The following is a 57671-nucleotide window of genomic DNA, read 5'->3' as shown; positions in this document are numbered from 1 at the left end:
ATCTCACCTACAGACAAAAAAGAATCCGTTTTTGCATCCATGTCTACAATAAATTTAGACTCATTTACTATGAAATCTGACATATCCACCTCTCTTTTTTGCAATAGGATACATGACTTAACAAAAAGATGTTGACAGAAATTCGCATTAAGATAAAAATTTACATTTTTGATAATGCTTTGCAACAAATTTCATTTTCACCGAAAATTAATTACAATCAGATAAGCGCAAATGTTATTTGAGCAAAAGTTAATTTGATATTGCCAAAATCATTTACACAAAAGTCGAGAAAGTTATGGATAAGATCGGTCTTTTTTATGGTACTTACACCGGAATAACCGGAATGATTGCAGAAAAAATAGCCAATGAGTTAGGGCGTGATAATGTAGATTTGCACAATATCTGCTGCGACGGTGAGCAGATGGACAAATACGACAAATTGATTATCGGAACTTCAACCTGGAGTATCGGCGAGTTACAGGAAGACTGGGACAATTTCATGCCGAAACTGCAAACCATGAACTTTGAAGGAAAAACCGTTGCCCTTTTCGGAACTGGCGATCAAATCGGCTATCCTGATACCTTCCTTGACGGCATGGGAATGCTTTATGAAACTTTCCAATTCCGCGGCGCAAAATTCATCGGTTTCTGGCCGACTGTCGGATATGATTTTACAAGCCCGCTGCCGCTTCTTGATCATGACCACTTCGTAGGCCTGGCAATAGATGAAGATAATCAGTCAGATCTTACAGATGAACGAATCAAAAAGTGGTGCGAACAAATAAGACCGGCTTTTGGTCTTAAAGCAAAAGATTAATAACAACAAATTTTGATTTAAATAACGATGAAGCTTAATAAAGCTTCATCTTTTTTTATTTTTAGTGCGGAGATTTACCGATGAGTTCAACAAGAGGAAGTTTCGGCTCCAAATTAGGCATCATTCTGGCAGCAGCAGGATCTGCAGTTGGTCTTGGCAATATCTGGAGATTTCCTACCCAAGCCGGTGAAAACGGCGGCAGCGCTTTTATTCTTGTCTATTTGCTATGCGTAATTTGCTTAGGCTTGCCTTTGATGCTTGCCGAATGCGTTATCGGAAGACACTCTCGCGCTAATACCGGAAGCGCTTTTATGGTATTGGCTCCTAATACTAATTGGAAATGGTTAGGACGCTTTTCCGTATTGGCTGCTTTCTTGATTTTGTCTTATTACAACGTAGTAGCCGGATGGACTCTTGCGTATCTATATGAAGCCGTTACCGGAACATTTATTGAACTTGCAGGGACCATGACTCCGGGCGGAGCAAATCCCTTTTCCGTAAACTTCATGGAATTTGTTTCCGATCCGTTAAAACCGATTTTATTTTTAGTGATTTTTATGCTTCTCACTCACGTGATTATCATGCGCGGAGTTGAAAAAGGTATTGAAAAATCAGCTAAAATTTTTATGCCGGCATTGTTTATCATCGTTATAGTGCTGGCGATAAGCGCTTTAACCATGCCGGGAGCAAAACAAGGACTTTATTTCTTATTCCATCCGGACTTTAGCGCAATAAATTCAAAAGTAGTATTGTCGGCATTAGGTCAATGCTTTTTCTCTTTAAGCTTGGGCATGGGCTGTTTATGTACATACGCTTCATATTTTAGAAAAGACGCCAATTTGCCTAAAACCGCCATTACCGTAGGCTGTATGGATACTTTCGTTGCCATTATGGCCGGCATTATTATTTTCCCGGCGGTATTTTCCGTCCAAGGCATGGAGCCGGGACAAGGACCGAGCCTTGTGTTTATCGCTTTACCCAATATCTTTAATTCAGCCTTAAGCGGCAGTCCTATTCTTGCATGGCTCGTTCCCGTTCTCTTTTACCTGCTTTTGGTTTTTGCAACCATTACCTCAACGATTTCACTACATGAAGTAATTACCGCCTTTATTTCTGAAACATTCGGTCCTTCCCGTCATAAAGCTGCGGTTATGGTATCAGTATCCACTATCTTATTAGGCTGCGTCTGTTCCCTATCCATGGGTCCGCTTGGCGACTTTAAGATTGCGGATATGGTCATCTTCGATTTCTTTGACTTCTTTACCGCCAAGATCATGCTGCCGATTGCTGCTGCATTCTTTGCATTATTTGTCGGATGGAAGCTTAAAATCCGTCCTTTATGGGTAGAACTTACAAGTCACGGATTGGTAAGATTTAAAGGATTAAGACTATTTTTATTCGCCGTACGCTTTGTAGTACCGGTTTTAATTCTTTTAGTGTTCTTATCAGAACTTAATATCATCTAATCAAATTATCTCGGCTTCACTTAAAAATAAGAAGCCGAGTTCTCTTACTTAAAATTAAGACAAAAGTTTTTCACACCCCGAAATCTCCGGAGCGAAACTTTTAATCAAAGTCAGGGAAATAAAGGTGGTGCGAAAGGAGGGACTCGAACCCTCACGCCTTGCGGTACTAGCACCTGAAGCTAGCGCGTCTACCAATTTCGCCACTTTCGCATTAGAGAAGCTTGACTGGCGATCCCGATGAGATTCGAACTCATGACCCTCGGCTTCGGAAACCGATACTCTATCCAACTGAGCTACGGGACCGTTCGATACATTCGGTTGTCAAGTTTGCACATTATATCAGGATATTTCGCTTTGTGAAGCTAAGTTCTCAAAAATCTTTTGTTAAAATGCTCACAAGTCAATAGCACTACAAGGATATTCATTTTGCACGAATTATCTGTACGTTTTCGCGGGATCCGCGCTCTTTACGGGGAAGAAGGTTTTAAAAAATTACAAACTGCCCACGTCATGGTCATTGGCTGCGGCGGCGTCGGTTCTTGGCTTACTGAAGCGCTTTGCCGCTCAGGAGTTGGAACTTTAACTTTAATAGATCCTGATACTATTGAGCTTGGCAACACCAACCGACAATTGCACACTACGGATTTAACTTTAAATCAATATAAAGTCAGAGCATTAAAAGACAGACTTATTACTATTAATCCCGAAATAAAAATCCATACGGTTGAAACAACGCTTACAAAGGAAAATATTCCTGAAATCCTAAAAGATTGTCCGCAATTTATTGCAGATGCCATTGACGATCTGCAAGCTAAAGCTTTTTTAGTTGACTATCTTTATAAAAAGAATAAAACTTTTATTGTCTCAGGAGGTGCAGGCGGACGAGTCGATCCTGGCAAACTTAAAATCGACGATATCGCAAATGCCCATGGAGACGCATTAATTTCAAGGCTTAGAACCGAATTAAGACGCCACTATAATTTTCCTAAAAACGGAGAAAAAATGGATGTCTTCTGTACGTATTCATCTGAAGCTCCCATTTATTCAGATAAGGAAGCTTCTGACTTGCCCAAATTCGGAGCCGCAATGGCAGTAACCGCTTCAGCAGGCCTTTTGATGGCTTCTTGGCTTTTAAATAAAATAGTTAAACAGGCTTAAAAATGTTATACAACGATTTTGCCAAAACCAAAGAATATCTTAAAACACAACTTCCTGAGTATCTGCGCAACAAAGGCATTAATATTAATGCTCCTTTTCGCTGCTTGAATCCTAATCATCAAGATATCCATCCGAGCATGAGCTATAACCCGAAGAATCAAACCGTTCATTGCTTTAGCTGTAATGCAACCTACGATATTTTCGAAATTATCGGTCTGGACTTCGGTCTTTCTGATTTTAAAGATCAATTTGATAAAGCCTGTGAATTGTTTTTAAGCACCGGAGATAACGAATTTATTGAAGCTAACGACGATTTTAGCGGACAAGAAAAACAAAACGACTTCAGACTTCATGATAATGACGAAGCAGATGACAATCTTGATTTTACCTCAGGAAAAACTCCCGGTCCCGTAAGCTTCGGTATTGCCGACAGTAATTTTCGTGATGAAAACGATAAGGCAAATACTGTTCCTTTTAATGATTTTTCTATCCACAAACGAGACGAAAATGATCCTTTATTCCATAATTTTGATCCGCTAAATGACGATTCTCAAGATCTTAACAATTCAGCCCGCAGCTCCTTTCACCCTACTCAAGGCGCTGTTTTTGGCGTAAGAGACAACTTTAACGCTATCGGATCAGGAAACAAAAACACTTTTGGACAAAGCGACAGCCACTTTTCGGATTTCAGAACTGAAGTAAGACACAATTACACAGAATATTTAAAGCAATGCGCAAGCCGCCGTTTACAAACCGACTATTTCAGATTAAGAGGAATTTCAGAAACGGTAGCAGAAAAATTCCGTCTTGGTTTTGATAATGATTTCACCGCCGGAATCGATCCGCGAACCGGAGATAAAATCGTCTGGCAGGCAGTAATTATTCCTTACAGCGAAACTGCCTATATGGCGCGAAATACCGATTCACGCAGTAAAGATCGCATCAGGAAACAAGGATCTGCCGGAATTTTTAATCAAAATGCTTTAGATAAACCCGGCATGATCTTTATCACCGAAGGCGAATTTGACGCTTTAAGTATCGAAACATTGGGCTATAGTGCCGTAAGCTTAGGCGGAGTCTCAAATATCCGTAAGCTCCTTGACTACATTCAAGAACATCCTGTCTATGAAAGAATGTTTTATATAGCTCTTGATGACGACAAGGCCGGCGCTGAGGCGGCAGCTTCATTGGCTCAAGGCCTTGAATATATGCATATCCCGTTTAAGCGCATCAATCTTGCTTTTCCCTATAAAGATCCGAATGAGGCCTTGTGCAAAGATAGAGAAACGCTGCTTACAAGACTTAATAATCTTGAACGTCTTTTATCTTTTTCTTTGCAAACCGTTCCGCTGCAGCCTAAAACGTACTCTCCGGTATTATCCGCAGTTGCTTTGTATTCCCTGCAATTATCCCCATGCCTTTACTCCTTGTCAGGACGCAGCGTGATCTTAAAGCGGCTTGTCGCTGAAATAATCAGTGCCAAAGTCCAAACCGACATGCGCATTATTTACGTCGGTACCAAAGAACAATGGAATATGGTTTGCTCCTTGTTAAAACGCCGTGAGCATTATGATGACGGAGCTGTCTTTGCTCCATGGAATCGAGCTAAACTTCTTGAAATCCAAAACACGGACGATCTGCCGCAAGCTATTGAAGAAGCGGTCGGAGCTTTATATCTTCAGGGAGAAAAGAATTTCTGTCCGATAATAGATTTAACCGGGTTAACTTCATCAGAACTTAGAAATTGCTTAATGAACCTTTCTTCATTAAGCGCTGAATTAAAAACGCCGTTTATAAGCCTGTGCAATGAAAACGAAACTCTTACGGCTGAAGCCTATGCCCTTCAAAACATTGAAGTTTCGATGAATGATAAAAACGATCTTAGTTTCTTTACCTATGATCTTTTAGGACGAGATCAGAAATTCTCCATTTACTAATATGCGACTTAACGATGCCCAACAGCAGGCCGTCACTTATATTGACGGGCCATGTCTGGTTTTAGCCGGAGCCGGATCCGGAAAAACCCGAGTAATTACCGCCAAAATTGTTAACCTGATAACCGGACATAAACTTCCTGCAAAAACCGTCTGCGCTGTCACTTTTACCAATAAGGCCGCGGCGGAAATGCGAGAACGAGTAGCTCAGGAATTAGGTCAGGAATCTGCAAAAGAGATCTGGATTTCAACTTTCCATTCTTTAGGCCTCGGCATTTTGCGCGTAGAACATAATAAAGTCGGGCTTAAACGCAATTTCACCTTATTTGACGAATCTGATCAATTTAAAATCGTGCGCGATCTTATTCGAGAAAATTACCCTTTAATGCTTGACGGTAAATCCGAGCGAGACTGCATTTTTGATGCACTGCAGCAAATTTCTTTATGGAAAGGTGAATTAAAAACCCCTCAAGACATAGTACCGAAGACAACGCTGTCTTCTCTTTACGAAGAATATCAAGCTTACCTTAAAGCCTGTAACGCCGCTGACTTTGATGATTTGATTTTTTTAACCACAAGACTTCTAAAAAGCGACCGGGAAACAGCCTCCAAATGGGAAAATTATTTTCGCTATGTTCTTGTCGATGAGTATCAGGATACAAATACTACTCAATATGAACTGCTAAAAGTGTTGGTAAGCAAAAGACGCCGTTTTACTGTAGTAGGCGATGACGATCAGTCTATTTATTCCTGGCGTGGTGCCCGTCCGGAAAATATCAACATATTGGCGCAAGATTTTCCTGATCTGAAAGTTATTAAGCTTGAGCAAAATTACCGTTCTTCAGGAAGAATTCTGCATTGCGCCAACAAAATCATTGAAAACAATGAGCACTTATTTAAAAAATCATTATTTTCAAACTTGGATGAAGGCAAAAAAATTGCCGTCATTGAAGTACAGGATGAAAACGCTGAAAGCGAAAGAGTCGCTTCTGAAATCTTAAAGCACCGCTATTTATACCGTAAACCGTGGCGAGATTATGCCGTACTTTATCGCAGCAACACTCAGTCACGCAGCATTGAAAAAGCTTTCCGCTCTGCCCGTATCCCTTGCGTTATAACCGGAGGCAGCAGCTTTTTTGACATGATGGAAGTAAAGGATATCCTCGCCTGGTGCCGCTTGCTTTCAAATGAAGGCGATAATGCTGCCCTACTTAGAATTATCAATATTCCGCGCCGCGGCATCGGTGCTGAAACTTTAAGCACCATAGCATCAGTTGCCTCGGAGTATTCGGTAAATCTATATACTGCTTTACGTTCAAAACAGCTTTACGCCAAGCTTTCCTCCAGTCAAAACAAATCTATTACATCTTTTTTAGAGCTGTATAACAGCTTAAAAAATCTTCTTAAGACTCATCAGGATTTGCAGCTTGCTCAAAAGCTTATTGATATTATCGGTTACGAAGGCTATCTAAGAGGAACGGGAGCCAACGATAAAAGCGTTGACGTCAAAATAAAAAATGTCCGTACTTTAATGAGCTGGATAGAAGATTTGGTAAAAGGCCGCCGCGGAGAGCCTCCTTTATTATTCTCGCAAGCCGTAGACAAGCTCGGTCTTCGCGAAATGATGGATAAAAATGAGGACGGATCTGAAAACGACGCTGTCCAGCTTATGACATTACATTCGGCCAAGGGACTTGAATTTCCGTACGTCTTTCTAATCGGCTTGGAGGAGGGGATCCTCCCGCACCGCAACAGCCTTGATCTGCCAAACGGCATCGAAGAAGAAAGACGCCTTGCTTATGTAGGAGTAACTCGCGCAAAAGTAGAGCTTACCATTACCTATTGCCGCGAAAGAAAAAGAGGACGTGAAGCAACTGCAAATGAGCCCAGCCGGTTTATCGCCGAAATGCCGCAGGAAGATCTTGCGCGTGAATTTTTAGGGGCTCCTAAAAAAATTGATAAAGAAGAAAGCGATATGATGCTTGATAGAGGACTTAATATGTTAAAGGGACTGCTATAATGTAAATAATTAAGCGAACATACGCTTAAAATTAATTGAGATAATAATATGCAATTATCATTAAAAAATATCGGAAAACTTAAGCAAGCTAAAATTGAAATAAACGGAATTACAGTTATTGCAGGTGAAAACAACACAGGTAAAAGCACTGTAAGTAGAGCGCTGTTTTCCACTTTTAACTCTTTCTTTTCTTTAGAACAAAAAGTAAAGAGCGAGAGAATAAACAGTATAATAAATAGATTGTCTTTTGTAATTATTCAGAAAAGGCCTAACTTTACACAAGAAGCATTGGAAAATATTGCTTCAACATTAATTTCAAACAATAAAAATAATCCATATAATTATAATACATTACAAAAAGATATTATAAATTTATGTGATCTTGATATTTATACAGATAAGGAAATATCAGACTCAACATTTAAAGATATTATCAATATAATTCTTGAAACATTAAATATTACTGATGACGAATTAACTAAATTAGTGTTAACAAAAAATATTAATTATGAGTTTAACAATCAAGTTAGTAATATATTTAACAGCGAATCTAATTATATTAAATTACAGTTAAAAGATAATAGCATCAAACTTGAATTCAATAACAATATTGTTAAATCCATACAAAAAACAATAAATTTTGATATCATAAACGAAGCTATTTATATTGATGACTTCTCAATTATTGATTCTTTACCTGTTCCTTACTTTGATAGTTTTAAACACAAAATACACTTACTTAAGAAATTAGAATCAAAAAATAACAACTTATTAGATGAATTAATTAATAGCAATAAATTAGAAAATATTTTTACTTTAATTGAAAAAACCTGTAAAGGAAGAATTGTTCGGGATAAAAATAATATCTTTAAATTCCAAGAAAACGGTAAATTATTAGATATTCGAAATCTTTCAACCGGTCTTAAGACCTTTGTTATTTTAAAGACCTTATTATTAAACAATGCTATAAACTATAATGGTGTAATAATACTGGACGAGCCGGAAACACATTTGCATCCGCAATGGCAATTGCTTCTGGCTGAATTAATTGTCCTTTTACAAAAAGAATTTAATTTGCATGTGTTACTAAATACACATAGTCCTTATTTTTTAAGGGCAATTCAAGTTTTTGCAGGAAAATATGAAATTGCCGACACATGTAAATATTATCTTTCAGAATGTATTTCCGAAGAAATGGCAACTATTGTAGATGTTTCAACAGACATAGAACAAATTTATAAAAAACTTTTTGTTCCATTACAACAACTAGAAGATATTTAGAAACGAAATGATTAATAGAAATTTAGATATTTTTAAAAGCAACTTAACCAGTTTAAAAAATGCATCTCACGATAAAAACAAAAATGAATATATGACCAATTCTTGTATTGAAGTTATAAATTTTGATAAAGTCAAGGAACAATATATAAAAAATCTTTATTTAAAAGAACCGCCCTCTTCAAATGATTGCCTTGTTTTTAATAACAAAAATAAAAAGTGGTTATTTATTGAATTTAAGAATGGACAAATTAATAAGATAGTACAAGCAGAATTAAAAAAGAAGATCTATGACAGCCTATTGATCCTTTTTGATATATTGCAAAAAGATAATGCAAATATTTCCGCTTCGCGCATATATATTGACTATATATTAGTATACAACGATAAGGCAAATATAAACTCAAAAGACCCTATATTAATACAAAAAAGATTATCAGATCCGGCAAATGTTGAATACTCAAATAGTTTCATTAACTTAGCTAAATCCATTGCCAAAACAACAAAAAGTGAACACCTTATATGCTTTAAGTTGTCTTCATTTAAAAATTTTTGCTTTAATGATGTTTATACCTTCAACCAAAAAGAATTCGAAGAATATATAAAAAACCAATTTTCATAAAACACTGACTAATTATAAAAAACCTCCCTTGCATGAAGAAGCTTAGGAGGTTTTTCTTTATTTAATCTTTAAAAGATTAATTGTTGCCTACGGCAATTTCCTTCATGTCTGACATGTAAGCACGAAGCTTGCGTCCAACGACCTCAATCGGATGATTTCTGATCTTATCGTTAATACGGATAAGCTCAATGTTATCAACAGCATTGTCGCCATCAAGACCTTTGCCCATAACATCAAGATCAATCTTAGCCATAAAGTCCTTTAAGAGAGGAATTGCAGCGTTGGCAAAGAGGTAATCACCGTACTCGGCGGTATCGGAAATAACCACATTCATCTCATAAAGACGACGACGAGCAATCAAGTTGGCAATCAAAGGCAACTCATGCAATGACTCATAGTAAGCAGACTCAGGGTAAATACCTGAATGAGTCATGGTTTCAAAGGACAGCTCAATACCGGCCTTAACGAAGGCAACCAACAGAATGCACTTGTCAAAGTATTCCTGCTCACTGATCTTGGTGTCACACTGCGGAGCATTTTCAAAACCGCATTTTGCAAAATTCTCACGCCAGGTCAAAAGCTTGACGTCACCGTTGGCCCAGTCTTCCATCAAGACACGGGAGAACTCACCGCTTTCAATGTCATCCATATGCTTTAAGTACAGATCTTTTAAGATGCACTTAAGCTCATCGGCAAGCTCGCATGCGCGGATCTTGGCAGGATTTGACAAACGATCCATCATGTTGGTGATGCCGCCCTGCTTTAATGCCTCACAAACGGTTTCCCAACCGTATTGGATCAACTTGCATGCATAAGCTTTGTCCATACCGAGCTCGACCATGCGATCAAAGCAGAGAATTGAGGCTGCCTGCAAAACACCGCACAAAATGGTTTGCTCGCCCATGAGGTCCGACTTAACTTCAGCAACGAAGGAAGAGCGCAAAACGCCTGCACGATCACCGCCGGTTGCACTGGCCCATGCCTTAGCAATTGCCCAGCCTTCACCGTTAGGATCGTTTTCAGGATGAACGGCAATCAAAGTCGGGACGCCGAAACCGCGGCGATACTCTTCACGAACCTCAGTACCGGGGGCCTTAGGAGCCATCATGACAACAGTAATGTCTTTACGGATCTGCTGACCGACTTCAACGATATTAAAGCCGTGGGAATAACCTAAAGCTGCACCAGGCTTCATCAAAGGCATAACGGACTCAACAACATTGGAATGCTGCTTGTCAGGAGTCAAATTGATGACCAAATCGGCAGTCGGAATTAATTCTTCATAAGTACCGACCTTAAAGCCGTTTTCGGTAGCACGCTTAAAAGAAGCACGTTTTTCTGCAATAGCGGCAGGACGAAGAGCATAGCTGACATCAAGACCTGAATCGCGCATGTTAAGGCCCTGATTCAAGCCCTGAGCTCCGCAACCGATAATTACGCACTTTTTGCCTTTAAGGAAATTGCAGCCGTCTGCAAATTCGCTTCTATCCATTAATTCACAGCATCCAAGCTGGGCAAGTTTCTGTCTTAAATTTAAAGTATTAAAGTAATTTGCCATTTTCAATCTTCCACGATTTCTATATCTTTAAAAGGAATTCTGTTTGGCCGTTATCACAGCGTGAGAACATAATAGCAGATATTTTAGAAAATGACACACAAAATGTTGTATATTGCAAAATATGCAACGCACTTCTAATTTTTTACGAAAAAATATCATGATTGATTTAAAAGATGCAGCTTTTTTCCTGCGCCTGTGCGAGACGGAAAACGTTACGCGAGCCGCCGCATTATCTTCGGTAAGTCCTTCAACGCTTAGCCGCACCGTATCAAAACTCGAAGAAGATTTAGGTGCAACTTTATGCGTTAGAGATCAAAAGGGCATAACAATAACTAAGGCCGGGAAACGCTTTGCCGATTATGCAAGCAAGGCTATTGCCGACTTTAAAGCCCTTGAGGCGGAATTAAAACAGGAAAGTTCAGCTATAGACGGCAGCATCAAAATTTATTGCTCAGTCACTGCAAGCTATATTTTTATTCCGCGTCTTTTAAGCGAACTTAGGCTGTCTTATCCGAAACTTGAGCTACGGCTTGAAACCGGCGATGCCGCTGAGGCTTTAGATCATTTACAAGATCCGGATACCGATTTTGTTATTTCAGCACTACCCGACAATATTCCCGATAACGTAAATTACGTACATTTAGTATCTTTTCCTCTAGTACTAATAGCCCCGAAATCTCCGGCCTACCGTTCACTTGATCTTAATAACGAAAACCCGAATTTAAATAAAGTCCCATTTATCATGCCTGAAAAAGGTCAGCTTAAGACTGAAGTCGACCGATTCTTTAAAAAACAAAAAATTAAGCCAATTACCTACGCAGAAATCGCCGGACATGAATCAATTGTAAGCATGACCGCTTTGGGCTTTGGCGTATCCGTCGTGCCTAAACTCGTTCTTGACCTGTCCCCGTTTAAAAACGACGTCAACATTTTAAAAACCTTACCCGATACGGGATTTAACGTTGCACTTTGTTACTTAAAAGAAAAAGAACATAATCGTACTATAAGCGCGGTAAAAGAGCTTGCCCTAAAATTATCGCCGACTTTCGCTCCTGATTTGACCAGCCGCAAGGTAGGTGAAAATTAGGCTCCGACTCCAAAATCCTCTAAGAGAATCAATTCACTCCTTTGATTCTCTTACGCCAAGTGAGTAAGATATATTCCATAAGTGTCTTAAATTAGGTTGAAATATATGAGTACTACGACGGTTAAAACTGCAACCCCAGCCCTTGATAAAATCATGCTTATCATTGATTTTATCGCCCATAACGGTCCGCAGACGTTCAGTACCATCTATCAAAATTTGGCTTTACCCAAAAGCTCGACGTCGACACTTTTAAACAGTATGCTTGCGCATAAACTGCTGCGCCAAGATCATGATAAGTTTGACCTTGGACTTAGGCTTTATGAAATCGGCAGTTATGCATTTGCGCACTTTGATATTAAAGAATTTGCCCTGCCGGTTTTAAAAAAACTCAGAGACGATACGGATCTAACCTGTCATCTTGGGATCCTTGAAGGAACCAATCCCGTATATTTACTCAAGATTGAAAGCTCTTATCCAGTAATCATCAACAGTTGGATCGGCAAAAGGCTCTCGTTTAACAGCTCGGCGTTAGGAAAAATATTTTTATCTTTTTCTACCGAACAAAAAGCCAAGGAACTTATAGCCCTGCAGCAGCCTTTACCGAAATTTACGCCTAACACCATCACCGATGACAAGATTTTATTTGAACAAATAAAAGAAATTAAAGACCGCGGTTATGCCATAGACGATGAAGAAGACGCCAAAGGAATTTTCTGCCTCGCCGCTCCGATATTAAACCGCAAGGGCGAATTGCTTGCGGCTATCAGCATGTCCGGCGTTTTAGCGCAATACGACAAAATGCCGATGGAAAAATTTGTCGAGTACCTTAAAGAAGCAGCCGCAGCGATTAGTCTTAAAGCTTCCGACTAAATATTAATCATTTAGCTTTAAATCCCGATTTAAAGCGTGATCGGGACGTAACTTCTTTTACTTTTTAATTGACTGTTTCAATATATAGAATTATAGTTCCACATATTGAAATAAATTTAACATAAGGAGTTACTATGGCACGCGTTTTTGAAGGCATATTTCCGCCAATTTCTTCTTTCTTTACCCCTGATTTTAAAATTGATAAAGAAAGCTATAAAAAACAAATCGATTTTTTAATTGAGAACGGCGTAGACGGCATATTCTTTTTAGGCACAGGCGGAGAATTTTCCCAAATGTCCGCCGAAGAAAGAAAGGAAGTAGCTGAATTTGCCGTACCGTACGTCAACAAACGTGTCAAAGTACTTATCGGCGTCGGATCAACCAACATGCGCGAAGCTGTCGATCTTGCCGTTCACGCCAAAGAATGCGGAGCCGACGGCGTCGTCGCGATTAACCCTTATTACTGGAAAGTAACTCGTGAAAAGCTTTTAAATTATTTTTCCCAAATAGCAAAAAGCGTAGCACCACTTCCGCTTATTTTATACAACTTCCCGGGCCTTACCGGACAAGATCTTGATCCTGAATTCGTTAAAGAAGTAGTAATTAATAACCCAAATGTCGTCGGAATTAAAGAAACCATTGACAGCATCGGACACATCACATCCATGATTAATACCGTCTGTGCGGTTAATCCCGACTTTGCCGTATTCAACGGTTTTGACAATCATTTCCTGACCAATCTCATGGCAGGAGGCGCCGGCATGATTTCGGCAAGCGGTAATTTTGCCCCTTATTACTCGGTTGCCACCTATAAATATTTTAAAGAAGGCGATATGGCAAATGCCTGCAAGACTTTTGCCACTTTAATGAAGATGCCCGATCTGTATGCGCTTGATAATCCTTTTGTCAACGTCGTCAAGGAAGCAACCAAGCTTTGCGCTTTAAAGGACATCAGCACCGTAGTGTTGCCTCCGTCTTTACCTTTACCTGAGGAAAAGAAGGAACTTTTAAAAGAAAAACTGACAAACATGGGCCTTATCAAATAGCTTTTCATTTACATATTGACTCCGGAACTAAAGAAACTTCCTTTTAGGAGGTTTCTTTTTTACCTGCAAAATCTTGCCTTTTAATATGCAGACGACAAAAAAGAGGGGCATAATTACCGAGGAAAAACTCGGAGCCGATAAATGCAGCAAAGACTACTAATCTTAAGCGTCTGTCTAATTCAATTCTTTTGTCCCTTCATGGGCAATTCACTTAATATAGCCGTTCCTGCTCTTTCTTTAGAATATGCCACCGCTCCTGAAAACATCACATGGGTAATTAACGTCTATATGATTGCAACAGCGTCATTTTTGCTGCCCGCTACCGCTCTTGCCAACTTCTTCGGCTACCGCAATCTTTATTTTTCAGGCTGTCTTTTAGCCTCCGCCGCAACTTTTGCCGTACCTTTAAGCCCGACTTTCAGCGTGCTTCTATGTGCACGAGTCATGCAGGGAATTTGCCTTTCGTTGGTCTTTTGCAGCTCCATGGCTTTACTTGTTGACAAAATAGACAAAGAAAAACGCGCAACCGCCATAGGCCTCGTGGTCGGGGCCGTTTACGCCGGACTTTCCTTATCTCCGCTTATTGCAGGGGTAATTGCCGACTCTTTGGGCTGGAGATCAATTTTCTTCGTCACGGTCATAGGATTATTTGCTGCAGGAGTATTAGTTAAAAAAATTTCAAAAGATGAACCTAACACTCATCATTTCAACTTGCCGAAAATGAGCTTATGTTTTTTGGGCATCGCTTTAATTTTGCTGTCTTTTTCCATTGCCTCGTCTCATATAACCGCCTTAATTCTTGTCATCTGCGGCTTCACTTTTTTAAGTATTTATCTTTTCTTTGAAAACAAATCAAAACATCCCGTGTTTCCGATCAAGCTCGTTATGGGAAACAGAACTTTGACGCTGGCGCTGGGCGCTTCTGCCTTTAACTATATGTCAAATTTCAGTATCAGCCTGCTGCTTGCCCTTCACATGCAGTTTATTCTGGGATTTTCCGCATCCCACACCGGAGTGTTTCTGGTAATTCAACCAGCCATCATGATGGTTTTGTCATCATGCGCCGGCAAAATTGCCAAATATATGAATGCACATATCTCAGAAAGTGTTGGAATGGCACTCATTTTTACGGCATTAACTCTTCTGCATTTTCTGCATCCTGAAAGTTCCCTTTTCTACATGGTAATTTGCCAAATTATCGCCGGAGTAGGTTTCGGCTTATTTTCAGCGCCTAACACGACTATAGTCATGAGCTCGGTAAGGCGCGAACAGCTTGCTTTAGCGTCCGCACTGCAGGCTATTACTAGAACCGTAGGAATGGCCTGCTGTATGGCAATTCTTACCACAATATTAAACAGCTACATCGACGCTCCTCATGACACTAAGCTCTATATCAGTGAATTAAGCGACGCTATTTCTTTTTCTTTCATGATTTCCGCGTGTATAGCAATTATCGGTTTTGCTTTTTGTTTATCAGGATTAATTTCGCATCAAAAAGTTAAATAGTGTTGTAATATGACTATGCTTTAAAGAATCAAATAACACAAATCACTCTTTTTACTTAATAAAACAATAAAAAACATATAAATAAAGGATAGTATGCCCAACATTACTTATATTCCGCTTCACGTACATTCCGACTACTCGATTATGGACGGTCTTGAAAGCGTCGGCGCCATCGGAAAACGTGCCGCCGCGCTTAAGATCCCGGCTCTTGCAATCACCGATATTTCCAACATCTGCGGTTTCATCAAATTTTATACCGCCTGTAAAAGTGCCGGCATCAAGCCCATCATGGGAGCTGATATAGAAGTTGAAGAAGAGGTTAAGCCCGGAGAAAAGGCTACATCCTTTAAATTGACTCTCCTTGCCATGGATCGCGTCGGTCAGCAAAACCTTTATGACATTTTATCCGAAGCATGGCTGCGCTCAGATGCCGGAGCCTTTAACGCTAAAACCTCACTTGCCGACTTAAAAAAATACAGCGAAGGCATCATTATTCTTGACGGATTTCGCGGCGATATCGCCGCTATGGCGCAAAGAAAGGACTCCAAGGCAATAAGATCCAGACTTAAATTCTATTTGGAAAATTTTAACGATCGCTTCTGTTTTGAAATCACCCGCACCAACCGTATCGGTGAAAGCGAATTTGAAAACTTTGCCTTAAATTTATGCGTTGAATACAATATTGCCCCTGTTGCGACCAACGACACGGTTTTTCTTTTCGGTGAAGACAACGTCGGAAAAGACGGCTTTTCCGACTATCAAATTCATGACGTCCGCGTCTCGATTCAGGCCGGCTGTCAGCGCGGCAATAAAGAAATGGCGCGCAAATACTCAAAAGAACAGTATTTAAAAACTCCCGAGCAAATGGAAGCACTATTTGCCGATATTCCTGAAGCTTTACAGAACACGAGAAACATTGCCGAGCGCTGCAATATCGAAATTGAACTTGACCACCCGCGACTACCCCGTTACCCGACAGGTGATTTATCCCCCGCCGACTATTTAAGAAAAAAAGCGGCAGAAGGGCTTGAAGAGCGACTTGAATTCCTTTACCCGGACGAAAAAGAGAGAAACGAAAAACGTCAGACCTATGTAGACAGATTAAATACCGAGCTTGACGTTATCATCAACATGGACTTCCCCGGATACTTCCTCATCGTTATGGAATTTATCCAATGGTCCAAAGAGCACGGCGTACCGGTAGGCCCCGGCCGCGGCTCAGGCGGCGGTTCGCTTGTTGCCTACTCGCTTAAAATCACCGATTTTGATCCTTTGCGCTTTGACTTACTCTTTGAGCGATTCTTAAACCCAGAGCGTGTTTCAATGCCGGACTTTGACGTCGACTTCTGCCAGAGAAACCGTGAAAAAACGCTTGAACACGTTAAAAAGCGCTACGGTAATAACGCAGTATCCCAAATCGCCACTTTCGGTACCATGGCTCCAAAAGCCGCCATTAAAGATGCCGGCCGTGCCCTGGGCATGGGCTACGGTGCCGTTGACTTTGTCGCAAAACAGCTGCCAACGCAGCCCGGACTTACCTTTAAAGCGGCCATGGGCATCGGCAAAGACGGCAAACCATGCGATCCTTTAGCTCCGGATTTTGTAAATCTTTACCAAAAAGCATTACAAGATGATGACAGGCAGCGCGTTGAGCTTATCCATATCGCGCTGCGCCTTGAAGGCGTTATCCGCAATATCGGCAAGCATGCGGCGGGCGTAGTCATTTCCCCTACCCGAACCGCGGAATTCTCGCCTCTGATGCTTGATTCTGACGGCAACTCAATTACCCAATTTGACAAAAAGGACGTTGAACACGCAGGCTTAGTAAAATTCGACTTTTTAGGTCTTACCACGCTTACCATCATTGACGATGCCCTTACCATGATTAATGCCAGAAAGGCAAAGCATCATGAACCGCCTGTCAATATCCATGCCGTACCGTATGAAGATCCTGAATCCTTTGCCGTGCTGCAACAATGTGAAACCACGGCTGTCTTCCAGCTTGAATCTGCCGGTATGCGTAAGCTTATAGGCCAAATGCAGCCTGACCGTTTTGACGACTTAATCGCTCTTGTAGCTCTCTATCGACCCGGTCCTATCAAAAGCGGCATGGTCGATCACTTTGTACAGCGTAAACACGGTAAAGAAGAAGTTGCCTATCCGTCCCCTGACTTTCAGGATCTTGACCTAAAACCGATTCTTGACTCAACTTACGGAGTTATCGTTTACCAAGAGCAGGTAATGCAGATTGCCCAGGTTCTTGCGGGTTACTCCCTGGGCGGCGCTGACATTCTGCGCCGTGCCATGGGTAAGAAAACCCCAGCCGAAATGGCAGGGCAGCGCAGCGTCTTTAAAGAAGGTGCCGCTAAAAAAGGCAAAGATACCGATATCGCAATGAAAATCTTCGATCAGGTGGAAAAGTTTGCCGAATACGGTTTTAACAAGTCCCACTCGGCTGCTTATGCCCTGGTTGCATGGTGGACCTTATGGCTTAAAACCCATTATCCCGCCGAATTCCTGGCCGCCATGATGACGGCTGACCGCCAGAGAACCGAAAAACTGGTGTCATATATCGCAGAATGCAATCGCCTCAAAATTAAAGTTAATCCGCCTGATGTAACCGAAGGGTTATTTAACTTTACGGTAAATGACGCAGAAGAAATTATTTACGGTATCGGTGCAGTCAAAGGCATCGGCGAAGATGTTGTAGAAGACATCGTTAAAGAAAGAGCCAAAGAGCCGTTTAAAGACTTCTTTGATTTTATAAAGCGCATCGGACCTAATCATTTAAACCGCAGAACCTTTGAAGCTTTAGTTGCAAGCGGGGCCCTTGATAAATTAGGTCCATCCCGCGCACAAATGATGGCTTCCATCCCGACAGCTATGAAATATGCCGTACAGGAAAGCACGGATGCAGCATCCGGGCAGCTTGATCTGTTTGCCGCAATAAGTGAAACCACAGCACCAACTTTTGTTGCATGCCGTCCTTGGTCGGAAAAATACCGTCTCTACCTTGAAAAGAACGTGTTGGGGCTTTATCTGTCAGGGCATCCTATAAATATTTATATTGATGAGCTAACCCGCAACTACCGCAGCACGATAAGCACGCTGCGCCCAGGCACAGCCCAGCGCCCCAATCCCGTTACCTTTTACGGAGTCGTTATCTCAAGCACCGAACGTACGTCTAAAAACGACGGCAGCAAATTCTATATTCTGATCTTGGATGACGGTACCTCTCAGATTGAATTTTCACTTTACGGATCCGTAGCAGAACAATACGGAGCAATCTTGTATGAAAGAGCAAAACTGCAAAAACAAAAAGTAATGCAGGAAACCGATCCGTCAAAAACCATTCCGTCACCATTGGTTTTAATCGTAAGCGGAATGTTGTCACTTACCGAGGATAATCTTACGCGTCTTAGGGTTCGTGAACTCAAAACTCTTGAAAGCATCAGACGTAAAAACGCTAAAAACCTGACTCTGCGCTTAAGCGAGGAGCAGCTTTCCAAAAACTTTAATGAATTAAGCTCTGCACTTCTAAACAATGTCATCGCCGTACAAAATAACGGCATGAATACTGCACAGCGCTATTCAATAAGAGAAAATCCCGATAATGAAGGGCAAGGCTGTTCTTTTAACTTGATGCTCGGAAATACTCTGTTGCGGTTTACCAATAACGTCAATCGTTACGACCCAAGTGACGATCTGTTGGATTCATTAAGAGAAATTGCCGGAAACAGTGCTGTAAGCATCGGTTACTGATTTTTGGGCGGGGTATCAAAAAAATTTACTATAAATGTAAATAAAGCCGCTGAAGCAAAATTTCATGAAACATAGAGAAATTGGCGGTCTAAAAAAACATAAGCGTCAGCGTGGTATTTTACTGCTGTCTGACGCTTAATTATTTTAGAAACCGCATCTGGAGTCTCCCGAGACAGTGTAAAGGCCTTAACCACCGGCTCCTTTTTATAAAAACCAAATACCGAATCTCTTTTTTATAAAGAACACATTAATCATAATGCCCACAACAAGAAATAATATATAAACCTTCTTGCTCGATTCGATAAATTAGGCGATTCTTTTTGTCAATTCTGATACTTAATAATCCTTGATTGGAATATTTAAGTTTTTCTGCTTTTCCTACAGTTGGACTACCAGGAGCACAGCGTTCAATATCTTTTAAAAGTTTATTAATCCTCTTTACGGTTTTTATATCAGTATCAATCCAATTTTCATAGTCTTTCCATGCTTTAGGACTCCATATTTTCATCATAGACTAAATCTCTTTTAAATCATGAATTTCGGCATGTCCTTCTTTCATAGAAAGAAACATTTGATCCATTTTTTCGGCAAAGGCCCGCTCCTTCCTTTCTTTGTCCGACATCGTAGTAACAGGGAATGGAAATCCTCCATAGGAAACAAATTGACGCATAAACACATTTAAAGCTGTAGATGCGTTCATCCCCAATTGTTGAGCAAGTTCATCAAAATTTTTCTTTAATTCCTTATCAACACGAAAATTTATAGATGCTGTTTCCATGTTTTTGCTCCTTTGTTAAACGAATGGAAGATATACCCACATATTACAATAAAAATTGCAAATATATATACAATAGCAACACAAATGATACAAATTTACAAAAATCAATCATAGCAATGATCTTAAGGATCAAGAAAACATCGTTAAACAGTTAAATATCCTGTTGGTTTTAAAAGTGAAACTTGTTAAGGAAGGATCAAAAAGAAGGCATAGAAATCTCTAAAATTAAGTTGTGAAAAATCAAATTCAGGAGTTCCTATGCCGCGTTTATTATCTATCCTAAAAGACCGTAACTGCAAGTCCCAAATTAACGAACGTTCTTTAAAAGAGTATTTTTCCTCTACCGTTTCGGCATCTTTCATCGGACGTATGGCAAGAAAAGTCGGTCTTAACCGGAGAAAATGCCGTTTTAATCCCGTCAGTTTTGTAACGTCAATCATTGTGCAGACAGGCTCAGGCGCTAAATTCACCATAGCTTCAATCGGTGCCCGTTATGCCGCTCTGTCAGGGCAGAGTATGGAGAGCAAACCGTTTCACAATAAAATCAAAAAGCCGGAGGTTACACAATTGATGGGTATGTTGCTTAAGCGCTATACGGATTTTCTCAGTGCTAAATTTGCCCAACCCAAGCACGGGAGACTTTTATTAAATATTTTAAGAGAGCACGGTCTTGCCGTTGAAGATATCGAAGCGGTTGACGGCTCATATTGGCATGTAAACGATAAGCTTGAAGATATTTTTCCCGGCTGCCGTACCGCCGCTAAAGGCGATGAACTGCCTGACAGCTATGACGAGCAAGGTAATGCCGTAAGCAAGGAGCCTAAGAACGCTCAAATCGGTATGCAGACGGTATTTTCTTTAGTCACGGGTATGTTTAAAGCCGTAACTTTTACTTCCGGCACCGCCGATGAAAGAGAGGTCGTAAACGCAGACAAACAACATCCGGTACTTAAAATCATGGATGCCGGCTATGTCAGCTATGCTTTACTTGAACTTATTCATAAAGCCGGCTCTTATTTTATGCTGCTCGGTAAATGTAATATGACGGGGAAAATTACCGCCTGCTTCCTTAAAGGAAAAAGCTTAACTAATTTTATTGACAAGGATTTAAAAGAGCCGCTGCTAAGGGCCTATCGTCCGCATGACATTCTTGATATGGACGTAATCTTAAATAACGGCTTACAAGTAAGAGTTCTGAGGGTATGGAGCAACAACAAAGGTACCGTATCTTATCTAATCACCGATATTCCGCGGCAATGCTTTCCGGCACAATATGCAGTATTAATCCAAAAGCTGCGTTGGTCGATAGAGCTCCTGTTTAAATGCCTTAAAAGCAGAGTTAATTTAAGAGGCGTCAATACTTCCTATCTCACCATTGTCTATACCGTTGCTCAGGCAAGTCTTATTGCGGCAATCATAAAATACCTGATTTACCTTTATCTTGATGAAAAACACAGGTATTACATCTCCATGTACAAGGTATTCGTCAATTGTGACCCGTGGTGGGACGAATATTGCGTAAATTTATTTAAACTCAACATCCGTGCGCTTAAGCAGAATTTTAAGATGATCCGAACTATTGCCAATCAATATCGAAAATCACAAACTTCAAACACGCGGAAAGAAGAATTTAAAAGCTTTGAAGCTGTGATTGAATTTTTGGCTAAAGCCCCGATAAAGACTACGATTGAGGCTAATTTTTCATATGCTTAAGGACATGGATATGAAAATTACAAAAAAACAGTAAAACAAATAAATAGAGCATATGCTTACTTTCTTTGATGCAATGCCATTTTTAAACTTCGCGCTAAAGAATAAAAATTTGTGCTTACAAACACAGGTCTGGATCAAAATTCTTTTTCGGCAGCGTATGAATGATGTTTTACGCTAGACAAGAGAGAATAGTTGTCCTTTAGTGTAAAAGTTATTAAAAATTTCAAAAGAGTGTTTTTAGTTAATCTTAATTACTCTCTCTGACTGTGGGTTATTAAGCTCTTTTAAAGCATTGCCCTCAACCGTAAAAAACTCTACCTTGTCAGATTTTCTATCAGTTAACGAAAAATAAGCTCTTTCTGAGGATTTAGGAAAAAGTGAAGCAATGTTATAAGAATGAACACGCAATGTGGGATTATCAGATGCCATTCCGCAATTATGTTCAGGATCGATATGCAGTTTGGATAAACCAACAAGGCCAAGGCCTGAGTCTTTTAATAAAGACTCACGAACTGTCCACAATAAAGTAAAAAACTCTCTTTGCTCCTTTTCAGAGAGTTTGAAAATACAGTTTTTCTCAGGATCGGTTAATACCTTTTTACACAAACCATGAAAGTTTTTTCGTTCTTTGACGCACTCAATGTCAAATCCCATCTCAATGTTACTAAAAGCAACTCCGATATAATTTCCCGAGTGCGAAAAATTAAAAAATAAGGAAAGCGACGGATCAAAATACGGCTTACCGTGAGATCCAAAAGACAAAGAAGGAATATCATTTAAAGCATAAAACGATTTTAACGCAAGGCGCAGCAACACCCGGCTTGCTAAGAATGTCTTTTTCTTTTTAGGTTGAAAATCGCGAGCTATTTCATGATCGCTTTGCGGTAGGGAAGCAACAGACACAAGAAGACTGTCTAAATTAGAAATGACAACTTTCACTTAATGTCTATTCCTTATTTTCTTTACCGACATTAGCAAAAAGAGCAGCATCTGCCGCAGCCTCTTTCTTTGAAGAAGCTCCCTGTCCCTCATCGGCGACCGTTTCTTTTTCGGCGACGGCTTTCTTTTTACGCTTAAAGAACTTTACGAAAACGGCAAGCATCAAAGCATACAAAACAATCGAGAAAACTATAGCGAAAATCAGGTTATGCTTAATAAACAAATCGGTCTCAAGACCGAGACTTATAAGGATATCGGTGCTTTTTACCAAAAAGGCGATTCCTGCGGCAAAGAGCGCATCACCGATCAACATACTGACGATGCCAAGGCGCATATGACGTGGAATAAAGCAGGTGATAATGCCTAAAACAAAAAGGCAGGCGCCTGAATATAAAAAGAATCTTTCAGCTGCTAATATCATAAAAAACATGCTTTTTTTGCTATGATCTCTTTTATAAGTATAGCATTTAAAACAGTTAATTAGGATAAATCCATGTTAGTCTGGAACGGCGATCCGATTGCTTTTTCCATAGGGCCCGTCGTAATCCGTTACTACGGATTATTTTTTGCTTTAGGCTTTATTATCGGCTATTTCATTATGCAGTTTCTGTTCAGAAAAGCCGGTTATAAAACTGAAGATTTAGATAAGCTTTTAACCTTTCTATTCATCGGTACGATCGTCGGTGCGCGTTTAGGCCACTGTCTTATTTACGAGCCGCAGTTTTATTTATCGCATCCTCTTGAGATCTTAAAAATCTGGCATGGGGGTCTTGCAAGCCACGGCGGGACTATAGGCGTACTTTTAGCCATTTACATTTTTGCAAAGCGCTGCCATTACCGTTTTTTAGTTATTGCCGACATGCTGTGCATTCCCGTAGCTCTTGTCAGCACCTTCATCCGTCTTGGCAATTTCATGAACTCGGAAATTTTAGGCAAGTACACCGACAGTCCTTTGGGCATTGTGTTTGCCCGCATCGGCGACACCATGCCGCGTTATCCTGCGCAGCTTTTTGAAGCCTTTGCCTATTTTATAATTTTTATAATTTTGACTCTTGCCTACTTTTACGTTAAAAAACGCGGTCCCGGCTTTATCCTCGGACTTTTATTCATATTAATTTTCTCAGCCCGCTTTATTATTGAGCCGTTTAAAGTCGAACAGGCTGATTACACCACCGGAATTGCCCTAAATGTCGGGCAGATTTTAAGCATTCCGTTTATTATTTTAGGAATAATCCTTATTATCTATTCACGACACAAGCGTCTAAATTAAGAAGGTAGCAACATGTCCCTTGAAATCGTTATTCTTTCAGCAGGCAAAGGCAAGCGCATGCATTCTGACTTGCCTAAAGTTTTACATAAAGTTGCAGGCAAAAGCATGCTTAGGCATGTTATCGACACCTCTTTAACTTTAGACCCTCTTAAAATCCATGTCGTAGTAGGACACGGCGGAGAAATCGTAAGACAGTCTCTAACCTCTTTACCGCAAGAGATTTTCTCAAAAATAAATATCGTCGAGCAAAAAGAACAATTAGGTACGGGACATGCAGTCAATACCGCCATGCCCTGCGTACAAAAAGATTCAAACGTCGTCGTCCTTTACGGAGATACTCCACTTACACCAACAGACGATCTTAAAGCTTTGCTTAAGGCCTGCCCCAAAGACGGAATGTGTCTTCTTACCGCCATTGCCGATAATCCTTTCGGCTACGGACGCATCGTAAGAAATAACGACGGCCTGATTGAAAAAATCGTCGAAGAAAAAGACGCGAATGCTCAAGAAAAACTTATAAATGAAGTAAATACCGGCATGATGGCAGCACCTGCCTGCGTATTTAATGAATATTTGCCCAAGCTTAATAATGAAAATGCCCAAGGCGAGTATTACCTTACCGATTTAGTCGCCCTTCTTCGCGCTGACGGAAAAGAAGTAAATCCGGTAAAGGCACCGGAGTTTTCGGTATTATGCGGCGTCAACAACAAAGTTCAGCTTAGCTTTATCGAAAGGCTCTATCAGGAAAGAGCAGCAAAAACCTTACTTGAGGAAGGCGTAACTCTTGCCGACCCCAAGCGCTTTGATCTGCGCGGCACTTTAACTCACGGTAAAGATGTCTTTATTGATGTAAACGTCATTATTGAAGGCAACGTAATTTTAGGCAATAACGTTATCATAGGTGCCGGATGCGTGCTAAAAGATGTTTCAATAGGCGATGACAGCATCATTTCCCCTTACACCGTCATGGAAAAATCTAAGCTCATGCGCCATACCACCATAGGACCTTTTGCAAGACTGCGCCCTGGCAACGTACTTGAGGATGAAGTTCATGTCGGCAACTTCGTTGAGGTAAAAAATTCTCATATAGGCTTTGGAACCAAAGCAGGTCATTTAAGCTATTTAGGTGACAGTGACATCGGAACTGATGTTAATATCGGCGCCGGAACCATCACCTGCAATTACGACGGCGCCAACAAGCACCGAACCACGATTGAAGATGAGGTGTTCGTCGGATCCGACACTCAGCTTGTAGCCCCTGTTACCGTGCGCAAAGGCGCCACAATCGGCGCCGGTACCACCGTAACCAAGGAAGTTCCCGAAAAAGCTTTGGTCATTACGCGCGTAAGACCTATTTACTTTAAAAATTACCAGCGCCCTGTCAAAAACAAGAAATAACGAAAAAGGATAAAAACCATGTGCGGAATTGTTGCAGCCATTGCTCAAAGAGATATCGTAGACATTTTACTTGAAGGTTTATCCCGCCTTGAATACCGCGGATATGACTCGGCAGGTCTGTGCGTCATTCATGACAATGACTTCAAGCGCGTACGCGTCACCGGCAAAGTCTCGTCATTAAAAGAAGCCGTAAGCAAAGAGTCTTTTTCTGGCTCTTTAGGCATCGCTCACACCAGATGGGCAACCCACGGCCGTCCTTCGGTTGAAAACGCCCATCCGCATATAAGCGGTGATTTTGCCCTGGTGCATAACGGCATTATTGAAAACTTCAAAGAGATTAAAGCCAAACTTGAAAAAGAAGGTTTTGAATTTCACTCTCAAACCGATACCGAGGTCTTGGCTCATTTAATTTCTTATTACGCCCAAACCGAGTCCGACACCAAAAAGGCATTGCGCCTTGCTTTAAACGACGTCGAAGGCACCTACGGCATCGCGCTTATCAACAAACACGAGCCTGATACTTTATACACCGCTCGTAAAGGCTCTCCTATCGTTATCGGATTAGGCTTCGGAGAAAACTTCGTCGCCTCCGACGTGTTGGCGCTGCTGCCCGTGACACAGCGCTTTATCTATCTTGATGATGATGAAATCGCAGTTTTAAAGCGCAAAGAGCTTAAGATTTACGACAAGGACTTAAAGCCTATCGAAAAAACCGTCAAAGAAAGCGAGCTTGACGTCTACTCGGTATCAAAAGGCCCGTACCGCCACTTCATGCAAAAAGAAATTTTTGAGCAGCCGCGAGCAGTTGCCTATACTTTCGAACGCCGTATCGAAGAAGATAACGTCAGCTTTGAAGCTTTCCTCGGCACTGATGAAAACAGTTTTAAGGATGTGGACAACATTCAGATAGTCGCCTGCGGTACCTCATATCACGCAGGACTTGTCGGCAGATTCTTCCTTGAAAATCTCGCCAAGGTGCATACGGAAGTTGAAATCGCTTCAGAGTATCGCTACCGCAACAGCATCACTTTGCCAAATTCTCTTCTGGTAACTTTATCCCAGTCAGGCGAAACCGCCGATACTCTTGCCGCTTTAAGAAAAGCCAAGAATTCAGGATATAAAGGCTCACTTGCCATCTGCAACGTTCCGGGCTCATCACTTGTAAGAGAATCGGATTACGTATTTTTAACCAGAGCCGGTGCTGAAATCGGTGTTGCCTCCACCAAGGCTTTTACCACTCAGCTTATCGCTCTTATTCTCCTTGCAATCCGCATCGGACGGGTAAAAGGGACTTTAAGTAAAGAGCAGGCCGTTGAAATAATTAAAGAGATTAAAAAGCTTCCCGATGAAATCAGCAGTGCGCTTAAAACAGCTGCTACCGTTGAAAAACTTGCCGAAGAATTTGCAGGAAAACATCACTGCCTCTTCCTGGGCCGCGGTGAAATGTATCCTATAGCTCTTGAAGGCGCCTTAAAGCTTAAAGAAATAAGCTACATCCATGCCGAAGGCTATGCCGCAGGTGAATTAAAGCACGGACCGATTGCTCTTATCGACGCTTCAATGCCGGTTGTGGTTGTGGCTCCTGACAACGAGCTTATCGGCAAACTTAAATCCAACATTGAAGAGGTAAAGGCCCGCGGCGGTATTTTATACATCTTCACCTCAGACAAAACCGCAATCAAAGAAGATGCCACCACCCGCGTCATCAAGCTCAAAGTATCAGGACAATATTTGCAAAGCGTGATTTACACCATACCGCTGCAGCTGCTTGCTTATCACGTAGCACTAATTAACGGTACGGATGTTGATCAACCTCGCAATTTAGCGAAGTCCGTCACAGTTGAGTGATGAAAAAACAGAAAAAGCGCAGGTTTTCGCCGAATCTACGGTAAAATCATGTGCTTTTTCATAAATTTAACATTTTTAAGGTGTAATGAAAGAATCCCATGTAACTTTAAGCGAAAAGATCGCTTTCGGTTTGGGCGCCATGAGCAAAGACATCATTTATTGGTTCATCGGCGCTTATCTGATGCTGTACTTTACCGATTTTTACGGATTATCCGCAGCATTTATCGGTTTTATTTTCTTAATAGGCAAAATCGCCAACGCTTTTCTCGATCCCTTTTTAGGCTACGCGATAGATAACACCGCTGCGCGTTTTAGTAAATTCAAACCTTGGATCATCATCGGCAGTCTGTTAACCGCCGCGTCGGTTATTTGCCTGTTTTATAAACCGAATCTTCAAGGATCCGATCTTACTTTATACGGTCTTAGCTTTTATTTTCTTACCATCATCGCTTATTCGCTGATGGATATACCGTTTTGGTCATTAATTCCTAATTTCGGTACTGTCGGCAAAGATCGCCTAATCATGACCGCAATTCCCCGTGCCATGACGGTTGTCGGCGGACAGTTCATTCTTATTTTCGGGTTATTTTTAATCGGCAAGCTTACATTTAACGCAGAGCATGACTTATCAGAAGGATTTTTCACGCTTGCCGCCGCCTGCGCATTATTTTTCGTAATAACTCAGTTTTTAATGTGTTTTACCCTCAAAACGCGCCGACAAAAATTTAAATACGCTAAATTCTCAGTAAGTAAAGCCTTTGAACTTATAACCAAAAACGATCAGCTGCTAGCTACCGTTTCTATTATGGTTTTGCAGCAAATTGCCATCGGAATCGTCAACAGCTCACTTATTTTCTATTTCCTCCAAGAGCATGTAATTACCGCCAAGCATTTCACTCTCATTATGTCAGGCGGTGCCGTAATTCAATTTTTAACGTATATTTTGTTGCCCAAAATAATCGGCATTATTTCCCGCAAAGCCGCATTTTATATATCAGGCATTTTGATGTTATGCGGTTTTATTTCCATGATTTTCCTGTCACTTACGACCGGTAACCCGATAGTACTGTGCGTAAGCTTCTGCCTTGCCAATTGCGGTATGGCTCTTATGATTGGAATAACAACTTCAATGCTTGCCGACTGCGTTGATTACGGTGAATTTAAAAACGGCATCCGCTCTGAAGCCCTAATCTTTTCACTGCAAACATTCTCTGCAAAATTAGGCACCGGCATTGCCCTTTTCATGTCCGGTCTTTCTATATCCGCGGCAGCTTACATTCCCCGTGAAATCACATTCGTTCATCAGGAGTTCAGCTTCCGTCTGGCTCTTGTCATCGTCTGTCTGCTTATTTTAATTTCGCTTTGGATCTATAGCCGTTACTACAAGCTAAACGGCATTTTGTTCAAATCCATGCTTTCCACCCTTGAAAAACTAAGAACTTCAGACGGAATGATTCATGACACGCAAAGACTTATCCGTTATGCAATCGATGAAAATAACGTACTGCTAAAGCTTAAAGGAGAAACATTAGAAGAGGTTTTAAGTCCGCTTGTGTCCTGTCTTGCCCGCAGTGGTGTTATCTCATCTATTTCAGAATTCAGATCCGAGCTTAATAAAAGGCTAAAAGTTACTCCTTGCGGCATTGCTGAAGGTATAGCCATTCCGCACGCCCGCGGCGAATGCGTGAAACGACCGGCTATTGCCATTGCCGTTTTGGAAAAACCTCTTGATTTAGGATCTTATGACGGTAAAAAATGCGATCTTATATTTTTAATCGCAAGTCCTGATGACGGACAAACCCATTTAAATCTTTTAGGTCGTTTATCATTGGTTTTAAACGAGCAGGGATTTGCCGATTCACTTCGTCATGCCGGAACCGCGCGCGAAGTTGTTACGCGCATTGCCCGTTATGCCCAACACTTTGATTAATTATTTTTGTAAATTTTATGCTGTTTAAAAAACTTATTGCTTTAGCTGCCATCGTGTCTTTATCTTTTTGCGCTCAAGCTTCAGATAAAAAACTTCAAGTTTGCGCCACCGCGCAAATGTACAACGCTCTTGAAGCACTTACGCCTAAAGTTCCGGTTGAATTTGATGCTCACTACACTACCGCATCCAATATCTATACCGGAATTATCAATAATAAGTTAAAGTGCGATGTCATAATAAGTCCGGATGAAAGACTGCCTATTAGTCTCATTCGTTTAAATAAGACCTCCCCTGCATCCTTTATTCCCTTTACCCGCGCCAAACTTATTCTTTGGTCAGCTAATCCGCGCTTATTTAACGGTAATATTTCTGCAATTTACTCCAAAAAACTAAAATCACTGGCAATTCCTGACCCAAGACTTACCCCTGTGGGTTTTGCCGCAAAGCAAATCGTCTCTAACAAAGGATTTCCGACAGGATATCTGAAAAATAAAATTTTCTATCCTGAGCACGAATACCAAGTCCATTCCATGGTTGCAAACCAAAACGTGGAAGCAGGTTTTATAACCCTCCCTTTAATAAGCTCCAAAACCAGAATGGCAAACGGTTCATACTGGGTAGTTCCGCGCGGATATTATCCTGATATTCTTTACTACACTTTAATTATTGACGACTCGCCAAAACGCGATGACGCGTTGGTCTTCACCCGCTTTTTAAGAGAAAGTGATGAAGCACAAACCCTGCTTGAAGCTTTCGGCTTCGGATCATTAAATCCTACGGAAAAAGGTCAACTTGATTTACGTTTACCGGGTTGGCAGAGTAAATAAGCTTACAAACACTGTTTCATCTTTATTTGAGCCTTTCATGAAAACTAAGGCTCATTATTTTTATTTATTCTTAAATCAACTTTCTATAGATTTATCTTTGTTTTTCAACAAATCATTAACGCTAACTATTTAAGTTTTAACACTTTCTTCAGATGAACATTATGAATAGTATTGTATGTGTTTGTAACGCAAAACATTTTCAATTATAGTTAAGACATGATTCATTTAGTGTAGAAGTTCAAAGATGTCAGCATTATTACAAGTTCGCATTGATGAAACGTTAAAAAAACAAGCACAAGAAGCAGCAAAGGCAATGGGCCTTGATTTAACATCCGTGATCCGCATGTGTTTAACACAAATGGTTAATCTTCGTAAGTTGCCTTTTACTCCTACTGCTGATTCTTTTTACTCTAAAGCCAATCGGGAAGCTTTGGATCACAGCATTTGGTCTTTAAACAATGAAGAAAAAGTCACAAAAACAATGCAAGAGTTAAGAGCTTTGGAGGAATAACTGAATATTATCTTTTCTAAAGCAGCATGGGACGAGTATCTGTATTGGCAGCAAACAGATAAAAAGGCATTAAAGAAAATAAATAACTTAATTGAGGCTATAACAAGATCTCCATATGAAGGAGCGGGGAGCTCTGAACAATTAAAATATGAGTATTCGGGATATTGGAGCAGACGAATCGACTTAAAGAATCGCTTAGTTTTCGTTGTAAAAAACGATTGCTGTGAAATTATCCAATCTAAAGAGCACTATTAACATTAGGAGCTTTTTTATCGGATAAAAACCGTAGTGCAATCCAACAAAAAAACCGATCCTACATTTACGCAAGATCGGTTTTAATTTTTCTTAAATATCTATTAATTAACTATCTATTACTTCATCAAATTCGGCAAGAACATAGTGATCTGTGGAATGAAAGTAATCAAAGTCAAAGTACCGATAGTCAGGAAGATAAACGGAACGATGCCTTTTAACACGACTTCAAGCTTCGTATTGGAAATACGAGCCGCCACGAAGAGCGCCATGCCCAAAGGCGGGGTAATAAAGCCGATGGCAAGGTTTGCGACCATGATAAGGCCGAAGTGAACCGGATCGAGACCTAAAGAAACGGCAACCGGTAAAAGGATCGGAGCCAAAATCAAAATTGCAGGGGTCTGATCCATAAAGCATCCGACGATAAGCAGCATGATGTTAATCAAAATTAACAAGACAATCTTGCTGTCGGTGATCTCAAGCAATGTTTGAGTTACAAGCTGCGGAACCTGCTCTACGGTTAAAATCTTGGAGAAACCGGTCGCGCATGCCAAAATTACCATAACGGTACCGGTCGTGCAGCATGAAGTGGCAATTGCTTTAAATAAGCCTTTTGCATCAAGCTCGCGGTGAATGAAGGCACCGCAGATAAATGCATACAAAGCGGCGATTGCGGCAGCTTCGGTAGGAGTGAAGATACCGGCGTAAATACCGCCTAAAATGATGATCGGGTTAATTAAAGCCCACTTGGCTTCCCATACGGCATCCCATGCTTTTTTACCGGAGAACGGCTCACTGTGTCCCTTATATCCTTTTACCTTGCAGTAAATATAGGAATAGAGCATCAAAGCGCCGCCGATTAAAAAGCCTGGGAAAAATCCGCCCATAAACAAAGAGGTAACGGAAGTTCCGGTAGAAACACCGTAAAGCACCATCGGAATAGACGGCGGAATAATTACGCCGATAGTTCCGGCCGTTGCGACTAAGGCCAAAACGAAAGAGCGCTTGTAGCCAAGCTCGATCATGGTAGGAATAACCATGGAGCCTACGGCAGCCACGGTTGCAGGACCAGAGCCTGAAACTGCGGCAAAGAACATGCAGACTAAAACGGTAACGATTGCAAGACCGCCGGTGATGCGTCCGAAAAAGACGTTACAGACATTTAAAATTCTGCGGGATACGCCGCCGGCTCCCATCAAGTCGCCAGCCAAAATAAACAAAGGAACAGCCAGAATCGGGAAAGAATCGCAGCTAATTACCATCTGCTGAGAAAGAGCATTAAGGCTTAATGTCTCTCCGGTAAGTAAAGCCGCAAGAGTGGACAAGCCGATTGCAAGACCGACCGGCATATTTAAGATCAAAAAGATCGCAAGAGAAACTAAAAGAACTGTTGATGCCATCTTGCTACTCCCTACTGCTCAATCTCGGCATTAGGATCACCTTCGCCGTCTTTTAAATGCTTAATATGGTAAATAATTCCCTGAATCAGGCGAATGGATGCCAATCCGAAGCCTACGATAGGAGCTAAATACACAATCCACATAGGAATACGCATTGCAGGTGATAACTGTCCAATCATAAGCTGAGTCTGAACCATGCCCCAACCTAAATAAATTACGGCTATAGCAAAAACCAATGAAAGAACGTCACCTAAGATAACTACGTACGGACGAAGAATTTTAGGGAACAAAAATAAAAAGGCATCAATCTTAATATGACGCATGACTTTGGCACCATAGCTGATGCCGATAAAAACAAGCCACACGAACATATAACGTGCAAGTTCTTCTGACCAGCCTAAAGATGAATGGAAAATATAGCGCATGATAACCTGGAAGCTGAGTACGATACCGATAGCCGACATCAAGATCACGCAAATCCACATCTCTAATTTATTATTTAAAAAATCTAATATTTTCATCATAAAACCGCAGAATATAGGGAACAGACTGAGGCTAAGTTAAAGCCTCCACGAACGTGGAGGCTTAAATAGAGGGATTAGTAGTCTTTATTCAAGACGCGGTCAACGTACTCAGGAGTATCCATCATGCTCTTGACCAAGTCATAAACGCCGCCTTCTTTGGCTTTGTCAATCCACTGCTGGCGCTCAGCATCGGTAAGAGTAATGATTTCGCAGCCTGCGTCCTTGAACTTCTTCTCGGAAAGAGCGTCTAGTTCAATAGAGCGCTCGCGCTGAACTTTAATGAAGGTTTCCACACCGTCGTTCATAGCCTTCTTCTGAGCATCGGACAAAGATTCCCAGCGTGCTTTATTCATAAGCAGGATCTGCGGGCTGTACTGATGACCGGTCAATGAAATATAGTGCTGAACTTCATAAAGCTTGTTGGCATCGATAATGGCAAGAGGGTTCTCCTGAGCGTCGATAGTGCCCTGCTGCAAAGCCGGCAATACTTCAGCAAAGGCCATCGGGGTAGGATTTGCGCCCCAGGCTTTCCACTGAGCCATCTGAATTTCAGATTCCTGTACACGAACCTTAGCGCCTGCGACGTCAGCAGGAACCTTTACTGCAACTTTATTGTTGGTGTAGTGACGGAAGCCGTTGCCTACCATGGTGAAGTAGTGAAGATTGCGGCTTTCTACTTTACCGTTAATGGTCTTGCCGATATCGCTGTTAAAGCAGCGGATTGCATCTTCAGCGGTGGCAAACAAGAACGGAGCGTCCCACAAATAAACGTCAGGAATAAATGAAGTTAAAGTTGAAGGCTGTGCCAAAACGATATCGATATCACCCATAATGGTGGACTCGATAGCAACACGGTCATCACCTAACATATTGTCAGGGAAATGTTTGATTTGAATGGTACCGCCAGATTCTTTCTGTACCACGTCAATCATTGCTACAGCTGCGTCTTTTGCCGCCTGGTTGGTAGCGTTGGCAAAACGCATGGTGATGGTATCATCAGCCTGGGACATACCGGCACTTGCCATCAATGCGGCAGCTAAAGCTGCACCTAACATAGTTTTAACTTTCATGTTCATCTCCTCACAGTGATAAAAACGGTTTTTATTAAATATTTTCTTTAACGGTTTTAACTATTGCATCAGCATCTAAACCGTAAAATTTGAATAGTTCTGAAGACGGGCCTGAGCGTCCGAAGCTCTCCATGCCCATGGTTACGACTTTGCACGGCTTATTGCGGCGTACGCACTCACAAACGGCACTGCCTAATCCGCCGACCTTCTGATGATCTTCAACCGTCACGATTAATCCGCATTCTGCAGCTTCTTTAACGGCATTTTCATCTAAAGGCTTAATTGAGTACATATCGTAGACGCTGACCTTAATGCCTTCTTTTTCTAAAATTGAAGCTGCCTCAAGAGCGCTTTGTACTCTGTCGCCTGCGGCTAAAATTGCTGCTTTATCGCCCTTGCGCAAGCAATGAGATCCGCCGATTTCAAATTTAGCTGAAGCGTCATAAATCTCTTCTACTTTGTCGCGGCCCACACGCATATAGCAAGGACCTTCATGATCCGCCATCGCAAACACGAGAGCGCGAGTGGCGTATGCGTCAGCCGGAGCCAAAACGACGGTTCCCGGAATGGTACGCATCAGGGCGATATCCTCAAGGGCCTGATGGGTAGCGCCGTCAGCGCCGCATTCAATACCTGCGTGGGTGCCTACAACTTTAACGTTAAGGTGCGGATAACAAATGCTGTTGCGGAACTGTTCTCCGGCGCGGAGACTTGCAAAAACGGCAAAGGTGCTGACAAAAGGAATAAGACCTGTAGTTGACAAACCTGCCGCCACGGTCATCATATTCTGCTCGGCAATACCGCAGTCAATAAAAGATTCAGGATGTTCTTTTTGGAAGACAGCGCTGTAAGTAGCTGCAGCCAAATCAGCGTCAAGGGAGACGATGTTGGGCTTTGATTTGTAAAGCTCTACTAAAGCTTCACCGAATGCCTGTCGATTTGCTTTCATTTTCTTTATTCCTCTACGCCTAACTCTGCAAGTGCCTTAGCCAAATCTTCTTTGCTCGGGGCTTTGCCGTGCCAACCTACCTGATTTTCCATGAAGCTTACTCCCTTACCTTTAACGGTATTGGCAAGGATAAGAGTAGGTTTGCCTTTCACTTCACGGGCAAGCGCAAGAGATTGTCTTACTTCATCAAGATTATTTCCGTCAATTTCAATGGTATTTAAACCAAAAGCATCAAAACGTGCCTTTAAGTTGGATAAATCCATAACCTCGCTGTTAGGTCCGTCAATCTGCAAACCGTTGTGATCAACGATAATCGTAAGATTATCAAGCTTGTAGTGAGCGGCAAACATCAGAGCTTCCCAAACCTGACCTTCATCAAGCTCACCGTCGCCTAAAATTGCATAAACATGAAAATCTTCTTTTTTAAGCTTAGCGCCCATCGCGATGCCGCAAGCTGCCGAGATACCCTGACCTAAAGATCCGGTTGACATGTCAACGCCGGGGGTTCCCTTCATATCCGGATGGCCCTGAAGGAAGCTGTCGGTATGGCGCAATGAAAGCAATTGTTCCTTGGTAATAAAGCCCTTAAGGCATAATGCGGCATATAAAATCGGGCAGGCATGGCCCTTACTTAAAACAACGCGATCGCGCTTGGGGTTTTTAGGATCGTTTGCATCAATATTTGCAGCCTCAAAATACAAAACTGCCATGATTTCGCCTAAAGACAAGGATCCGCCCGGATGTCCCGAGCCGCCTGCAAATATAGCTTCCAATGCCAAACCGCGTAATTTAGCGGCTATCTGCTGTAAATCAGCTTGCATACATACTCCGAAATTAAAAAACATTTATTGGACTATATAATTTGAGTATATTTGCGCAAACGTTTGACTACAGTGACAACTATCACAAATTGCGGACATTTACTGACAAAATCCGCAAAACTATTTTTTAAAGAAGCTTCTCCCCACAAGAAGAACGAACGGTAAGCTTAGGAGCCAAAACGATCTTAAACGGCTCGGAATGGGATTTTATTTCCTGAAGCAATAACTCCGCGGCTTTTCTGCCAAGCAATACCTTACGCTGATGCACCGTAGTTAAAGGAACATCAATCATGCTTCCGATCTCAAGATCGTCATAACCTGCGACCTTAAGATCATGAGGAATATTAATGCCGTGATCCTGACAGTACTTAATCACGCCTAAAGCCACGGTATCATTAATGGCAAAAAGGGAATCTATTTTTTTACTTATAAGCTGTTTTGCTTTTTTATAGCCGTTTTCAAAAGTAGCATCAGTGTAAATAACGTTATCTTTATTAAATGTAATGGAGTTTTCCTCAAGTACGCGTTTTAAGGCATTGAGTCGATCAACAGTAGTTTGGGACTGCGCCTCACCTAAAATGCAGCCTATGTTCCTGCTCCCGCACTTTATCATGTGCCGAAACAACATCAGCGCGCCTTGATAGTTATCATTAACTACGCTTGAAAAACTCGGACCGATTTCAACGTCGGCAGCTACCACTTTAATGCCGCTTTTAACAAGAGGAAAAAGCTCTTCTTCTTTTGCGGTTACGGAAATAATTACTACGCCGTCTACTCTTTGACGCTGCAGTAATTTAATGTTTTCTTTTTCTTCGTTGCGATCGCGGGAAGAATTACACAAAAGCACGCTGTAGCCAAGCGGCCTTAAATAATCACATACTCCTTTGGCGATTGCGGCATAAAAAGGAGAAGTGATATCAGGAAGAATCAAGCCGATTTGCCGGCTTTCTTTGGTGGCAAGCCAGCGGGCTTTTTCATTTGATTCATAGCCAAGCTCAACGCTTGTTTTTATGATCTTATCCCTTAATGCCTCTGAGACACCGTCTTTACCGTTTAAAGCACGCGAAACAGTTGACGGAGTAACGCCGCACTCTTTAGCAATATCGACAATACTAACCAAAATTATTCACCGCAAATTGACGCAAAAATCGGTCTATTACTAAAAAAACATTTTTAGTATACAAAAATTCCGAGATTATTTGCGCAAAATTTTTGGAAATTTGAGCAAAATTTAGTTTTTATTTACTCAAAAAAGATGAAAAACATCAGTGCATATAGATATCAAAGCGGCAAGCTCCGCCCTCTACCGAGCCGATGGGCTTAACATCTTGAAAAGAAATAGGTGCTGCAGTTTGCGGACGTTTTAAGATAACTTTATGTGTTGCCATACGGATAAGCGCTAAAAGAGTGCTTTCAATATCCTCGTCCGCACCGATAAGCGCTTTGAAAATCCGCATTTCTTTTTTTACTAAAGCGCTTTTCTTCCTGTCAGGAAACATCGGATCGTAATATATGACGTCAGGAACGACATCACCTTGATAGCGACACGCCTCACCGCAAGGCATCAAAGAAGGAAGACCGTTGGGTAAATCTTTAAAAAAAGGAGAAGAAGACGCACGGGTTAAAGCATCGCGCAGCAAAAGCCAAATTACCGGATTGCGTTCAAACATATAAACACTGCACCCGGCACACTGTAAAATAAAAGAGTCTCGGCCCATGCCTGCCGTTGCATCAAAAACAACCGGATGACTAAGTCCTGATGTCACCGCCCTAGCCACATTTTCTTTGTGTTTGCCGCCATGACTTATCCGATAAATAAGCTTATCGGATAAAAAGTCAAAGCATAAAGGCTTTAATTTAGGATCAGAGTCCCAAGACAGAAAAACTTTATCCGCGATATGTAAAGTGATGTCATCACTTACCTGAAGTTTTTGTATCTCTTCAAGATCACTTTTAAGATCGTCATTTAATACGATATTTGAATCAGGATAAAGTTTAACCGTAAGCATTTAGCGCGAACTCAGGACAGAACGCATATAAGAAATAGCCGCCTCAACATCGGGACGAACGCCGCGCCAGATTTCATAGCTTGCAGCAGCCTGCATAATGAGCATACCCAGGCCGTCAAAAGCCGCGCTTACGCCAAGACTTTGAGCTTTTTGCGTAAACACGGTCGAGCCTTCTTTAGTGTAAGCAAGATCGTAAACGAAAGCCGCCTTTTTAATAAAAGCATCGTTAATGGGCGGCAACTCTTTAAAAAGGCTTGAAGAGCTGGCGTTGATAATTACCGAAAAATCCCCGGTAAGAGAATCAAAGCCTTTAGCATCAACCTTATCGGAATTGAATTTCTTAGCTAAAGACAAAGCCTTACTCTCCGTACGGTTTACCACCGTAATCTTTGCAGCTTCCGATTTAACTAAAGGATATAAAATTCCCTGCGCCGCGCCGCCTGCACCGATTAACAGGACGTTGGCACCTTCGAGCTTTGCCTTGAGCCTTTTTAGATCGGAAATAAAACCGACGCCGTCAGTGTTGTCACCTAATACCCCGTCAGCGGTAAATTTAACGGTATTAACGGCACCGGCTATTTTTGCCGCGTCAGATAATTTGTCAACATAATTAAAAGCATCAATTTTACAAGGTGCCGTGACATTAACCCCCTTGCCGCCTGTTGCTTTAAACTCATCAGCCGCTTTAACAAAACCGCCTTCCTCTACCAAGACCCTGCCGTATTCAATATCTTCATTTAAGGTTTTGGCAAAAAAAGCATGAATCAAAGGGGAAAGAGAGTGAGCTATCGGATTACCGAAAACCGCGTATTTATCTGACATAAAAAATCACCGTTAAACCCCGCCTTTACGCAATAACTTACCGGTTATCGCATCATGAATGGAACTCGGTCCTTTAAGACCTTGGCAAGGTAAATCAAGAATATAATCAACTTTACCGCCAAAAACAGCATTAAGTTCGTGGAGCGTCATAAGCGGAGGATAGCCTGAAATATTAGCGCTGCTTGAAATAAGAGGACCGCCGCTTAAATCACATAGTCTTTGCAATGTAGAGAAAGCGGTAAAGCGCAAAGCGATATTATCCCTGCCTCCGGTTACAAGCGATGACACGCTTTTTGCCGCAGGCACGATAAAAGTATGGGGACCGGGCCACATACTGAGCATAAAATCAATGTTTTCAGAACTAAGCTTTGAAAAATCGATAAGGTCTTGAGCCATGTCAAAAGACGATACGGCCACGATAAGACCTTTGGCGCTTGAACGTTCTTTAACCTTAATTACTCTTTCAACTGCCCTGTCATTTGAAGCAAGACAGCTTATTCCGTAAAGACCTTCGGTCGGGGCAATCACTACCCCGCCTTGTTTTAAGATCTCTGCAGCCTTTACAAGCTTAGGATCGTCCACTTAAAGTTTTTCCTGCAATGCAGCGTCTTTAGCCATGACTTCTTTAGCTGCCTTTTCACGATCGGCTTTAACCAAAGCATCAAGATCAGGATCGGTCAAAGCTAAAATCTGAGCTGCAAGATATGCGGCATTCTTAGCACCGGCTTTACCTACGGCAACGGTGGCAACAGGAATTCCGCCAGGCATCATTACGGTTGAATATAAAGCGTCAACACCCTTTAAAGGACCGCCGTCAACCGGAATACCGATAACAGGACGAGTAGTGCGGGCGGCAACGGCACCGGCTAAATGAGCGGCAAGACCTGCGGCACAAATATAAACGCCGCATCCGCGTTTTTCACTGTCCTGAACGAAAGAGGAAACCACATCAGGAGTACGATGAGCTGAAGCCACGCGAACTTCTACTTTAATGTTAAAACTCTTTAAAATATCGATAGTATTCTGGACTAAAGGCAAATCAGAATCAGAACCCATCAAAATAGCCACGAAATGTTTTGACATCGTTAACTCCATAAATCGCGCTAAAAATAAAAACAAAGATTAATTTTAGCATTTTAAGACCAAGCAAATGGACTTTAACTTACTTTTTCTTCAGCAAAAAACTCATATTTTCGAGATCTGCGTGAAGAGCAAACAGGATTGCCGCACTTTAAGACAATTCTTCCGTCTTTAATCCTTTTCTTAAACTTAAGCGGGAATCCGCAATGTGCGCAAGTACTTTCTACCGGCTCTCCCGGTACGGAAAAACCGCATTCAGGATAATTTGAACAGCCGAAAAATCTTTTCCCCGTTCTATTGCTTCTTTCAATCAATTTACCCTTTTTGCACACAGGGCAAGCAATAAGCGTTTTTTCCGTTTCCGAATAAATAAAATTACAGTTTTCGTAATCAGAACAGCCGATGTACATACCGTAACGGCCTTTTTTAACTTCTAAAGGAGCTCCGCATTTAGGGCACGGAGCGTCAAGACGCAGCAAGGTCATTACCGCATGCTTAAACCTTGAATATTGTACGAACTTACAGGCAGGGAAATCCGAACAGCCTAAAAACTCACCGTGAGAAGATTGGCGCAAAACCAAAGGAGAACCGCATTTAGGACAAGGATCGCCTACATCCAATCCGTCATCGGCTTTACATTGATCTTCCAGTTCTTTTTGTTTAGTTTGCATTTTGTGCCCTCAAAAAAAGAGGTGCAATTGTAACTAAAAAACAAAAAAACGCCTAATTTTCAACACTATCTTTTGGTTATATATTTTTTAAACCCGCTTTTTCATGTGAAACAGCCCAAAAATGCGGAAAAATCCGCTACGTGGTAAAATTCAACTTACGTATGTGTGCTTTAAATGTTATTTAGCGAAATTTTTAAAGATGCCGCTTTAAGGAGAAGAAATGGCTATCCGTGAAATCGTCACTTTTCCCGATGAAAGATTAAGACAAATTTGTGCTCCGGTAACCGAGTTTGACGACACATTAAAAGAACTTACCGACGATATGTTTGAAACCATGTATGACGATGAAGGCATTGGCCTTGCAGCTCCGCAAATCGGTATTGAAAAGCGTATCGTCGTTATTGATATTCCTGAAGAGGACGGGAAACAGGGAAAAAACAAACTCGTGCTGATTAATCCTAAAATCACCGCCAAGGAAGGTGAAGTTGCCTCAGAGGAAGGCTGTCTGTCCGTTCCTGAATACCGTGCCGAAGTAAAGCGTTTTGAAAAGATCACTTTAGAATGCCAGGATTTAAACGGACAAAAACAAGTCTATGAAGCAGACGGACTTCTTGCCATCTGCATGCAGCACGAGCTTGATCATCTGGACGGAAAACTTTTCATTGATTACCTGTCAAGATTAAAAAGAGATCGTCTTTTAACCAAATACCGCAAGCTTAAAAAGGAGCTTTCGCGCGCTCATGAGTAAGATTATTTTTGCCGGGACTCCTGATTTTGCCGCAGTTCACCTAAAAGCGTTAATCGACGCGGAAATAATTCCCTGCGCAGTTTACACTCAGCCTGATCGTCCGGCAGGCCGCGGACACAAGCTTACGCCAAGCCCAGTAAAAGAGTTGGCTCTTTTACACAATATTGAAGTTTTAACGCCTGAAAACTTTAAAAATAACGAAGACGTAGAAAAGTTTTTAAGTTTTAACGCCGATCTTGCAATAGTAGTCGCTTACGGAGTTATTCTTCCTGAAAGCGTTGTTCACGGACCGCGACTTGGCTGCATTAATGTTCACGGATCGCTCCTTCCTGCATATCGCGGCGCCGCCCCGATTCAAAGAGCTCTTTTAGACGGCAACTCCGTTACCGGCGTTACCATCATGAAAATCGTCAAAGAGCTTGACGCCGGCGACATGCTTGTAAAAGCAAAAATGCCCATCAGCGAAAATGACACATCAGGATCGCTTTTTGACAAACTGGCTTCTTTAGGGGCTAAAACCTTAGTAGAAAATCTTCCTGCTATTCTCTCAGAGAAAATAACACCTTGTGCGCAGGATCCCGCTTTAGTGACTTATGCTAAAAAAATCACTAAAGAAGAAGCGAGACTTAATTTTAGCGACAGTGCAAAAAACTGCGACCTTAAAATCCGCGGGCTTAATCCGTGGCCGATTGCCAACGCATCAATAAACAATATCGTGTTTAAAATTTTCAAGGCTAAAGTTTTAAACGATAACCAAGGAAAAGAGCCCGGTACCGTAATCGCAGTTGACAAAAACGGGATTTCAGTTGCCTGCAGTGAGGGCGCAATTTGCCTTGAAATCATACAGGCACCGGGAAAAGGACGCGTCAATGCCGCCGATTTCGCCCGTTCAAGAAGCGATATTTTTTCAGTAGGTAAGAAATTTGAGTAAATTTTATAAACCGCGCAATAACGGTAAAAAAGCCGTCATAGGTCAAGGTTCGCAAAGCCGGGCCGCTGCCGCCAAAATTCTTGCGGGAGTGGAAACAGGACAATCGCTTAGCGATTTGATGCCGCGTTTTACCGCCGAGCTTGATTTACGCGATCGCGCATTAGTAAGTGAAATAGTACACGGCACCTTAAGACACAGAAGACTTTTGAATCTAAGCCTGCATCCGCTTTTAGATCACAAGTTAAGTTCCAAATACCGCGAAGTGAATACTTTACTTTTAAGTGCCATTTATCAGATAGTCTTCATGCGAACTCCTCCGCATGCCGTTGTAGCATCAACGGTAGGCGCCTGCGCATTGTGCAAGTGCCAGTCTTTTACCGGCATGGTCAATGCGGTATTAAGACGCTTTTTACGTGAAGGTGCTCATTTACAGCACAGCACCGAAGAAGCGGTAGAGTTTTCTTTCCCGAATTGGCTTTACTCTAAAATTAAAAACGCTTACGGCGACAAAACCAAAGCTATTCTTAAAGCTTCAAACGAGCATGCCCCGATGTGGCTGCGTGTCGAGAACTCGAAAATCGGTACCGATGATTATTTGGTCTTACTTGAAAACTGCGATATTTTTGCCATAAGAACGCCGTTATGCAGCAGCGCTTTACAGCTTGAAGAGCCGGTAATTGCGGAAAAACTGCCGTTATTCAAGCGCGGCAGGGTGAGCGTACAGGATTTAGCCGCCCAGCTTGCAGCGCCGCTTCTTGATTTAAAGCCGCAGATTAAGGTACTTGATACCTGCTCGGCTCCCGGCGGAAAAAGTGCGCATATTCTCGATCTGGAACCTTCAGTAAAATTAACCGCTCTTGATTGCGATGAAAAACGTCTTGCAAGCGCTAAAGAAAATCTTTCCCGCCTGCAGCGCGATGCTGATTTTAAAGTACTTGACGCTCAAGATCTCTCCGCGTTTGACGGTGAATTTGACCGCATTTTAGTTGATGCTCCCTGCTCCGGAACCGGAGTTATAAGACGTCATCCTGATATAAAATGGTTAAGACGTGAAGGAGATATCGCTAATTTAACCGCGATTCAAGCTAAAATTTTAGACAGTGCTTTTTCCAAACTTAAAAAGGGCGGTATTTTGGTTTATACCACTTGTTCGATTTTACCTGAGGAAAACTCCGAACAAATTGAAGCTTTCTTATCGCGCCACCCTGATGCGCAATTGCTGCCGTTTAACATTTTCGGTCACGAAGGCGGAACCTTCCAGCATTTGCCGGGGGATGACGACGCTGACGGATTTTTCTATGCAAGGATGATTAAAAACACATGAGAATCATCATTATCGGAGCCACAACTGCGGGTATCGGTCTTGCCGAATATCTGGTCGGAAGCGGACATGCGGTAACTTTAATCGATACGCCGTCAGAAGAATTGGCGCAAATCGGCAACCGCCTTGACTTAAGAGTAGTTCAGGGCATGCCCTCGCGTCCTTCCGTGCTGCGCAGCGCCGGCGCAGAAAACACTGAACTTCTGGTTGCTACCTCCAATATTGATGAAATCAATATGGCAGCCTGTTCTATCGCTGCCTCCTTGTTCCAAATTCCGCGTAAAATCGCCCGCATCAGGACGCCAGATTACCTTACTGAAGCAGACGAAATCTTCGGTCCGCACGCAATTCCTATCGATCATATTATTGCTCCTGAGCATCTTATCGCCGACTTCATCATGGATCTAATCGATCTGCCCGGTGCCTTATCGGTTTCAAATTACTGCTCAGGGCGTCTTGTCATCGCCGCTGCCAAATGTTCAAGAGGCGGAAAGCTTCTTGGACAAAAAGTATCAAAGCTTGAAGATTTCGGGGCAAAAGTCAGCGTTCTGGCGCTTTACCGCAATGAAAGACCGGTAAGAGATTTTCTTAACGCCGAATTAAGCGAAGGCGACGAAATTTATTTTTGCTGTGAAAAAGCCCGATCGCTAAGCGTGCTTGGCGGCATTCTTCCTATCGATCAATGCGTAAAAACCATAACCATCGCAGGCGGATCGCATATTTCAGACGAGCTGGCCCGCCGTCTTTCCCGTCGTTTTAGGGTAAAACTCATCGAATCGGATCCGCAAAGAGCCAAACGCGTAGCCGACAGCTTACAGGATACTGAAGTTGAAATTTTCTGCTCCAATCCAAGTGACATCAACTTCATTTTAGAAGAGCATATTTACGATTCCGATTATTTCATTGCCGCCACGAATGATGATGAAACCAACATCATTTCATCATTTATGATAAAGCGCACGAATCACGCCAAAACTTTCACTATCATCCGCAATGAAAGCTATTTAACTTTGGCTTCATCCCGCGAAATCGATACCATCGTGTCACCTAAAGACGCGACGATTTCCGAACTTTTATCCAATATCCGCCAAGACGGTTTGGAAAAAACTTACCTGTTCCGCCACGGTATGGCAGAAGGCGTGGAGCTGGCAATCCGCGGTTCACGCTTAAGCTCAAGAGTCATCGGTAAAAAAGTAGACGACATCAATTTGCCCAAAGGAGTAACCTTAGGTCTTATCACTCGCGGCAATAAAGTATTAAAAATTGATAAGGATCTGCGTTTTGAGGACGGCGATCATCTTATCGCCTTCCTTACCGATCATAAACAGCTGCGCCATTTAACCAAGCTGTTCAGACCTCGTTCATTCTGGATCCCGTCATGGTAGTAAATATCCGCATTATCGCTAAAATGTTAAGCCCCGCCATTACAGGCTTTGGGGTAATTGCTCTTATTCCTGCCATATATGCGTTAATTTCAGGGACGCCGGGAGCTTTCAGCTTCGTTTCCGTTACCGTTTTAGCTGTTGCAATCGGAAACATCCTTAGAATCATCGGTAAAAATTCACCTAACTTCATTGCGCTAAGAGAGTTGTTTTTGTTTACTTTTCTCTTATGGAGCATCTTAGCGTTTATTGCATCATTCCCTTTTTTCATTCAGCTTGACGACATTGATTTTTTAGCTGCTCTTTTTGAATCGGTTTCATCTTTATCAACTACCGGCGCTACCGTTATAAATAACCTTGACACTCGCCCGCCTTCCATATTGTTGTGGCGTTCAATCCTGCAATATTTAGGCGGCATCGGATTCGTCGTTATCGGTATTGCCGTGCTCCCGACCTTGGCTTTAGGCGGTATGAATCTGTTTAAAACCGAATCGATTGACGGAAGGACAAAACTTACACCGCACATCAAAACCATGGCGTTTGCTTTATTGATGTTCTACATCGTGCTGCTCGTATTGTGCACCGGATGCTATATCTTCTTCGGTCTTGATATATTCCTGGCAATTAATGCCGCCATGTGTACAGTGGCAACCGGCGGAATGATGCCGATTGACGCATCAATGAACGGACTTCCTGCAGGTGTTCATTACAGCGCCATTTTCTTCATGTTCATCTGTTCCTGTCCCTTCCTTATAATCCTTGCTTCTTTTACCGAAAGCCGATCGGTATTTTTTAAAGATGAACAGGTGAAAGGCCTGTTTCTTATTATTCTGATTTTCTCCGCGGCGGTAATCTTATCTTTGATTTTCTATAACGGATACGATGTCGAAAGAGCAATCCGCGTCGGTCTTTTTAACGTAACTTCAATTATCTCAAGTTCCGGCTTTACTCTTGAAGATTTCTCCCAATGGAATCCTTTTGCAAGCGTTATCTTCCTTAGCATTTTCGCGATAGGCGGATGCTCAGGATCTACTTCAGGCGGTATTAAAATTTTCCGTATCCAAGTATGCTACCGCATGCTTAAATGCAACATGCTAAGAAGCCTGCATCCGCACGGCGTGATTTATCCTAGATTTAACGGAACCGAAATCAACTCCATGACCTCGTTTTCGGTAGTAAGTTTTCTCGTCGCATATATTCTAGTTACTTTTTGTTCTACGCTAGCTGCTACCTTAATGGGTCTTCCAATCACCGATGCTTTTACCGCTACGCTTACCTGTCTTTCAAACATCGGTCCTACCATGGGTGACGTAGTTCTGCCGAACTCCGCAAACTTTGCGTCCTTATCTGGTCCCTTGCATCTTCTTTTCTCTATCGACATGCTGCTTGGACGTCTTGAAATTATTCCGGTACTGTTATGCTTCACCCGATTCTTCTGGCGTAAGTAATTAAAAAAGGATTGTTTTCTTCATTTAGGTGACGCGTAAAAGCGCCACCTTAATTAACTAAATATATAAGACAAAATCAACGCAAATTACGATTATCCAAGCTACGTTATGGCAAAAACAACCGATTAGCGTATGCTTTAACTCTTTAGCAACAAGAAGCGGATCCTTAATATGATTTATCGCACGAAAAGCCGATAACAACAAAGGAATGAGGCCTACAAGCAAAATTACGCATTCCCATACGCGATGCGACAAACAGCAGGCGGCAAGAGAGAAAACCAAAGTTAAAATAAACAAAAAGGCATGATAAAAACCTGCCATTCTACGGCCCAAGCGCACCGCAATCGTCTTCTTTCCGTTAAGCACATCTTCATCAATATCACGCATGTTGGCAACATGCAAAACCATTACTGATGAAGCACCGACGCTTATGCATAACAAAACCGTATCAGGATATACTGCAACCCCCAAATCACTGGCGTTGCTTAGCATGATCTGCGGACCGACCACGGCAAGGATGCCGAAGAAAATAAATACCGACAAATCGCCCAAACCTTTATATCCGTAAGCCATGCCTACGGTATACAAAAGAGCCGCGACAATAGATACGGCGCCTAAAAAAAGAAACCATGCAAGAGCGTTTATATTATTGAAAAAAGACATTCCTACCGCTATGGCACCGACAACCACAGCAAGAAGAATGGTAACTCCGATGCCTTTTCTTAACTGAGTAAGCGCCAAACCTCCAGACATTACGGCACGAATCGGTCCGATGCGGGCTGCTCCGTCAGCACCCTTGCAAGCATCACCGTAATCATTTGCAAGATTGGAGACAATCTGCAGCAGCACTCCGGTGAGGATAATCAAAAGCATCAAAACAATCGTATAAGCAGAAATCTCACCGTAATACAAACCCAAAAAGGACCCGACCGCGCAATTACTTGCAGCAAGCAGCAAGGTTTTCGGTCTAATTTCATTAACCCACAAATCAAACATAAAGCTAAGCTCTTTTTAGGAAAAGAAAAATGAATATAAACAAATCGTTGTGTATTTTAACTTAGAAGCGGAGAAAAAGAGTAAAAGCCTAAGGTATAATCTAAGCGCTTTTTTGAATCATGTGAAAATTTAAATAAAAAAATAAAATATTCGGAGCTTTTATGTTATTTGACGATCCCGCTTTGCGTCAGTTAAAACAAAAATTCAATCAGGAAAAAATTCGTAAAGAAGGCACGGTAAGATCAACTGATCGCGGTTTTGGCTTCCTTGAGGCCTCAGATAAAGAATCCTATTTCATAACCCCCAACAACATGCGCAGCGTCATGCACGGCGATCGCATCAGCGCCGTAATTGAAAGCGACGACAAGGGCAAACAGCAGGCCGTTCCTGAAAAAGTAATTACTCCGGTTTTATCCCGTTTTGTCGGCAGAGTGAAACTTAATAAAAACAAAATTCAGGTTATTCCCGATCTTCCTAACGTATCTTTACCTATTTTTACGGTCGATAAGCGTCAGGATCAGAGCATCGCATTAAAAAACGGCGATTGGGTTATCTGCAACTTAGTAAAGCACGCTTTAAAAGACGGCAATTTCAAAGCAGAACTTATAGAACGCATCACTGACGCAAAAGATCCTAAAGTTCCTTGGACAGTAGTTTTGCGCGGACTTGATTTACCGCTTGAACCGCCGTCTTTCCATGAATTTGTCAACAACGAAGCTGATCTTCTGCGAGAAGATCTGACGGCAATTCCTTTTGTCACTATCGACAGCGCCAAGACCAAAGATATGGATGACGCTTTATATATAGAAAAAAACAGTGACAACTCTTTTAAGCTTTATGTCGCAATTGCCGATCCGACCGCTTATATAAGCGAAGACTCGCCTTTAAACAAAATTGCCGCATCGCGTGCATTTTCAATTTATCTTCCCGGACGCGATATTCCGATGCTGCCTCGCGAACTGTCAGATGATCTTTGTTCATTAAAAGAAAACGAAGAGCGCCAGGCTCTTGTCGGAATAATTCCGATTTTTTCTGACGGAACCGTCGATTCCCTTAATACCGAATTTAAGCTAGCCAAAATCAAATCTCACGGCAAACTCGTTTATAACTACGTATCCGATTTCCTTGAAAAAGGATCAAGCGATAATTTTGCGCCTTCTGATGAAATCAAAGACATTCTCAACAAATTAGTCGAATTTACCAAATTGCGCGATAACTACCGTTCAACCCACGCCGCATCATTTAAAAACCGTCCCGATTACGATTTCGTATTAACGGAAGACGGCGCTCTTGATCATATTGAAGTAAATTACCGCCGCATTGCCAACCAGATTGTTGAAGAAGCCATGATTAGCGCCAACATCGCAGCCGGTGATATTCTGGCTGCAAAATTCAACTCCGGCGTCTTTAACAGTCATAAAGGTTTTGATTTAAGCGCAACCAATGAAATCTTATCTTTACTTGAAAGTGAAGGATTTAAAGGTGCCGATGCCCAAAATCTTAATGACATGCAGGAATTTAGTGCCATTCGCCGCTATGCAAACGAAATGGAATCCGGATATCTTGATGCAAGGATCCGCAAACTGCAGGAATATTCACAAATAAGCATTACTCCTGCTCCGCATTTTGCTTTAGGGGTAAATAATTACGCCACCTGGACATCACCTATCCGTAAATACGGCGATATGGTCAACCATCGTTTGCTTAAGGCCCTGATTTTGCACTCTGAGCATCCGACTTTGCCTGACGATGCAACTCTTCAGACTATGAATCAGGCGCGCCGTATCAACCGTATGGCCGAGCGCGATGTCAAAGATTGGCTGTATGTTGATTATCTTGAGGGCGATATTGCCAAAAAGACCGAATTTACCGGAGAAATTTTTGACGTTGTCCGCGGCGGCTTACGCGTATCGCTTAAAGAAAACGGCGCGATGATTTTCATTCCGGCTTCTTTAATTGCCGATATAAAAAGCGATGTCGATTTTGACGGACAAAACGGCATTGTTTTTGTAAGCGGGAAACCGGCCTGGCGTCTTAGTGATGAAATAAAAGTCAGAATTCTTGCCGTCAACAAAGAAACCCGATCGATTGTCGGTGCTCCTACCGTAGGTCTTCCGGGAGTTGTTTTGCCAAATCCTGAAGATCAGAGAAACAAACGCTAGAACATGACTAATCAAAACCACTCTTATAAAGAGAACCTCCTTATCATGGGAGGTCATATGGCAGACGATCTTTGCCAAGGATCCCTGCCTGCCATTTTGGCTTTCATGTATCAGGAAGGAAAATTATCCTCTTATGCCGACGTTGCCTTCCTTATTATGGCAACAACTATCGTAAATGCGATAGCACAACCGCTTACAGGATATCTTTCCGATAGAAAACCGCGTCCGTATCTTATGTGTCTTGGTATGGTAATCGCAGCGCTGGGTGTCGCCTTTATCGGTTTTATTGATAATTACTTTCTGTTATGTGCCGCAGTTGCGCTAAACGGCATCGGCGTCGCTACTTTCCATCCGTCAGCCGGCAAGCTTGCCAATATTTTTGCCGGTAAAAAAGTCGGGCGCGGAATGAGTATTTTTTCAGTCGGCGGAAATATCGGCTACGCTATCGGTCCCTTGTACTTTACCGCAGGATATCTGTTATTTGGACTTAAAGCCACGGTTTTGATTTTGATTCCTGCCTTAATCATGGCTTTTATCTTCATTAAGCGTAACCGTAAGTATCTCATTTACTCAAAGAGAACCGAAGCAAGAACCAGACGTCATCTTAATGACGCAACCATCAAAGACAATTACTTAGGTACTTTCCTTTTAGTGCTCTTAGTCTTTGCCCGCTCCGCGGCCATGTTCAGCTTAACTACCTTTTTGCCTTTATATTTCATGCACGAGCTCGGGCAAAAAGAAGAGGTCTCAACCCTTGCCAATACTATCGTCGCGGGAGCCGGTGCCGTCGCAACTTTAATCGGCGGTCCGATGGCAGATCGCTTCGGTTTTACCCAATGGGTGCGCTTTACTTCCGTAGTATGTGTCCCATTTGGCGTTCTGTTTATTTTGACTCACAATCCGCTATTGTCAGTTGCCGCTTTAATTCCGCTGTCACTCTTTTATTACGCAGCAATGTCGCCTATCGTCGTTATCGGACAGAAAATGCTGCCCCAACATGTCGGAATGGCAACGGGAATTACGATAGGACTCGGTATCAGCTTCGGCGGAATCATCGCTCCGGTTCTTGGAAACCTAGGCGACAAATTCGGACTTGATGCCACGATGCTTGCGGTTGTGTGCTTAACCGGACTATCTGCGCTTTTATCTTTTGTCGTACCGATTGTTAATAGACCGGTTAAAGAAAAAATTTCAGCGTAAAACTTTTCTTTTTTAAGAAAAAATTGAGCTTTATCGTTAAATAAGCGTATAATTATTATACGCTTTACAATAAAAATTTACTGACAAACATTACAACAATACGGAGATCCTTATGGCAGAACGCGCCAAAGCTAAAAAAGAAGACGGAGCCAACAGCTTAGTCGCCAATCTCACTACTGATGCCAAACGTCAAAAAGCCCTTGAAATGGCTATGGAGCAAATCGAGAAACAATTCGGCAAAGGCGCCATTATGCGTCTTGGCCAAAGTGAAATCGACGACATCGAAGCCATTTCCACCGGTTCTTTATCCTTGGATATCGCTTTAGGCATCGGCGGTCTGCCGATGGGTCGCATCATCGAAATCTACGGTCCCGAGTCCTCAGGTAAAACCACTTTAACCTTAGAGCTTATCGCTCAAGCCCAGAAAAAAGGCAAAATCTGCGCTTTTATCGACGCAGAACACGCCCTTGATCCTGTCTACGCCAAAAAACTCGGCGTACAAGTTGAAAATGTCTTTATTTCCCAGCCCGATACCGGTGAACAGGCACTTGAAATCTGCGAAACTCTCGTCAGATCGGGCGGTATCGATCTTGTCGTAATCGACTCAGTCGCCGCCTTGGTTCCTAAAGCCGAAATCGAAGGCGACATGGGAGATAATCATGTCGGTCTTCAGGCCCGTCTTATGTCGCAGGCACTACGCAAGCTTACCGGCATTATCAAGCAGGCAAACTGCATGGTCGTGTTTATTAACCAGCTGCGTATGAAAATCGGCGTAATGTTCGGCAACCCTGAAACCACGACGGGCGGCAACGCACTTAAATATTATGCATCCGTCCGCTTGGATATCCGTAAAGGTTCCCCGATAAAAGACAAAGAAGAAGTCATCGGTAATGAAACCAAGGTAAAAGTAGTTAAAAATAAAGTTGCTCCTCCGTTTAAACAAGCTAACTTCCAAATTCTGTTTAACTACGGCATTGCCAAAAACGGTGAGCTTATCGACTTGGGCGTCCAGGCGCGCATTGTTGAAAAAACCGGTGCATGGTTTAGCTATAACGGCAATAAAATCGGACAAGGCAAAGTCAACGCCATGCGCTTTTTGGACGAACATCCTGAAGTTGCCGATGAAATCGAAGCCAAAATCCGTGAATACTTTAAGAACGTCAATGATTACTCGGCAACGGCAGATCTCGGAGCTGCAGAAGCGGAAAAATCACCTGTCGACTCACTTCCCGACATTGATGATTCCGATCTCATCACCGAAATTCCTGACGATCTTTAATGTTTAAAAAGAAAATAGAAAAAAGTGAAGACGCAGCGCAGGCACTTAACGCGGCGCTGCGTCTTTTAACCCGCCGCGAATACTCTCTTTACGAATTAAAAGTAAAACTTTTACCCCGTTTTACCGGGGATGCCGTAAAAACCGCCTTAACAAAATGCGTCAATGAAGGCTGGCAAAGTGAAAAACGCTGTGCACACATGCTGGTACGCCATTGCGTCTTATCATATTACGGGCCGATGAAGCTTAATCTTCTTGCTAAACAAAAGCACATTGATCTTTGTCTTATAGAAAACGCAATAGAAGAGGAAGAAACGGATTGGGTGCAAACGGCACTTGCGGCTTTGCATAAAAAGTATTCTACAGGTGATCTTTTGGATTACGATAAAAAACAAAAAGCACTTAGTTTTTTATACAGACGCGGTTTTACGACAAGTCAGTGCGTCGGAGCTTTAAAACTCTTTGGATCCGTACCGCCTGACAATGTATAATTGACGATTAATTCTTATTTTAGTAAGTCTTGGAATTATTTAATATGTACATGACTACCGATGAGATACGTACTACGTACCTCGAATTTTTCCGTAAACACGGTCATGAGGTAGTGCGATCAAGCTCTCTTGTACCGTATAACGATCCGACATTGCTTTTTACTAATGCCGGTATGAACCAGTTCAAGGACATCTACTTAGGTAAAGAGACCCGTCCTTATCTGCGCGCAACCACCGCTCAAAAATGCGTACGCGCAGGCGGAAAGCAGAACGACCTGGATAACGTCGGATACACTGCCCGCCACCATACTTTTTTTGAGATGTTAGGTAACTTCAGCTTCGGCGATTACTTCAAAAAAGAAGCCATTTATTACGCTTGGACTCTTTTGACCGAAGGCTTTAAGCTGCCTAAAGAATCTTTGACCGTCACCGTCTATGCCGACGACAACGAAGCTTATGACATTTGGAAAAACGTCATCGGTCTTCCTGCAGAAAAAATCATTCGCATCGGCGATAACAAAGGCGGCGCATTCAACTCCGACAACTTCTGGCAGATGGGAGATACCGGTCCGTGCGGTCCGTGCTCTGAAATTTTCTATGACCACGGTCCCGGCGTTTGGGGCGGTCCTCCGGGCTCTCCGGAAGAGGACGGCGATCGTTTCATTGAAATTTGGAACATCGTGTTCATGCAGTACAACCGTAAAGCCGACGGTACTTTTGAGAAATTAAAGAAACCGATGATCGACAACGGTCTTGGCTTGGAGCGTATTGCTGCTGTTTTACAAGGCGTACATTCAAACTACGATATTGATTTGTTCCGTACTCTTATTGCCAAAACAGCCGAAATCTTGAACGTCAGCGATTTATCCGAAAAATCACTGCGCGTCATTTCCGATCATATCCGTTCCTGCTCCTTCCTCATCGCCGACGGCGTATTACCGTCAAATGAAGGACGCGGCTATGTCTTGCGCCGCATCATCCGCCGTGCCGTACGCCACGGACGACTCATGGGAGCAAAAGACGTCTTCTTCTATAAGCTTGTCGGTACTTTGTGCGATTTGATGGGTAAAGCTTACCCTGAACTTATCGAACAGCGTCAGCTTATCGAGAAGACCTTGAAGAAAGAAGAAGAGCAATTCCTCAATACCTTAGACAGAGGTCTTGCCCTGCTTGATTCCGAGCTTGACAAATTAGGCGCTGAAAGAACTATTCCGGGTGAAGTGGTATTTAAACTTTATGACACCTACGGATTCCCGGCCGACCTTACTCAGGACGTAGTCCGCGATCGCGGTTATATCGTTGATATGGAAGGCTTTGAAAAAGAGATGACCAAGCAGCGTGAGCGCGCCAAGTCAGCCTCCACTTTCGGTATTGACTACAACAAAGAGCTTAAGTTAAGCGACATCTCCATCTTCGACGGATACAATCATTTAAGCTGCGAAGGCAAAATTGTTTCAATGTTCAAAGGTTCTGAGCCCATTGAATCCGCCTCAACAGATGAAGAAGTCATTATCGTTTTGGATAAGACCACTTTCTATGGAGAGATGGGCGGACAAATCGGTGATACCGGAACTTTAAGATGCGGACATAATCTCTTTATCGTTGAGAACACCAAACACGTCGGCAAAGCTATCATTCACGTAGGCCGCGTCGAGTTAGGCCAGTTCTCCGTAGGTCAAACCGTAACTGCAGAGGTTGATGCACAGCGCCGCAAGGACATTGCTTCCCACCACAGCGCCACTCATTTACTGCATGCAGCATTGCGTAAAGTATTAGGTGATCATGTCTTCCAGAAAGGTTCATCCGTAGGACCTGATCGTCTGCGTTTTGACTTCTCGCACCCGCATCCTTTGTCTCTTGACGAAAGACAAGCCGTTAACGCTTTAGTCAACAAAGCCATCCGCGAAAACTATCCGGTCACCACCGAAGTCATGGATTTAAATAAAGCCAAACTCTCAGGAGCCATGGCCTTATTTGATGAAAAATACGAAGGTGAAGTCCGCGTTGTTTCCATGGGTGAAGTATCCAAAGAATTGTGCGGCGGTACTCATGTTTCCCGTACCGGTGATTTAGGTTATTTCAGCATCATAAGTGATGAAAGCATCGCATCCGGCGTTCGCCGTATCGAAGCTTTAACCGGTGAGGCTGCAATCGAATATCAGCAGCACTTAGCTCGTATGCTTGCCTACACCAGCACCATGCTGCAGACCGATAATTTCTCGGTTCTTGAGAAAGTAAAAGGTCTTATCAACAATACCAAGTCCCTTGAGCATGAAAACATGCTGCTTAAGGAAAAGATCGTGCATATGGATGCCAAAGCTCTGGCTCATGATGCCGTTGACATCAACGGTACCAAAGCAGTTATCGCCAAGGTTGATTCCTATAATGCACGTGAACTGCGTCTTGCCGTTGATGAGCTTAAGAATCATCTTAAGAGCTGCGCTATCGTGTTAGGTACTGTAGAAGGCGAAAAGGTAAGCCTGATTGCCGCTTTATCCAAAGATTTAACCTCTAAAATTAAAGCAGGTGATCTTGTTAACGTGGCCGCAAGCTGCGTCAACGGTAAAGGCGGCGGCCGCCCTGATATGGCCCAAGCCGGCGGAACCAAGCCCGAAGGTCTTGATGAGGCTCTTATAAAAGCCCGTACATTCCTTACGGAGAAACTTTAGTCATGCTAGTTATATCCCGCAAAGAAGGAGAAAAAATCCGTATCGGACGGGATATAACCATTTCTATTTTGGATATTAAAAACGGCAGGGTGAGCATAGGAATTTCCGCTCCTGCCGCTATTCCGATAGAAAGAATGACTGATGATAAAAAGCTTAAAGAAAAGGCTGATTTAGTCGAATCCGTTAAAGATAAGACAAAAAGCTCTTGACTTTAAACCGTTAAAATTGCATACTACAGCACCAGCTGCGGAGAGATGACCGAGTGGCTGAAGGTACTCCCCTGCTAAGGGAGCATATGACAAAAGAGTCGTATCGAGGGTTCGAATCCCTTTCTCTCCGCCACCATCTAAAAGATCGGAAACTTAGGTTTCCGTTTTTTTTTGTCTGAAGATCCCATGCCTAATCACAGTAATAGTGTCCACGAATACTCATCAGGGCTATGATAAGCGCCAATAGAGCGATCCATTTTCAAGAAAATCTGGGGCAAAAAGGCATTACCCACATAGAAAAAATCAGATCTTTATACAAGCGGCATTCTTATGCCGTTTTTGTCATTTTTAGCACTAAACACGGACTCAGATCCGTAAAGATTTGTAAATTTCATCCGTAAAGATTTTGCAAGTTGCTTCTCTTCAGTTCTTTTTTTCACCGTTCTTTCGAAATTGACGCGGAGTCAACGAATAAAAATTTTTAAATAATTTAGAGAAATTACTCGGACTATCAAAACCACACAGTGTCGCAATTTCTGCAATTCCTAGATTTCGACTTTTCATCAATAAATCTGCACCATACATAATTCTATACTTAATCAAATATTGTATCGGCGACACTTGCAACATCCTTTTAAAACAACGTAAGCATTCTCTTTGACCTATAGAAGCAGAGCCGGCAATATCTGTTAAAGATATATTTTCAGCATAATGATTATGGATATAACCAAGCATAGTTTTTATCCGACAAATATCAACATCCTTTTCAATTTCTCGGACTTCAATACTTGTATTAAATGCACGGTAGGCAGCAAGCATAATTTGCGATAAGTGATCTCTTATCGTAAATTCAAACCCCTCCGGTTCATCCATTAAAGCAGCAAAAGCATCAACAAATAAATGAGTCAAAGAATCTGTTTCATTTTTTAACAGCAAACACGAAAATTGATAACAAGCAACTAAAGGATCAATATATTTTTTGGCAAACACCGACTGTTTACTGCCGGAAATAAAAAGAGGGCGGAATACCAAAGATTTGAAACTGCTGATACCAATGCTTTGTATTCTATGCAAAATATTTGAATTAACGAGAATGAGTGAATTTTCTTTTAAAGATAAAGAATCTGCCGGAATACTAAGCGTAACTTGTCCCGATTGTACAAAAATAAGCTCAAAATCTTCATGCCAATGCCAAGGAATTACATTTTTATTTTCCTCTTTTAAATCCTACTTTTTATCCTTTAACCAAGGGGCAAGACTTGAACTCATGCAGAGGCCAGGACTTACAAAAACGGATAAGCAGCCTGTCCGTACCGGTTTCGTTCATATTGCACTAGCCCTTGGCAGCAAAGAAAAGGTTGATGAGATTACCGTAAGATTGAAAAACAACGGTTACTGCATAATAAGCAGTCCACGCACAACCGGTGACGGCTATTATGAAAGTTGCTTTTTAGACTTAGAGGGGAATCAAATTGAACTTACCGTCTAAAAGACCTGACGCCGCTTTAAAGACTCACCTAAAGCGGCATATTTTTTAGAAATAACACTCAATCAAACAAAAGAGCTTCTTTAAAAGCTTTACCTTTACGGTCTTTTTCAGAAACCAAAGGATTTTCCCCGTTTAAAACCGGCCACTCAATATCAAGCTCAGGATCGTTATACATAATGCAGTGCTCGGTTTTAGGCGAATAATAATCAGTGCATTCATATACAAAATGAGCATGATCGCCTGTTACGTAGAAACCGTGCCCGAACCCCGGAGGAACCCACAATTGTTTACCGTTTTGTGCACTTAGCGTCACTCCCACCCATTGCTTGAAGGTCGGAGAGTTTTTTCTTAAATCAACGGCAACATCAAAAACCTCGCCTGATACTACTCTTACGAGCTTTCCCTGCGGATATGGATTCTGATAATGAATGCCGCGCAAAATATTATGTGTAGAAAAAGATTCATTAGTCTGAACAAACTTATATTGTCCGCCTACTGCTTTCTCAAATTCAGACAAACGAAACACTTCGGAAAACCAGCCGCGATTGTCACCGAATTTTTTATTGGTAATTAAAAGAACCTCAGATATCGAGGTTTGCTCAATCATCATGTTATTCAAGTAATCCTTTGGCAAGATTGATTAAATACTGACCGTAATGATTCTTAGAAAGAGGTTTTGCCAGTTCTAATAATTCTTCTTTATTTATTGTACCGAGTTTAAACGCGATTTCTTCAGGACAACCGATTTTAAGTCCCTGACGGCTTTCAATAATTCTGACAAAGTCTGAAGCGTCCAAAAGCGACTCCGGCGTGCCCGTGTCAAGCCAGGCTGTACCGCGGCTTAAGATTTCGACTTTTAGCTGTCCTTTTTTCAGATAAATCATATTTAAATCAGTGATTTCAAGTTCACCGCGAGCTGACGGCTTCAAAGTCTTGGCGTATTGTGCTGCGTGTTTATCAAAGAAATAAAGACCGGTAACGGCATATTGGCTTTTAGGCTCTTTAGGCTTTTCCTCAATGGAAATTGCTTCCATCTTGTCATCAAACTCCACCACGCCGTAACGCTGCGGATCGTTGACGCGATAGGCAAACACCGTAGCGCCTTCCTTGCTTACGTCGATGTTTTGCATCTTGTAATGAAGATTAGAGGAGAAAAAGAGGTTATCGCCTAAAATCATGGCGCACGGCGAATTTTTTATAAAATCCTCGGCAATGATTAAAGCCTGGGCAAGCCCTTCGGGCTTTTCCTGTACCGCATATTCAAATCTTATTCCCCATTGGGAGCCGTCTTTTAACAGCTTTTGATACAAAGGAAGTTCATTAGGTCCTGAAATAATTAAAATCTCGGTAATTCCCGCTGACATTAAAGTAGTTATCGGGTAATAAATCATCGGCTTGTCATAGATTGGCAAC

52 protein-coding genes, 3 tRNA genes and 1 pseudogene (1 of these 56 running past the window's edge) are annotated in these 57671 nt (G+C 42.1%); 33 read left to right on the top strand and 23 right to left on the bottom strand.

Going from position 1 to position 57671, the window contains the following annotated elements:
- Positions 1 to 83: the start of a hypothetical protein gene (locus QZ019_RS00280; RefSeq protein ID WP_295481487.1), read on the bottom strand. Its footprint begins 1060 nt before the window's first position; only the first 83 of its 1143 coding nucleotides appear in the window; the start codon lies at positions 81 to 83; the stop codon falls past the left edge of the window.
- A 212-nt stretch (positions 84 to 295) separates the two neighbouring features.
- On the opposite strand from QZ019_RS00280, the gene QZ019_RS00275 reads away from it, so the two are divergent.
- Positions 296 to 817, top strand: coding sequence for a flavodoxin (locus QZ019_RS00275; RefSeq protein WP_295481486.1), 522 nt, complete (start codon positions 296 to 298; stop codon positions 815 to 817).
- A gap of 80 nt (positions 818 to 897) precedes the next feature.
- The gene (locus tag QZ019_RS00270) at positions 898 to 2283 is read left to right on the top strand and encodes a sodium-dependent transporter (RefSeq protein ID WP_295481485.1); all 1386 of its coding nucleotides are present in this window, start codon (positions 898 to 900) and stop codon (positions 2281 to 2283) included.
- A gap of 125 nt (positions 2284 to 2408) precedes the next feature.
- Here QZ019_RS00270 and QZ019_RS00265 read toward each other — a convergent pair.
- A tRNA-Leu gene (locus QZ019_RS00265) sits at positions 2409 to 2493 on the bottom strand.
- 16 nt (positions 2494 to 2509) lie between these two features.
- Positions 2510 to 2586 (bottom strand) — tRNA-Arg (locus QZ019_RS00260).
- 123 nt (positions 2587 to 2709) lie between these two features.
- Here QZ019_RS00260 and QZ019_RS00255 point away from each other — a divergent pair.
- From QZ019_RS00255 to QZ019_RS00235, 5 genes are read left to right on the top strand one after another with little or no spacing between them, the layout of a single operon-like run.
- Positions 2710 to 3441, top strand: a complete 732-nt coding sequence (locus QZ019_RS00255) for a tRNA threonylcarbamoyladenosine dehydratase (RefSeq protein ID WP_295481484.1) — start codon at positions 2710 to 2712, stop codon at positions 3439 to 3441.
- A 2-nt stretch (positions 3442 to 3443) separates the two neighbouring features.
- Positions 3444 to 5378, top strand: a complete 1935-nt coding sequence (locus tag QZ019_RS00250; RefSeq protein ID WP_295481483.1) for a toprim domain-containing protein — start codon at positions 3444 to 3446, stop codon at positions 5376 to 5378.
- Between the two features lies 1 nt (position 5379).
- Complete coding sequence (locus QZ019_RS00245; protein WP_295481482.1) at positions 5380 to 7395, top strand: UvrD-helicase domain-containing protein; 2016 nt, start codon at positions 5380 to 5382, stop codon at positions 7393 to 7395.
- A 48-nt stretch (positions 7396 to 7443) separates the two neighbouring features.
- On the top strand, positions 7444 to 8676 hold the full coding sequence (locus QZ019_RS00240; RefSeq protein ID WP_295481481.1) for an AAA family ATPase: 1233 nt from the start codon (positions 7444 to 7446) through the stop codon (positions 8674 to 8676).
- Between the two features lie 7 nt (positions 8677 to 8683).
- On the top strand, positions 8684 to 9295 hold the full coding sequence (locus QZ019_RS00235; RefSeq protein ID WP_295481480.1) for a hypothetical protein: 612 nt from the start codon (positions 8684 to 8686) through the stop codon (positions 9293 to 9295).
- Positions 9296 to 9371: 76 nt separating this feature from the next.
- Here QZ019_RS00235 and ilvC read toward each other — a convergent pair whose 3' ends face one another.
- Positions 9372 to 10853 carry a ketol-acid reductoisomerase gene (gene ilvC / locus QZ019_RS00230; protein WP_294563822.1) on the bottom strand — a complete coding sequence of 494 codons (1482 nt, stop codon included), beginning with the start codon at positions 10851 to 10853 and terminating at the stop codon, positions 9372 to 9374.
- A 157-nt stretch (positions 10854 to 11010) separates the two neighbouring features.
- On the opposite strand from ilvC, the gene ilvY reads away from it, so the two are divergent.
- From ilvY to dnaE, 5 genes are all read left to right on the top strand, one after another.
- The gene (gene ilvY, locus QZ019_RS00225) at positions 11011 to 11940 is read left to right on the top strand and encodes an HTH-type transcriptional activator IlvY (protein ID WP_294563827.1); all 930 of its coding nucleotides are present in this window, start codon (positions 11011 to 11013) and stop codon (positions 11938 to 11940) included.
- 105 nt (positions 11941 to 12045) lie between these two features.
- On the top strand, positions 12046 to 12810 hold the full coding sequence (locus QZ019_RS00220; RefSeq protein WP_295481479.1) for an IclR family transcriptional regulator: 765 nt from the start codon (positions 12046 to 12048) through the stop codon (positions 12808 to 12810).
- A gap of 134 nt (positions 12811 to 12944) precedes the next feature.
- The gene (locus QZ019_RS00215; protein ID WP_294563831.1) at positions 12945 to 13856 is read left to right on the top strand and encodes a dihydrodipicolinate synthase family protein; all 912 of its coding nucleotides are present in this window, start codon (positions 12945 to 12947) and stop codon (positions 13854 to 13856) included.
- A gap of 141 nt (positions 13857 to 13997) precedes the next feature.
- Positions 13998 to 15362, top strand: a complete 1365-nt coding sequence (locus tag QZ019_RS00210) for an MFS transporter (RefSeq protein WP_295481478.1) — start codon at positions 13998 to 14000, stop codon at positions 15360 to 15362.
- Between the two features lie 93 nt (positions 15363 to 15455).
- Complete coding sequence (gene dnaE, locus QZ019_RS00205) at positions 15456 to 19124, top strand: DNA polymerase III subunit alpha (RefSeq protein ID WP_295481477.1); 3669 nt, start codon at positions 15456 to 15458, stop codon at positions 19122 to 19124.
- 247 nt (positions 19125 to 19371) lie between these two features.
- Here the strand turns inward: dnaE and QZ019_RS00200 are convergent, their stop codons facing one another.
- Together QZ019_RS00200 and QZ019_RS00195 are read right to left on the bottom strand one after the other, a co-directional pair.
- Complete coding sequence (locus QZ019_RS00200) at positions 19372 to 19635, bottom strand: Txe/YoeB family addiction module toxin (protein WP_295481476.1); 264 nt, start codon at positions 19633 to 19635, stop codon at positions 19372 to 19374.
- Positions 19636 to 19638: 3 nt separating this feature from the next.
- On the bottom strand, positions 19639 to 19902 hold the full coding sequence (locus QZ019_RS00195) for a type II toxin-antitoxin system RelB/DinJ family antitoxin (protein ID WP_294563842.1): 264 nt from the start codon (positions 19900 to 19902) through the stop codon (positions 19639 to 19641).
- A 258-nt stretch (positions 19903 to 20160) separates the two neighbouring features.
- On the opposite strand from QZ019_RS00195, the gene QZ019_RS00190 reads away from it, so the two are divergent.
- Positions 20161 to 21615 (top strand): IS4 family transposase, encoded by a 1455-nt coding sequence (locus QZ019_RS00190; RefSeq protein WP_295481475.1) that lies wholly within the window; start codon positions 20161 to 20163, stop codon positions 21613 to 21615.
- 237 nt (positions 21616 to 21852) lie between these two features.
- Here the strand turns inward: QZ019_RS00190 and QZ019_RS00185 are convergent, their stop codons facing one another.
- Both QZ019_RS00185 and QZ019_RS00180 read right to left on the bottom strand, forming a co-directional pair.
- Positions 21853 to 22554 (bottom strand): 4'-phosphopantetheinyl transferase superfamily protein, encoded by a 702-nt coding sequence (locus tag QZ019_RS00185; RefSeq protein WP_295481473.1) that lies wholly within the window; start codon positions 22552 to 22554, stop codon positions 21853 to 21855.
- Positions 22555 to 22561: 7 nt separating this feature from the next.
- A complete protein-coding gene (locus QZ019_RS00180) occupies positions 22562 to 22975 on the bottom strand; it encodes a hypothetical protein (protein ID WP_294563851.1) in 414 nt (137 codons plus the stop codon).
- 72 nt (positions 22976 to 23047) lie between these two features.
- Here QZ019_RS00180 and lgt point away from each other — a divergent pair, with 72 nt between their 5' ends.
- From lgt to QZ019_RS00145, 7 genes are all read left to right on the top strand, one after another.
- Positions 23048 to 23824, top strand: coding sequence for a prolipoprotein diacylglyceryl transferase (gene lgt, locus QZ019_RS00175; protein ID WP_295481472.1), 777 nt, complete (start codon positions 23048 to 23050; stop codon positions 23822 to 23824).
- A 12-nt stretch (positions 23825 to 23836) separates the two neighbouring features.
- A complete protein-coding gene (glmU, locus tag QZ019_RS00170; protein ID WP_295481471.1) occupies positions 23837 to 25222 on the top strand; it encodes a bifunctional UDP-N-acetylglucosamine diphosphorylase/glucosamine-1-phosphate N-acetyltransferase GlmU in 1386 nt (461 codons plus the stop codon).
- A gap of 18 nt (positions 25223 to 25240) precedes the next feature.
- Positions 25241 to 27070 carry a glutamine--fructose-6-phosphate transaminase (isomerizing) gene (gene glmS / locus QZ019_RS00165; RefSeq protein WP_295481470.1) on the top strand — a complete coding sequence of 610 codons (1830 nt, stop codon included), beginning with the start codon at positions 25241 to 25243 and terminating at the stop codon, positions 27068 to 27070.
- An 85-nt stretch (positions 27071 to 27155) separates the two neighbouring features.
- Positions 27156 to 29000, top strand: a complete 1845-nt coding sequence (locus QZ019_RS00160; RefSeq protein WP_295481468.1) for a glycoside-pentoside-hexuronide (GPH):cation symporter — start codon at positions 27156 to 27158, stop codon at positions 28998 to 29000.
- Between the two features lie 17 nt (positions 29001 to 29017).
- A complete protein-coding gene (gene modA / locus QZ019_RS00155; RefSeq protein WP_295481467.1) occupies positions 29018 to 29827 on the top strand; it encodes a molybdate ABC transporter substrate-binding protein in 810 nt (269 codons plus the stop codon).
- Between the two features lie 244 nt (positions 29828 to 30071).
- The gene (locus tag QZ019_RS00150) at positions 30072 to 30338 is read left to right on the top strand and encodes a type II toxin-antitoxin system RelB/DinJ family antitoxin (RefSeq protein ID WP_295481466.1); all 267 of its coding nucleotides are present in this window, start codon (positions 30072 to 30074) and stop codon (positions 30336 to 30338) included.
- Positions 30339 to 30593 carry a Txe/YoeB family addiction module toxin gene (locus tag QZ019_RS00145; protein WP_249082822.1) on the top strand — a complete coding sequence of 85 codons (255 nt, stop codon included), beginning with the start codon at positions 30339 to 30341 and terminating at the stop codon, positions 30591 to 30593. It begins immediately after the preceding gene.
- 116 nt (positions 30594 to 30709) lie between these two features.
- Here QZ019_RS00145 and QZ019_RS00140 read toward each other — a convergent pair whose 3' ends face one another.
- The 11 genes from QZ019_RS00140 to QZ019_RS00090 all read right to left on the bottom strand — a co-directional run bounded on the left by QZ019_RS00140 (position 30710) and on the right by QZ019_RS00090 (position 39936).
- Positions 30710 to 31990 carry a TRAP transporter large permease gene (locus QZ019_RS00140; RefSeq protein WP_249082769.1) on the bottom strand — a complete coding sequence of 427 codons (1281 nt, stop codon included), beginning with the start codon at positions 31988 to 31990 and terminating at the stop codon, positions 30710 to 30712.
- Positions 31991 to 32001: 11 nt separating this feature from the next.
- The gene (locus QZ019_RS00135) at positions 32002 to 32511 is read right to left on the bottom strand and encodes a TRAP transporter small permease (protein ID WP_295481465.1); all 510 of its coding nucleotides are present in this window, start codon (positions 32509 to 32511) and stop codon (positions 32002 to 32004) included.
- Between the two features lie 77 nt (positions 32512 to 32588).
- Entirely contained in the window at positions 32589 to 33584 is a 996-nt protein-coding gene (locus QZ019_RS00130) for a DctP family TRAP transporter solute-binding subunit (RefSeq protein ID WP_249082775.1), read from the bottom strand.
- A gap of 34 nt (positions 33585 to 33618) precedes the next feature.
- Positions 33619 to 34533, bottom strand: a complete 915-nt coding sequence (locus QZ019_RS00125) for a transketolase C-terminal domain-containing protein (protein WP_295481464.1) — start codon at positions 34531 to 34533, stop codon at positions 33619 to 33621.
- Between the two features lie 5 nt (positions 34534 to 34538).
- Complete coding sequence (locus QZ019_RS00120) at positions 34539 to 35354, bottom strand: transketolase (protein ID WP_294563914.1); 816 nt, start codon at positions 35352 to 35354, stop codon at positions 34539 to 34541.
- A gap of 127 nt (positions 35355 to 35481) precedes the next feature.
- Positions 35482 to 36474 (bottom strand): LacI family DNA-binding transcriptional regulator, encoded by a 993-nt coding sequence (locus QZ019_RS00115; RefSeq protein ID WP_295481462.1) that lies wholly within the window; start codon positions 36472 to 36474, stop codon positions 35482 to 35484.
- 145 nt (positions 36475 to 36619) lie between these two features.
- Positions 36620 to 37363 carry a class I SAM-dependent methyltransferase gene (locus tag QZ019_RS00110; RefSeq protein WP_295481460.1) on the bottom strand — a complete coding sequence of 248 codons (744 nt, stop codon included), beginning with the start codon at positions 37361 to 37363 and terminating at the stop codon, positions 36620 to 36622.
- Positions 37364 to 38185, bottom strand: coding sequence for a shikimate dehydrogenase (aroE, locus tag QZ019_RS00105; RefSeq protein WP_295481459.1), 822 nt, complete (start codon positions 38183 to 38185; stop codon positions 37364 to 37366).
- A 12-nt stretch (positions 38186 to 38197) separates the two neighbouring features.
- Positions 38198 to 38767 carry an L-threonylcarbamoyladenylate synthase gene (locus tag QZ019_RS00100; protein WP_294563926.1) on the bottom strand — a complete coding sequence of 190 codons (570 nt, stop codon included), beginning with the start codon at positions 38765 to 38767 and terminating at the stop codon, positions 38198 to 38200.
- The gene (purE, locus tag QZ019_RS00095) at positions 38768 to 39268 is read right to left on the bottom strand and encodes a 5-(carboxyamino)imidazole ribonucleotide mutase (RefSeq protein ID WP_294563929.1); all 501 of its coding nucleotides are present in this window, start codon (positions 39266 to 39268) and stop codon (positions 38768 to 38770) included.
- Positions 39269 to 39342: 74 nt separating this feature from the next.
- A complete protein-coding gene (locus QZ019_RS00090; RefSeq protein WP_295481456.1) occupies positions 39343 to 39936 on the bottom strand; it encodes a topoisomerase DNA-binding C4 zinc finger domain-containing protein in 594 nt (197 codons plus the stop codon).
- A gap of 220 nt (positions 39937 to 40156) precedes the next feature.
- On the opposite strand from QZ019_RS00090, the gene def reads away from it, so the two are divergent.
- From def to QZ019_RS00065, 5 genes are read left to right on the top strand one after another with little or no spacing between them, the layout of a single operon-like run.
- Positions 40157 to 40684, top strand: a complete 528-nt coding sequence (gene def, locus QZ019_RS00085) for a peptide deformylase (protein WP_295481455.1) — start codon at positions 40157 to 40159, stop codon at positions 40682 to 40684.
- Positions 40677 to 41615 (top strand): methionyl-tRNA formyltransferase, encoded by a 939-nt coding sequence (gene fmt / locus QZ019_RS00080; protein ID WP_295481454.1) that lies wholly within the window; start codon positions 40677 to 40679, stop codon positions 41613 to 41615. The genes def and fmt overlap by 8 nt, the downstream gene beginning before the upstream one ends.
- Positions 41608 to 42939 (top strand): 16S rRNA (cytosine(967)-C(5))-methyltransferase RsmB, encoded by a 1332-nt coding sequence (gene rsmB / locus QZ019_RS00075; protein WP_295481452.1) that lies wholly within the window; start codon positions 41608 to 41610, stop codon positions 42937 to 42939. The genes fmt and rsmB overlap by 8 nt, the downstream gene beginning before the upstream one ends.
- Positions 42936 to 44321 carry a Trk system potassium transporter TrkA gene (trkA, locus tag QZ019_RS00070; protein ID WP_294563945.1) on the top strand — a complete coding sequence of 462 codons (1386 nt, stop codon included), beginning with the start codon at positions 42936 to 42938 and terminating at the stop codon, positions 44319 to 44321. Before rsmB ends, trkA begins: the two co-directional genes overlap by 4 nt.
- Positions 44315 to 45766 (top strand): TrkH family potassium uptake protein, encoded by a 1452-nt coding sequence (locus QZ019_RS00065; protein ID WP_295481450.1) that lies wholly within the window; start codon positions 44315 to 44317, stop codon positions 45764 to 45766. The genes trkA and QZ019_RS00065 overlap by 7 nt, the downstream gene beginning before the upstream one ends.
- A gap of 57 nt (positions 45767 to 45823) precedes the next feature.
- Here the strand turns inward: QZ019_RS00065 and menA are convergent, their stop codons facing one another.
- On the bottom strand, positions 45824 to 46762 hold the full coding sequence (gene menA, locus QZ019_RS00060) for a 1,4-dihydroxy-2-naphthoate octaprenyltransferase (protein WP_295481449.1): 939 nt from the start codon (positions 46760 to 46762) through the stop codon (positions 45824 to 45826).
- Positions 46763 to 46923: 161 nt separating this feature from the next.
- On the opposite strand from menA, the gene QZ019_RS00055 reads away from it, so the two are divergent.
- The 7 genes and pseudogenes from QZ019_RS00055 (at position 46924) to QZ019_RS00025 (ending at position 54902) form a co-directional block, all read left to right on the top strand.
- A complete protein-coding gene (locus QZ019_RS00055) occupies positions 46924 to 48924 on the top strand; it encodes an exoribonuclease II (RefSeq protein ID WP_295481448.1) in 2001 nt (666 codons plus the stop codon).
- Between the two features lie 3 nt (positions 48925 to 48927).
- Positions 48928 to 50124, top strand: a complete 1197-nt coding sequence (locus QZ019_RS00050; protein ID WP_295481447.1) for an MFS transporter — start codon at positions 48928 to 48930, stop codon at positions 50122 to 50124.
- 187 nt (positions 50125 to 50311) lie between these two features.
- A pseudogene (gene recA / locus QZ019_RS00045) lies at positions 50312 to 51403 on the top strand (recombinase RecA); the annotation flags it as partial.
- Positions 51403 to 51891, top strand: a complete 489-nt coding sequence (locus tag QZ019_RS00040; RefSeq protein ID WP_294563961.1) for a regulatory protein RecX — start codon at positions 51403 to 51405, stop codon at positions 51889 to 51891. The pseudogene recA and the gene QZ019_RS00040, both read left to right, overlap by 1 nt.
- A gap of 44 nt (positions 51892 to 51935) precedes the next feature.
- Entirely contained in the window at positions 51936 to 54560 is a 2625-nt protein-coding gene (gene alaS, locus QZ019_RS00035) for an alanine--tRNA ligase (RefSeq protein ID WP_295481444.1), read from the top strand.
- Between the two features lie 2 nt (positions 54561 to 54562).
- Positions 54563 to 54769, top strand: coding sequence for a carbon storage regulator (locus tag QZ019_RS00030; RefSeq protein WP_294564003.1), 207 nt, complete (start codon positions 54563 to 54565; stop codon positions 54767 to 54769).
- Between the two features lie 39 nt (positions 54770 to 54808).
- Positions 54809 to 54902: transfer RNA gene (locus QZ019_RS00025), tRNA-Ser, on the top strand.
- 290 nt (positions 54903 to 55192) lie between these two features.
- On the opposite strand, the gene QZ019_RS00020 is transcribed toward QZ019_RS00025, so the two are convergent.
- Positions 55193 to 55936 carry a helix-turn-helix domain-containing protein gene (locus tag QZ019_RS00020; RefSeq protein ID WP_295481509.1) on the bottom strand — a complete coding sequence of 248 codons (744 nt, stop codon included), beginning with the start codon at positions 55934 to 55936 and terminating at the stop codon, positions 55193 to 55195.
- Between QZ019_RS00020 and QZ019_RS00015 the strand changes: the two genes are divergently transcribed.
- The gene (locus tag QZ019_RS00015) at positions 55863 to 56258 is read left to right on the top strand and encodes a VOC family protein (protein ID WP_295481442.1); all 396 of its coding nucleotides are present in this window, start codon (positions 55863 to 55865) and stop codon (positions 56256 to 56258) included. The genes QZ019_RS00020 and QZ019_RS00015 overlap by 74 nt on opposite strands.
- Before the next feature lie 58 nt (positions 56259 to 56316).
- On the opposite strand, the gene rfbC is transcribed toward QZ019_RS00015, so the two are convergent.
- On the bottom strand, positions 56317 to 56868 hold the full coding sequence (gene rfbC / locus QZ019_RS00010; RefSeq protein WP_294564013.1) for a dTDP-4-dehydrorhamnose 3,5-epimerase: 552 nt from the start codon (positions 56866 to 56868) through the stop codon (positions 56317 to 56319).
- 1 nt (position 56869) lies between these two features.
- Positions 56870 to 57671 (bottom strand): glucose-1-phosphate thymidylyltransferase RfbA (gene rfbA, locus QZ019_RS00005; RefSeq protein ID WP_295481441.1); only part of this gene is annotated, 802 nt, incomplete at its 5' end.

Source organism: uncultured Succinatimonas sp. (genome assembly GCF_905203285.1).
In the GTDB taxonomy this organism is placed as follows: domain Bacteria; phylum Pseudomonadota; class Gammaproteobacteria; order Enterobacterales; family Succinivibrionaceae; genus Succinatimonas.
Note: the sequence above shows the minus strand (reverse complement) of the source record. Positions and strands in the feature narration are given on the sequence as shown.

Bases quoted from the DNA above. Each gene is read 5' to 3' on its own strand.
- QZ019_RS00125 (WP_295481464.1), bottom strand. From the start codon at position 34,533: ATGAAAGCAAATCGACAGGCATTCGGTGAAGCTTTAGTAGAGCTTTAC.
- QZ019_RS00245 (WP_295481482.1), top strand. From the start codon at position 5,380: ATGCGACTTAACGATGCCCAACAGCAGGCCGTCACTTATATTGACGGG.
- alaS (WP_295481444.1), top strand. From the start codon at position 51,936: ATGTACATGACTACCGATGAGATACGTACTACGTACCTCGAATTTTTC.
- QZ019_RS00150 (WP_295481466.1), top strand. From the start codon at position 30,072: ATGTCAGCATTATTACAAGTTCGCATTGATGAAACGTTAAAAAAACAA.
- ilvY (WP_294563827.1), top strand. From the start codon at position 11,011: ATGATTGATTTAAAAGATGCAGCTTTTTTCCTGCGCCTGTGCGAGACG.
- QZ019_RS00160 (WP_295481468.1), top strand. From the start codon at position 27,156: ATGAAAGAATCCCATGTAACTTTAAGCGAAAAGATCGCTTTCGGTTTG.
- glmU (WP_295481471.1), top strand. From the start codon at position 23,837: ATGTCCCTTGAAATCGTTATTCTTTCAGCAGGCAAAGGCAAGCGCATG.
- QZ019_RS00120 (WP_294563914.1), bottom strand. From the start codon at position 35,354: ATGCAAGCTGATTTACAGCAGATAGCCGCTAAATTACGCGGTTTGGCA.
- QZ019_RS00135 (WP_295481465.1), bottom strand. From the start codon at position 32,511: ATGAAAATATTAGATTTTTTAAATAATAAATTAGAGATGTGGATTTGC.
- trkA (WP_294563945.1), top strand. From the start codon at position 42,936: ATGAGAATCATCATTATCGGAGCCACAACTGCGGGTATCGGTCTTGCC.
- QZ019_RS00065 (WP_295481450.1), top strand. From the start codon at position 44,315: ATGGTAGTAAATATCCGCATTATCGCTAAAATGTTAAGCCCCGCCATT.
- QZ019_RS00050 (WP_295481447.1), top strand. From the start codon at position 48,928: ATGACTAATCAAAACCACTCTTATAAAGAGAACCTCCTTATCATGGGA.
- rfbC (WP_294564013.1), bottom strand. From the start codon at position 56,868: ATGATGATTGAGCAAACCTCGATATCTGAGGTTCTTTTAATTACCAAT.
- QZ019_RS00215 (WP_294563831.1), top strand. From the start codon at position 12,945: ATGGCACGCGTTTTTGAAGGCATATTTCCGCCAATTTCTTCTTTCTTT.
- QZ019_RS00200 (WP_295481476.1), bottom strand. From the start codon at position 19,635: ATGATGAAAATATGGAGTCCTAAAGCATGGAAAGACTATGAAAATTGG.
- QZ019_RS00140 (WP_249082769.1), bottom strand. From the start codon at position 31,990: ATGGCATCAACAGTTCTTTTAGTTTCTCTTGCGATCTTTTTGATCTTA.
- lgt (WP_295481472.1), top strand. From the start codon at position 23,048: ATGTTAGTCTGGAACGGCGATCCGATTGCTTTTTCCATAGGGCCCGTC.
- aroE (WP_295481459.1), bottom strand. From the start codon at position 38,185: ATGTCAGATAAATACGCGGTTTTCGGTAATCCGATAGCTCACTCTCTT.
- modA (WP_295481467.1), top strand. From the start codon at position 29,018: ATGCTGTTTAAAAAACTTATTGCTTTAGCTGCCATCGTGTCTTTATCT.
- QZ019_RS00220 (WP_295481479.1), top strand. From the start codon at position 12,046: ATGAGTACTACGACGGTTAAAACTGCAACCCCAGCCCTTGATAAAATC.
- QZ019_RS00250 (WP_295481483.1), top strand. From the start codon at position 3,444: ATGTTATACAACGATTTTGCCAAAACCAAAGAATATCTTAAAACACAA.
- QZ019_RS00090 (WP_295481456.1), bottom strand. From the start codon at position 39,936: ATGCAAACTAAACAAAAAGAACTGGAAGATCAATGTAAAGCCGATGAC.
- def (WP_295481455.1), top strand. From the start codon at position 40,157: ATGGCTATCCGTGAAATCGTCACTTTTCCCGATGAAAGATTAAGACAA.
- ilvC (WP_294563822.1), bottom strand. From the start codon at position 10,853: ATGGCAAATTACTTTAATACTTTAAATTTAAGACAGAAACTTGCCCAG.
- QZ019_RS00235 (WP_295481480.1), top strand. From the start codon at position 8,684: ATGATTAATAGAAATTTAGATATTTTTAAAAGCAACTTAACCAGTTTA.
- QZ019_RS00180 (WP_294563851.1), bottom strand. From the start codon at position 22,975: ATGATATTAGCAGCTGAAAGATTCTTTTTATATTCAGGCGCCTGCCTT.
- QZ019_RS00040 (WP_294563961.1), top strand. From the start codon at position 51,403: ATGTTTAAAAAGAAAATAGAAAAAAGTGAAGACGCAGCGCAGGCACTT.
- QZ019_RS00210 (WP_295481478.1), top strand. From the start codon at position 13,998: ATGCAGCAAAGACTACTAATCTTAAGCGTCTGTCTAATTCAATTCTTT.
- QZ019_RS00055 (WP_295481448.1), top strand. From the start codon at position 46,924: ATGTTATTTGACGATCCCGCTTTGCGTCAGTTAAAACAAAAATTCAAT.
- fmt (WP_295481454.1), top strand. From the start codon at position 40,677: ATGAGTAAGATTATTTTTGCCGGGACTCCTGATTTTGCCGCAGTTCAC.
- QZ019_RS00190 (WP_295481475.1), top strand. From the start codon at position 20,161: ATGCCGCGTTTATTATCTATCCTAAAAGACCGTAACTGCAAGTCCCAA.
- menA (WP_295481449.1), bottom strand. From the start codon at position 46,762: ATGTTTGATTTGTGGGTTAATGAAATTAGACCGAAAACCTTGCTGCTT.
- QZ019_RS00110 (WP_295481460.1), bottom strand. From the start codon at position 37,363: ATGCTTACGGTTAAACTTTATCCTGATTCAAATATCGTATTAAATGAC.
- glmS (WP_295481470.1), top strand. From the start codon at position 25,241: ATGTGCGGAATTGTTGCAGCCATTGCTCAAAGAGATATCGTAGACATT.
- QZ019_RS00030 (WP_294564003.1), top strand. From the start codon at position 54,563: ATGCTAGTTATATCCCGCAAAGAAGGAGAAAAAATCCGTATCGGACGG.
- QZ019_RS00275 (WP_295481486.1), top strand. From the start codon at position 296: ATGGATAAGATCGGTCTTTTTTATGGTACTTACACCGGAATAACCGGA.
- QZ019_RS00195 (WP_294563842.1), bottom strand. From the start codon at position 19,902: ATGGAAACAGCATCTATAAATTTTCGTGTTGATAAGGAATTAAAGAAA.
- purE (WP_294563929.1), bottom strand. From the start codon at position 39,268: ATGTCAAAACATTTCGTGGCTATTTTGATGGGTTCTGATTCTGATTTG.
- QZ019_RS00270 (WP_295481485.1), top strand. From the start codon at position 898: ATGAGTTCAACAAGAGGAAGTTTCGGCTCCAAATTAGGCATCATTCTG.
- QZ019_RS00015 (WP_295481442.1), top strand. From the start codon at position 55,863: ATGAGTGAATTTTCTTTTAAAGATAAAGAATCTGCCGGAATACTAAGC.
- QZ019_RS00240 (WP_295481481.1), top strand. From the start codon at position 7,444: ATGCAATTATCATTAAAAAATATCGGAAAACTTAAGCAAGCTAAAATT.
- dnaE (WP_295481477.1), top strand. From the start codon at position 15,456: ATGCCCAACATTACTTATATTCCGCTTCACGTACATTCCGACTACTCG.
- QZ019_RS00130 (WP_249082775.1), bottom strand. From the start codon at position 33,584: ATGAAAGTTAAAACTATGTTAGGTGCAGCTTTAGCTGCCGCATTGATG.